At 58.2% G+C, this 50,565-nt stretch carries 35 protein-coding genes; 10 read left to right on the top strand and 25 right to left on the bottom strand.

Annotated features, from left to right (window positions below; translation table 11 throughout):
• Window positions 1-35: 35 nt before the first annotated feature.
• On the bottom strand, window positions 36-320 hold the full coding sequence (locus A15D_RS12810; protein ID WP_102792275.1) for a hypothetical protein: 285 nt from the start codon (window positions 318-320) through the stop codon (window positions 36-38).
• Between the two features lie 197 nt (window positions 321-517).
• Between A15D_RS12810 and A15D_RS12805 the strand changes: the two genes are divergently transcribed.
• Complete coding sequence (locus A15D_RS12805) at window positions 518-829, top strand: hypothetical protein (protein WP_102792274.1); 312 nt, start codon at window positions 518-520, stop codon at window positions 827-829.
• Between the two features lie 342 nt (window positions 830-1,171).
• On the opposite strand, the gene A15D_RS12800 is transcribed toward A15D_RS12805, so the two are convergent.
• The gene (locus tag A15D_RS12800) at window positions 1,172-2,356 is read right to left on the bottom strand and encodes a BamA/TamA family outer membrane protein (protein WP_233192232.1); all 1,185 of its coding nucleotides are present in this window, start codon (window positions 2,354-2,356) and stop codon (window positions 1,172-1,174) included.
• An 83-nt stretch (window positions 2,357-2,439) separates the two neighbouring features.
• On the opposite strand from A15D_RS12800, the gene A15D_RS12795 reads away from it, so the two are divergent.
• Window positions 2,440-3,996, top strand: coding sequence for a phospholipase D family protein (locus A15D_RS12795; RefSeq protein WP_102792273.1), 1,557 nt, complete (start codon window positions 2,440-2,442; stop codon window positions 3,994-3,996).
• Here the strand turns inward: A15D_RS12795 and A15D_RS12790 are convergent.
• The gene (locus tag A15D_RS12790) at window positions 3,993-4,214 is read right to left on the bottom strand and encodes a serine protease (protein WP_102792272.1); all 222 of its coding nucleotides are present in this window, start codon (window positions 4,212-4,214) and stop codon (window positions 3,993-3,995) included. The genes A15D_RS12795 and A15D_RS12790 overlap by 4 nt on opposite strands.
• A 197-nt stretch (window positions 4,215-4,411) precedes the next feature.
• On the opposite strand from A15D_RS12790, the gene A15D_RS12785 reads away from it, so the two are divergent.
• The 4 genes from A15D_RS12785 to A15D_RS12770 are packed head-to-tail and all read left to right on the top strand — an operon-like array spanning window position 4,412 to window position 8,709.
• A complete protein-coding gene (locus tag A15D_RS12785) occupies window positions 4,412-5,176 on the top strand; it encodes a DUF3348 family protein (protein ID WP_233192231.1) in 765 nt (254 codons plus the stop codon).
• Entirely contained in the window at window positions 5,173-7,386 is a 2,214-nt protein-coding gene (locus A15D_RS12780) for a DUF802 domain-containing protein (protein WP_102792270.1), read from the top strand. Before A15D_RS12785 ends, A15D_RS12780 begins: the two co-directional genes overlap by 4 nt.
• The gene (locus tag A15D_RS12775) at window positions 7,386-8,036 is read left to right on the top strand and encodes an OmpA family protein (protein ID WP_102792269.1); all 651 of its coding nucleotides are present in this window, start codon (window positions 7,386-7,388) and stop codon (window positions 8,034-8,036) included. The genes A15D_RS12780 and A15D_RS12775 overlap by 1 nt, the downstream gene beginning before the upstream one ends.
• Entirely contained in the window at window positions 8,029-8,709 is a 681-nt protein-coding gene (locus A15D_RS12770; RefSeq protein WP_102792268.1) for a DUF2894 domain-containing protein, read from the top strand. Before A15D_RS12775 ends, A15D_RS12770 begins: the two co-directional genes overlap by 8 nt.
• Window positions 8,710-9,031: 322 nt before the next feature.
• On the opposite strand, the gene A15D_RS12765 is transcribed toward A15D_RS12770, so the two are convergent.
• Both A15D_RS12765 and A15D_RS12760 read right to left on the bottom strand, forming a co-directional pair.
• Window positions 9,032-9,838, bottom strand: a complete 807-nt coding sequence (locus A15D_RS12765) for a DUF2059 domain-containing protein (protein WP_102792267.1) — start codon at window positions 9,836-9,838, stop codon at window positions 9,032-9,034.
• A 54-nt stretch (window positions 9,839-9,892) separates the two neighbouring features.
• A complete protein-coding gene (locus tag A15D_RS12760) occupies window positions 9,893-11,938 on the bottom strand; it encodes a BCCT family transporter (protein ID WP_102792266.1) in 2,046 nt (681 codons plus the stop codon).
• Window positions 11,939-12,079: 141 nt separating this feature from the next.
• Here A15D_RS12760 and A15D_RS12755 point away from each other — a divergent pair, with 141 nt between their 5' ends.
• Both A15D_RS12755 and A15D_RS12750 read left to right on the top strand, forming a co-directional pair.
• A complete protein-coding gene (locus A15D_RS12755; RefSeq protein ID WP_102792265.1) occupies window positions 12,080-12,904 on the top strand; it encodes an RNA polymerase sigma factor in 825 nt (274 codons plus the stop codon).
• Between the two features lie 61 nt (window positions 12,905-12,965).
• Window positions 12,966-13,754, top strand: a complete 789-nt coding sequence (locus tag A15D_RS12750) for a hypothetical protein (protein WP_102792264.1) — start codon at window positions 12,966-12,968, stop codon at window positions 13,752-13,754.
• Window positions 13,755-14,425: 671 nt separating this feature from the next.
• On the opposite strand, the gene A15D_RS12745 is transcribed toward A15D_RS12750, so the two are convergent.
• The 4 genes from A15D_RS12745 to A15D_RS12730 all read right to left on the bottom strand — a co-directional run bounded on the left by A15D_RS12745 (window position 14,426) and on the right by A15D_RS12730 (window position 25,135).
• Complete coding sequence (locus A15D_RS12745) at window positions 14,426-14,773, bottom strand: hypothetical protein (protein ID WP_102792263.1); 348 nt, start codon at window positions 14,771-14,773, stop codon at window positions 14,426-14,428.
• 78 nt (window positions 14,774-14,851) lie between these two features.
• Window positions 14,852-16,912, bottom strand: a complete 2,061-nt coding sequence (locus tag A15D_RS12740) for a caspase family protein (protein WP_158245811.1) — start codon at window positions 16,910-16,912, stop codon at window positions 14,852-14,854.
• A 65-nt stretch (window positions 16,913-16,977) separates the two neighbouring features.
• Window positions 16,978-24,108 carry a CHAT domain-containing protein gene (locus A15D_RS12735; RefSeq protein ID WP_102792261.1) on the bottom strand — a complete coding sequence of 2,377 codons (7,131 nt, stop codon included), beginning with the start codon at window positions 24,106-24,108 and terminating at the stop codon, window positions 16,978-16,980.
• A gap of 265 nt (window positions 24,109-24,373) precedes the next feature.
• Complete coding sequence (locus tag A15D_RS12730; RefSeq protein ID WP_233192230.1) at window positions 24,374-25,135, bottom strand: putative quinol monooxygenase; 762 nt, start codon at window positions 25,133-25,135, stop codon at window positions 24,374-24,376.
• Between the two features lie 117 nt (window positions 25,136-25,252).
• Here A15D_RS12730 and A15D_RS12725 point away from each other — a divergent pair, with 117 nt between their 5' ends.
• A complete protein-coding gene (locus A15D_RS12725; protein ID WP_102792259.1) occupies window positions 25,253-26,248 on the top strand; it encodes a GlxA family transcriptional regulator in 996 nt (331 codons plus the stop codon).
• Between the two features lie 59 nt (window positions 26,249-26,307).
• Here A15D_RS12725 and A15D_RS12720 read toward each other — a convergent pair whose 3' ends face one another.
• The 4 genes from A15D_RS12720 to A15D_RS12705 form a co-directional block, all read right to left on the bottom strand.
• Window positions 26,308-26,943 carry a hypothetical protein gene (locus tag A15D_RS12720; protein WP_102792258.1) on the bottom strand — a complete coding sequence of 212 codons (636 nt, stop codon included), beginning with the start codon at window positions 26,941-26,943 and terminating at the stop codon, window positions 26,308-26,310.
• A 70-nt stretch (window positions 26,944-27,013) separates the two neighbouring features.
• A complete protein-coding gene (locus A15D_RS12715) occupies window positions 27,014-27,328 on the bottom strand; it encodes an HNH endonuclease (RefSeq protein WP_102792257.1) in 315 nt (104 codons plus the stop codon).
• Between the two features lie 127 nt (window positions 27,329-27,455).
• Entirely contained in the window at window positions 27,456-27,944 is a 489-nt protein-coding gene (locus tag A15D_RS12710; protein WP_102792256.1) for a hypothetical protein, read from the bottom strand.
• A gap of 105 nt (window positions 27,945-28,049) precedes the next feature.
• Window positions 28,050-28,631: a hypothetical protein gene (locus A15D_RS12705; RefSeq protein ID WP_102792255.1), complete on the bottom strand. Its 582-nt coding sequence runs from the start codon at window positions 28,629-28,631 to the stop codon at window positions 28,050-28,052.
• 262 nt (window positions 28,632-28,893) lie between these two features.
• Here A15D_RS12705 and A15D_RS12700 point away from each other — a divergent pair, with 262 nt between their 5' ends.
• Window positions 28,894-29,952 carry an integron integrase gene (locus tag A15D_RS12700; protein WP_102792254.1) on the top strand — a complete coding sequence of 353 codons (1,059 nt, stop codon included), beginning with the start codon at window positions 28,894-28,896 and terminating at the stop codon, window positions 29,950-29,952.
• A gap of 197 nt (window positions 29,953-30,149) precedes the next feature.
• Here the strand turns inward: A15D_RS12700 and gcvPB are convergent, their stop codons facing one another.
• The 12 genes from gcvPB to A15D_RS12640 all read right to left on the bottom strand — a co-directional run bounded on the left by gcvPB (window position 30,150) and on the right by A15D_RS12640 (window position 50,257).
• Window positions 30,150-31,616 (bottom strand): aminomethyl-transferring glycine dehydrogenase subunit GcvPB, encoded by a 1,467-nt coding sequence (gene gcvPB, locus A15D_RS12695; RefSeq protein WP_102792253.1) that lies wholly within the window; start codon window positions 31,614-31,616, stop codon window positions 30,150-30,152.
• On the bottom strand, window positions 31,613-32,974 hold the full coding sequence (gene gcvPA, locus A15D_RS12690; protein ID WP_022985447.1) for an aminomethyl-transferring glycine dehydrogenase subunit GcvPA: 1,362 nt from the start codon (window positions 32,972-32,974) through the stop codon (window positions 31,613-31,615). Before gcvPA ends, gcvPB begins: the two co-directional genes overlap by 4 nt.
• Window positions 32,975-33,129: 155 nt before the next feature.
• Entirely contained in the window at window positions 33,130-33,516 is a 387-nt protein-coding gene (gcvH, locus tag A15D_RS12685; protein ID WP_022985448.1) for a glycine cleavage system protein GcvH, read from the bottom strand.
• Window positions 33,517-33,637: 121 nt separating this feature from the next.
• A complete protein-coding gene (gcvT, locus tag A15D_RS12680) occupies window positions 33,638-34,717 on the bottom strand; it encodes a glycine cleavage system aminomethyltransferase GcvT (RefSeq protein WP_031226482.1) in 1,080 nt (359 codons plus the stop codon).
• A gap of 141 nt (window positions 34,718-34,858) precedes the next feature.
• A complete protein-coding gene (locus A15D_RS12675) occupies window positions 34,859-38,119 on the bottom strand; it encodes an Ig-like domain-containing protein (RefSeq protein WP_102792252.1) in 3,261 nt (1,086 codons plus the stop codon).
• A gap of 12 nt (window positions 38,120-38,131) precedes the next feature.
• Entirely contained in the window at window positions 38,132-39,490 is a 1,359-nt protein-coding gene (locus A15D_RS12670; RefSeq protein WP_022985451.1) for an OmpP1/FadL family transporter, read from the bottom strand.
• Window positions 39,491-39,803: 313 nt separating this feature from the next.
• Entirely contained in the window at window positions 39,804-42,950 is a 3,147-nt protein-coding gene (locus A15D_RS12665) for an Ig-like domain-containing protein (protein WP_158245810.1), read from the bottom strand.
• 9 nt (window positions 42,951-42,959) lie between these two features.
• A complete protein-coding gene (locus tag A15D_RS12660; protein WP_146026880.1) occupies window positions 42,960-44,288 on the bottom strand; it encodes an outer membrane protein transport protein in 1,329 nt (442 codons plus the stop codon).
• A 494-nt stretch (window positions 44,289-44,782) separates the two neighbouring features.
• On the bottom strand, window positions 44,783-46,357 hold the full coding sequence (locus A15D_RS12655; protein WP_102792250.1) for an iron ABC transporter permease: 1,575 nt from the start codon (window positions 46,355-46,357) through the stop codon (window positions 44,783-44,785).
• A 25-nt stretch (window positions 46,358-46,382) separates the two neighbouring features.
• Window positions 46,383-47,393 carry a Fe(3+) ABC transporter substrate-binding protein gene (locus A15D_RS12650; protein WP_022985455.1) on the bottom strand — a complete coding sequence of 337 codons (1,011 nt, stop codon included), beginning with the start codon at window positions 47,391-47,393 and terminating at the stop codon, window positions 46,383-46,385.
• Between the two features lie 87 nt (window positions 47,394-47,480).
• Window positions 47,481-48,725, bottom strand: a complete 1,245-nt coding sequence (locus tag A15D_RS12645; protein ID WP_102792249.1) for an FAD-dependent monooxygenase — start codon at window positions 48,723-48,725, stop codon at window positions 47,481-47,483.
• 350 nt (window positions 48,726-49,075) lie between these two features.
• On the bottom strand, window positions 49,076-50,257 hold the full coding sequence (locus tag A15D_RS12640) for an FAD-dependent monooxygenase (RefSeq protein WP_102792248.1): 1,182 nt from the start codon (window positions 50,255-50,257) through the stop codon (window positions 49,076-49,078).
• Window positions 50,258-50,565 lie beyond the last annotated feature (308 nt).

Raw genomic sequence — 50,565 nt, 5'->3', positions numbered from 1 at the left:
CTCACAGCTCACAGCTCACAGCTCACAGCCGCCCGTCAGTTCGCCCCATAAAGATCATTGTTGAGATCCATCAGATCCCGATCCATCTGCTGCCAGTTTCCCTGGCTGCTATCGCCGTCCATACCGGCCAGTTCGTGATATTCATCAATCCGTTGCTGCAAATCCATCAGCACATCCTGCAAAGCAAGGCGGTGACGCTCCGCTTCGGTGTTGGTATCGCCGTTGGCGCCCACCCCGATTTTTTCGATCTGCACTAATTCCGCTTCCAGCTCATCCAACTTGCCTTTGATATCGGCAATCATGCTCTTCACAGTTTCCATAATCGCACTCCGTGTTTCGATCAGGATTCGATGATGAACCCGGTTTCAGAGTGACCCCATTTCACAAACGCGGTCAACCTGCAAGGATGTAACGGCTTATTACGTCAGACAATCGGTCAGAAAAGTCGTTCACAAGATGGCCGCCCTGTTCGCTTTTCGCTACATTGAACCCACTCTCATCACCGTGACGCATAACCATGAAAAAAACCCTGCAACGGGCAGAACTGCTCAAGGACATGATTCAGGAAGCCATCGAAGACGGCGCCACCACTGTGGAAGACGTGCACCAACACATCGCCGGCCTGCCTTTTGATGCACTGGAAAAACTCGGACTCTTTGAAGAACAGGCAGGTTCCTTCAAGGAAAAACAACGCAAGACCATCGGCATGGTCTACGACACGATTCGCAAGGTAAACCAGGAAATTGGCAGCCTGATCTCCGAACAGTTTGCGGCCCTGGAAGACGCCGAAGAAGCCAACCGCAATATGGATAAAAACCGCGAAGACTAGGGAACCTCTGAATAACGCCTTGCGTGCTCAGTCTTTCAGGCTGGTTCGCCCCCTCGGCCAAGGTAAAGAGGGGCACGGTTTTGAAGGTGTATGCCCATCCATCGGCTCTTCACCTTCGAAGGAAGCGCAACAACGAGTGCGGGCCAGCCTGGAAGACCCGAAGGGCGCGGCCTGAAGCGCACATCTGCTGCGCCTTGCCTCCAGGAAAGGGAACCACCCTTACCGTCGAGACAAGACACAACAGCTGCACGCTTCAGGACACGCTGAGCATGCAAGGCGTTATTCAGAGGTTCCCCAAGCTTCAGCAGGCGACATCCTTTCGCCCGCAAGAGAACTCCACCCTCACCAGCTTGAGCCTGCCTGGATATACCAGGCAGTGTCTTCAGGCCCACGCGCCACATCAATTCCCATGGTCATGCCGTAGCGGCGCGCCATCAGATAACGGAAGCCCGCACCGTAGTTATTGGCCACTTCCGCCTCGGACAATTCACTGACACTTTCCGCCGCCCGGCCACCGCCCGCAAAGGCATTGAACCGCCAACGCATGCTCGCCTTCCAGGTGGCCTCCACTTCCGCCACTGCGACAGCCTTGCCCTGATAGCGCACCGCCGGGATGCCACGCAAATCCACATAGGGCAGTACATACGGCGGTAGATTGGCACTGTCGCCAGCATCAACACCGTCATACTGCAGTCGCAGGGCAAAATTGAAGTGCGAATTCGCGTTCCAGTAATTCAGGCCTTCCAGCGTATAGCTGCCATAGTTCAGATCACTGCCAATGCTGTCGCCATACCAGACGTAATTGGCGGAATAATACAGCCCGTTTTGCGGCGCCATCGGGTTATCCCTGGAATCATATTCCGCCAGCACCCCCAGGCCAGAGGTGCGAATCTTGTTGCCCAGATGGTTATCCAGAAACTGGTTTACCGCCGCATTCAAGCGAGGATTGGGAAGTTGGATATCTTCCGCCAGATCCAGCTCGACCTGCCGGAAAGTTTGCCGCACCCCCACCATCCACGGGCTGCCAGCCAACCGGAATTTCAGCTCCTGCACCGCCGCCGGCCCCTTGAGATTCAATTCCACCGGACGATCAATGGAATGACCGGCAAAGGTATAAAAATCCAGATTCAGGTCCGGCACCAGAGCAAAGCCCCGATAACGAATCGTGTCATTACGCCAGAACCCGAGGTGCCCCGCAGCCGCACCACGGGTGCCATTTTCTGTGGCAGCCAGCCCCAGCATGCTGATGTTGTTGGGCAAGATAGCGGGGGCATCACCTTCCACCCGCATTTTTTTCTGTTCTTCACTTTCATGGAAGAACACCCCCACAATCCCCAACCCATTACCCACCGCCGGTTCGGTGATCACCACCGGTATCGGCATGAAGCTCATGGGGAGCTCCGACAAAAAGCGGCTGCCGTCCAACATGCCGTCTTCCGGATCAATCATGTAGTCGTGAAAAAAATCGGCCCGGGCTGCCCCTGAAGCAACGACGACACAGGCAAGCATCGCAACACGCTTGAACATTCTGGACTCCCTTCCCCACCGGAATTGAAATTTAGCGCACACTGGGCTTTGATAATCGCAGACTTGCCAGATAAAAACACATCATGCCTCTGCAAATTCGCCACTCTCTTGCCTTGATCCTGGTATTACTGTGTACGGGTTGTCACTCCCATGGGCAATTCGACATGGCCAGCCGTCTGCAGAGCGACAGCCTGCCAGCGCCGCAGACTGGCCCGCTTGCCGATGCAACGCAGGCGCTGCTGGCCGGCCATCAGAACGAAACCGGGCTGTACCTGCTGCGTGACGGGTTGTCCGCCTTTGTCGCCCGGGTCGCCATGATTGAAGCCGCCCGCTCCTCGCTGGATCTGCAGTACTATATTTTTTCCTCTGACGTCAGCGGCAGCCTGATCATCAGCAAACTGCTGGAAGCCGCAGACCGTGGCGTGCGGGTACGCTTGCTGGTGGACGACATTGGCACCCCCATCAGCAATCCGCTGGTCTCTACCCTGGCCCAGCATGACAATATTTCCATCCGGATTTTTAACCCGGTGGCCGGCCGTGCCGGCGTGTCGCGCTCCCTGCAGCTGGCCTTCGGTTTCTCACGCACCAACCATCGCATGCACAACAAGCTGATGCTGGCCGATCACACCCTTCTGCTCACCGGTGGCCGTAACGTGGCCGATGAGTACTTCGCCAACAATGAAGTGGACTTTCAGGATATCGACGTGATCGCCATCGGCGATGTGGTCAGCGACGGCTCGGCCAGTTTTGACGAGTACTGGAACAGCCCGGTATCCGTACCGGCCAGCACCCTGCTTGATGCGGACGATGCCGACATGGATCTGCCCGCCCTGCGACGTGCGCTGGCGGACTTTCTTCATGAACAGCGAGACAGCGAATTTGCTCGCGCCCTGGCGGATTCCACGCTGGGGCAAGCCCTCCTTTCCGGCGAAATCCCCCTTGCCTGGGGCGACGCCAGCTTTCACGCCGACCCGCCTTCCAAAGCCTACGCCCGCGATGAGACACCACAAGCCGATTACCTGGGCAACGTATTGCGCGACCAGCTGAACACCAGCGACGGTCGCGCCTGGCTGACCTCAGCGTATTTCATCCCCGGCGAACAAGGCGTCGACTACCTGGCCAGCCTGGCGCAAAAAGGCATGGATGTGCGCATTCTCACCAACTCCCTCAGCACCACCGATGTGGCCGTGGTACACAGCGGCTACAGCCGCTATCGCCAGCCCCTGCTGGAACAAGAGGTAAAACTGTGGGAGCTACGCTCAGAGGCCGGGCAACAACAACGCATTCACTGGTTCAAGGGCAGCTCACGGGCCAGCCTGCACGCCAAGACATTCGTCTTTGATGATGACCGCACCTTTATCGGCTCGATTAACCTGGACGGCCGCTCCCTGATCCAGAACACCGAGGTCGGCCTGCTCATTCACAGCCACGCGATCAACCAGCAGCTCAGCCAGGTATTCGAAGACTGGATCCACGGCGAATCGGCCTGGCAGCTCAGTCTGGACAACGAGGGCAACCTGCTCTGGCAAGGCGTCAACGGCGACCAGACCATTGAGCTCGATCACGACCCGGAAACCTCGTCCTGGCAACGCTTCAAGGTCTGGGCCCTCTCCCTGCTGCCGATTGAATCGCAGATTTAGGGAGCGTCCGTTTCGGTACACCAGGCCTGAAACGCCTCGGGGGTTGCCTCGAAACCGCGCTCCTCGGCCAGCTCCCAGGAACGCACGCATTCCGCCACCCGTGGGCACCACTGGTATCCCCCGGAGCCCAGACAGCCGTGTCGGTCCCGATCACCACCCGGCGGACTGAAACAGCCCGCCAGCACGCTCACCAGCAGCCACACCAGCCCCGCTTTCATTCGGTTTATCCCTTGCACCCGCCACCTCGTTCGCTCTGATCCTGTCTTTGACCTGACCTGTCCCCGCGTCCGGATGGTCAGCACACTGCCCAGCCAACCGACAGACGCATTATCATCGTACCCCTTTCCCGATTAGAATGGGCGGCTCGCCGGCGCGGCGCCCCGCCCCGGCACCCGGTTTCATCAACGGATACTGCATGCAACGGACGCACACCGCCCCACAATCCGCTCCCGCCAGCCGCCTGGTCCAGCTTCTGCAAAACCTGGACAGCAAAGCCGTGCGCGCTGGCCATGGTGACTTCGCCGAGCGGCTGGGGCGACTGTTCGACCTGTCCGATGCCATCTCGCTGGACGGCGCCACCCGGCATACCCCATCCGGGCCTTTCACCGCCAACGATGACCTGCCCGAACAACTGCAGGCCGACCTGCTGCGAACCCGTCGTGCACTGCTCGACTATATCGGCCGCAGCTTCGCGGGCGAAAAGGCAGCATCCATTGTTGCCCTGCCGCCCCTGCGCGAGGATGCCGGCGCCGAAAAGCGCCCCAGCTTCGGCGCCTACGAGCGGTTTTATCAAGCGCACCAGCGACAACTGATTGCCGGGCTCACCAATCTGCGGCTACGCTGCCGGCGCCTGCTAGCCGGACACAGTGAGCCCCTGGCGCATCTGGCTGAAATCGATGCGGTCATGGAAAGCAGCCTGACCGCCTGGGCGCGCCAGGGCTTCGCGGCCCTTTCCGGTGTGCTGGAGCAGCGCTACCGCCTGCTCTGGCAACAACGGGACCCCTTCCACACCCCCGCGGACTGGCTTGGCCCCCATGGCTGGCTGACCCAGTTCCGCCGGGAATTGAAAATGCTGTTACTGGCCGAGCTGGACGCTCGACAGGAACCGGTGCTCGGCCTGCTGGCCGCCGCCCGCGACGCCTGCCCGGCCAGTGTGAACGAGGAAAGCCCCACCCCATGAAACGCTTTTTGTTTGCCGTTCCCTTTGTGATCGGCGCCATCGCTGTCGTGTGGATTGCTGCCACCTTTATGCGTCACCCGGTCGCTCTGGCCGTGACCCTGATCATTGCCGCCGTCTATGCCATGGGCTTTGCCGAGTTGTTGCGATTCCGCCGCAATACCACCCGGCTGGACCAGCGCCTGGAAGACCTGCCCGACAGTCGCGACAGCCTGCGCCACTGGCTGCAAAGCCTGCCGGCGTCCCTGCGTCATGCCGTGCAACGCCGCATTGATGGCCACCCCGCGCCTCTGCCCGGGCCAGTACTGACCCCCTACCTCACCGGGTTGCTGGTGATGCTGGGGCTGCTCGGCACGTTCGTGGGCATGATCGTTACCCTGCAGGGTGCCGCCACAGCGCTGGACGGCAGCAGTGAGCTGAGCGCCATCCGCAGCGCCTTGTCCGCCCCGATCTCCGGCCTGAGCCTGGCCTTTGGCACCTCCATTGCCGGGGTCGCGGCCTCCGCCATGCTTGGACTGACCGCCACCCTGTGCCGTCGCGACCGGCTGCTGGTCTCGCGCAAGCTCGACAGCCTTACCGATACCACCCTGCACGCCTTCTCGCTGGATCATCAGCGCGAAGCCGCCTATCAGGCGCTGCATCAGCAGGCCGAATCCTTCCCGGCGCTGGTGAACGCCCTGCAAGGGCTGGCCGGGCGCATGGAACAACTGGGTACTGACCTGAGTAACTCCCTGACCGGTAACCAGCAACAGTTCCACGCCAACCTGGAAGAGCAGTACCGACAACTGGCCCTGTCCGTGGGCGACTCCCTCAAAAACACCCTGGCCGACAGCAGCCGCCTGGCAGTGGAAAATCTCCAGCCGCTCATGGAGCAATCCCTCGCCAGTCTTAGCCAGCAAGTGGAAGGGACACATCAGCGCCTGACAGAACTGACCCAAACCCAGCTTGGCGAACTGACCCGCCAGTTCCGCGATACCACTGAAGCCGCCGCCCAGCACTGGCAGCAAGGGCTCGATGCCCACCAGCAAACCAGCGCCCGACTGGTGACAGACATCAGCACGTCTCTGGCCGAGCACCACGACCGTTTCCGCGATAACAGTGACGCCCTGCTCGGCGCCCTGCGCGATAGTCAGCAACAGCTGGCCAACAGCAGCGCCAGCACCCTGGAAGCCGTGGCCGATCGCTTCCAGAGCGCTAGCGAGCAAAGTCTGCATCAGTGGCAACAACAGCAAGACAAGCAACAACAGGTTGCCCGCCAGCTGCTGGAACAGACCCGCGAGCAACAACAACAACTGGCCGGTGAACAGCAGCAGCAGCTGGCGCGCATCACCGACCAGTTCCAGCACAGCGTGCAGCAGGCCGCGGAGCAATGGCAGCAGCACGGCGAACAGCAACAAGCCAGCGGCAATGCCCTGATCGGCGAGCTGCGAGAGACCCTGCAGCAGCACCAGCAGCATTTCCAGCAAGGCACCACCACCCTGCTGCAAGGGCAGCGCGAAGGGCTCGATCAACTGGTGGCGGGTATTCGCGACGAATTGCAGGCCCTGCGCGATGCCGAGGCCCAACGGGCCGGCGCAGCCAGCGACCGCCTGGCCACCCTGGAAGCCACCGTCAGCGAGCACCTCGCCCGTCTTGGTACCGCCCTTGAAGCCCCTATGACGCGCCTGATCGAAACCGCATCGGAAACCCCCAAGGCCGCCGCCGAGGTCATCAGCCGCCTGCGCGAAGAAATGACCCGCAGCAGCGAGCGGGACAACGAGCTACTCGACGAGCGCCGCCGCATCATGGAAGAGCTGGACACCCTGCTCAGCAACCAACGCGACACTGCAGGCGCTCAACGCGATGCCATTGAAACCCTGATCACCCGCGCCAGCGACACCCTGGCCCAGGTGGGCGACACCTTCACCCGTCAGGTCAGCGAACAGAGCGAACGCCTCAACGAGGTGGCGGGCGATGTCACCGGCAGTGCCGCAGAAGTGGCCAGCCTCAGCGAGGCCTTTGCCACCGCGGTGCAGCTGTTCAGCGACAGCAACGACAAGTTGCTGGATAACCTGCAGCAAGTGGAAGCCGCGCTGGAGAAATCCGCCGCCCGGGCAGACGAACAGCTGGGCTACTACGTGGAGCAGGCCCGTGAAGTGATCGAACTGAGCATGGCGTCCCAGAAAGAGGTCATTGAGGCGCTCGGCGCCCTGTCCTCCGCCGAGGCCAGCTGATGGACGAGTTGCACGACAACGACGCCCAGGCCTCCCCGGTATGGGCCATCTTTTCCGACCTGATGGCGGCGCTGGTGGGCATCCTGGTGCTGGTGCTGGTGTGGGTCATCGGCATTCAGCTGGAACTCAGCCAGTCACTGGAACAGGAGAAAGCCAAGCGGCTGGCCGAAGAACAGCGCCGCCTGGCGCTGGAGCAGGCCCTGGCGGATCCGCTGGCGAGCGGGCGGGTTACCTTTGAAGATGGCCGTATCGGCATCAGTGGCAGCGTACTGTTCCAGCTCAACTCCGATCAGCTGCAAGCCGAGGGCGTCGCCCTGTTGCAGGACCTGGTCAAACCGCTGCAGGTGTACCTCAGTCAGCACAACCAGATGTTGATGGTCAGTGGCTTCACCGACGACCTGCCCATCCAGCGCGGTAACCGGCGTTACGAAGATAACTGGGGGTTATCCGCCCAGCGTGCCCTGACCGTGACCCGCACCCTGATCGACCAGGGCATGCCCGCCGATCAGGTGTTTGCCGCGGCCTTCGGCCCGCATCAACCTGTTGCCCCCAATGACAGCAACGCCCACCGGGCCAAGAATCGACGGGTGGAGCTGACCACCGTGCCGCGCCGCAACACCGAGCCGGCAAACGGGGACAACGATGGCTGATACGGCAACGCTGCAGGCCCTGCTTGACCACATTGCCCAGTGGCAGGAGAACGGTGCAGATCACTTCGACCCGGTGCGCTTTCGCTTTGTGCAGCGCCAGGGCGAACGCCTGCAGCAACAACGCCATTGCAGTGCTGCCAGCCTGGCCCGGCTGTCGGCAGCGGTGAGCGAGTATCAGCAACAACTGGACGCCGCTACCCGGGAAGCGGAAACCTGTGCAGACCACCCGCTGGCATCGCCACAGGAGCTTCGCCATTGGCTCCGCCAACAACGTCGCCCGGATACCCGCACCCCGTTGGCCGCCCTGCGCGAACACTACAGCCAACCGGAAGCAGACACTGGCCATCCCCGCGACCCGCTCACCGCGCTGTTACACGCTCAGGAAAGTGATCTGCTGGACGACAGCCCCGAGCCCGCCCAAGCCCACACGCCACAGCGAGAACTGAAAGCCCTCACCCGTGCCCGCCGGGGCCAGCAACAACAGCGCAAGCGCCAACGCATTGACCTGGCCCTGACCCAGACTCCCAGCGACGCCGGCCCACTCAATTCCCATCGCCTGGTCACCAGCGCCATCCGCACCCTGCAGACCCTCTCACCGGCCTACCTGGAGCATTTCGTCAATTACGTGGAAACCCTGATGGTGCTGGAAAAGGCCGGCAAGAAACGCAGCTAGGGAACCCTTTCACCTGCCAGCGCAGCAAACACTATCGCCAGCAGGCTGGCTCCCACATCCCCCCCTCTGCAGGAGCTATGCTTGCATAGCGATAACGAGCCTCAGCGAGGCAGGCACTCAGGCCGGGTGACTTGCTTGCTGTGGAAGAGTCTAGTGTGCAGCAACACTTGCCAGCGAGTGATTCTCGCCACCCTATAGACGCCCACAGGCGGGGCAATGAGCGTGGGAGCGGCCGTCCGACCGCGATGGCCTTACCCGGCTTTTTATTCGCGGTGGAACCACCGCTCCCACATTGGATGGCGGCAGTTGCTGAGGCGCAGACTTACTCCTCTGCCAGGCCGGCAATATAATCCTCAAACACGAGATCCAGCCCTTCTCCCAGACCGACCTTGATCGCCTCGTTGAACTGTCTGGCCGACGGCGTAGACAGAAAATCCAGATAGCTGTCCAGCTTGTCGGCTTCCAGTTCCCGGTACGTATGGGCAAAAGACAGCATCACCGTCTTGCGAGTCTGCTCGGTAAGCAGCGCCCTGCGTTGCTCGAAGAACGCCTCCACATCCGAGGTATCCACGGGCTGATCCGGGTTGTGTAACTTACGCACCTGAGTCTGAGCGGCAATCAACATGCGCTTTTGCAACGCCATGTTGTAATCCGTCAGGTGGAGCAAGGCATCAAACTGCGCCGCTTTTTCCATCATCGGCTCATTCGACAACAAGGCAGTGGCATTCTGCATCATGGCCTGGCGCGACGCCGGGGAGGCCGCCTGCACTTCCATCTCAGTAATACGCTTGCCCAATGGCGACTGGTACCACAGCAGCAGGGTTTCCAGCTGGTCGTCTTGCACCGCCGCCGACACTGCCTCGAACACCTGCTGGTAAATCACTTCAGGCAGAAACGATTCCTTCGCCACATGAAGCATCACCTCGCCGCGCTCGGCATCCACATCCTGGGCCGACTGTTGCGCCTGCTCCAGACCGGCAATCACCGAGTCGGTAAGGCCAGTAATCTGCCCCTCAGCCCCCGCCAGATTCAACAGCCTCGCGATCTTGTCATCGCGCTCATCTGCCAGCGCATGGCCAGCCAGCAGTGCCAGCATCAGCCCCCATACCCAAAACCACGGTTGTTTCATTTTTGTCCTTTATGTAAATGAGTTAAACATTGATGCGGCGTTTCGAAAGGCGATCTATGGGTCGCCCGGTTTGTCCGTGGCAGGATGCAGCAAGTCATCGTGCTCTGCCATCTCCCAGGGCAACTTGCCAGGGGTACTGTCCAGGAAGTGCAGGTAGTTACCAAACTGATCCAGCACATCCTGAATGATGTCGTTGCCATCATAGCCATACACATCATAGGAACGACCACCCCGGCGCAGGAACACCTCGGCCCGACAGTATTCCTTTTCCGATTCCGGCCCGGCCTTGCCCGCATAGGCAAACTCGGGGATCGGGTTGGTAATCAGGCGAATGTCATAAATGAAGCCCACATGGCCATCGCGATTGACGACCAGCTCGGCGCGCACCAGGGATTCATCAAACTCTACCCCGGCATCCCAACCGGCCTTGCGCAATTCGTCCACCACCTCTTTCAGGCTTTCCATGGCAGTGCCGCGAATAAAGGTTTCGACTTCGTCACGAGTCGGGTAGCGAATCATGGCGGTCAAACGATGGCGCCATTGAGAGCCCGTCATATTCCGCATGGTGGCCATATGAGCCTGCAGGCTCACTTCCCGGTGCTTCTCGATCACCAGCGCACGCCACATCCCCACTGCCGCGAGAATGATCACCACCGCAAACGGCAGCGCACTGACAATGGTCATGGTCTGCAGCGCACTCAACCCGCCCGCCAGCAACAGCACCGACGCAATCACCCCTTCCAGGGACGCCCAGAAAATCCGCTGCCAGGCAGGCGTTTGCAGCACACCACCCGACGCCAGTGAATCCACCACCAGCGAGCCAGAATCCGACGACGTGACAAAGAAGGTGATGATCAACAACACCGCCAGGAAAGAAATAAACGTAGACCAGGGAAGCAGATCAAACATCTGGAACAAGGCCACCGCCTTGTCTGCTTGTACCTCTTCCACCAGCACCGTCACACCCTGGTTCATGATCATGTTGAGGGCGGTATCGCCAAAGACCGAGAACCACAAGAACGTGAAAATGGTCGGGACCAGCATGACCCCCACCACAAACTGGCGAATGGTGCGACCACGGCTGATCTTGGCAATAAACAAGCCGACAAAAGGCGCCCAGGCGATGGTCCAGCTGAAAATAAACAGGGTCCAGTTACCAATCCAGTCGCTGTGGGTGTAGGCCTGCAGATTGAATGTCCGCTCGACAATATTGCTCAGGTAACTGCCGGTGTTCTGTACAAAACTTTCCAGGATATGAATCGTCGGCCCCACCACGAACACAAACGACATCAGGGCAATCGCCAGCACCATGTTCAGAATCGACAGGCGCTTCACGCCCTTGTCCATGCCCGCCACGACTGACGCGGTGGCAGCCAGGGTAACCAGGGCGATCGCGGTAATTTGCACCCAGGTAGCCACCGGCACATCCCATAAATAATTCAGCCCGGCATTGATCTGCGCCGCAGACAGCCCGAGGGTGGTGGCAATTCCGAACATGGTGCCAAGAATGGCGAACACATCGATGGCATGGCCTATGGGCCCATGAATCTTGTCGCCGATCAGCGGATAAAAGGCCGAACGCATGGACAGGGGCAAGCCGTGACGGAAGGCAAAATACGCCATCACCAGCCCTACCAGGCCGTAGATCGCCCAGATATGAAACCCCCAGTGGAAGAAGGCAATCTGCATGGCCTGTTTGGCGGCATCCACGGTTTCCGGGGCGCCCACCGGCGGCTCGGCGTAATGCAGCACCGGTTCAGCAACGCCAAAGAACAGCAATGCAATGCCGTAACCGGCTGAGAACAGCATGGCGAACCATTCAGGAAAGGAATACTCGGGCTCACAATGATCCGGCCCCAGCTTGATATTGCCCCAGGAGGTCAACGCAATGCCGACGATAAAGATGAAAAACAGCGCCACCACCAGCATGTAGAACCAGCCAAACGTTTCTGTGATCCAGCTTTGCGCCTGCTGGAACAGCTCGCCGGCCGCTTCCGGGTCGCTAATGGTACCGATGATCAGCAGCAGCGAAACAATCACCGCCGGCAGGAATACCGGGACCAGAATTGTGGAGTTTCGCATTATTCCCTTCTCAGCCATCTCTCTTCCCTGTGTTGTTCATGAATGAAAGACCATGCTCGTTTCTACCCTATAGAGTTTTTTTCAAGGCTACTACCGGCCTTAACAGGATTTCATGCTTCCCGTGTTTATGCTTGAATCAGCCTCTGGGGAAAAAGGAGAATGGCTGTTACTACGTCAGCAATGGACACAGACTGGCCTGGCATCGTGTTCAGCGAACAGACACAGGGCCGGATACGCGCCCTGTGCGAACGACGCTTCGGCCATACCACCGATGCGGAAATCGCCAGCGACTACGTGCTTGAACATTTGTGTGAAAGCGACTGGAAGCTGTGCCGGAAATTTACCGGCAAATCTCGCCCGGAAACCTATCTGTACACCCTTTGTAGCAACCTGGTGGAGGAATACGCCCGCAAACGCTTTGGCCGTATCCGCCCGCCCGCATGGCTGCAACAGCTGGGGGACGCCTGGCTCACGCTGTGGAAGTTCATCTGCCTGGAACGCCAACCGGTCCCGGTAGCCATCGAACGTCTGGCCGGTCAGGACGAAACGTTACGTGACCCTGACACCCTTGAGCAGATGGTTCGCACCATCAAGGGGAAACTGCCCTGGTGTGGACAACAAACGGGCGAGGTCTCACTGGAAGAGCACTATCAGGAACCGGACGCCAACGACACCGCATCCGCTGACACACTCGAACCCTTGTTGCTTCTGCTTCATCAACTGATTCTCGATGAAGAACCCGCCCGGCCAGCCAGCCAATGGCAGAGCACAGAGACGCTGCACGCAGTTCGTGCGGCACTCCGCCTCACCGATGAACAACGCCTGATACTGCGCATGGCCCATGTCGATGGCATCAAGTTCAGTGCGATTGCCCGCACGCTTAACCTGCCAGCCCATCAACCTGCACGACAGGCGAAACGGGCTGTGGCCCACATACGGGAAGTACTACAGGCGCACCACTTGCTGCCGGAGGACTGGCAATGATGTCCGGTTTCTGCGTTCATCCAGGGCAACTGTCCATCTCAGTAGTCAGGGGTAAGCGACTATGAAAGAACACACATCCAGCAAACGGCAGGGGGAGTACCTGAGCCGTATTGCTCTGGCGTTATCGGAGCGCCCCACTCTTCAGGGTACGCCACCGGATGATGAGGACCTGGCGGCCTTACTGGACAATTTGCTGGACCCGCAGCGCCGTGCCGAGGTCATCAGCCACCTTGCCCATGACCCTGCGTTGTACCGTCGCTGGCACCGATTACTCAACGATCAGGACCTGTGGGTCGAGCACAACAATGTGCTCAACCTGTCGAGCGCCACACGCAAACCTCGGCGCTGGTGGCAACCGGCCGGCGGCCTCACCGCAGCGGCAGCCGCGCTCTTTGCTGGGTGGCTGGCACTGAAACCCGGCATGGATCCGCTGACACTGGATCAGGCCTATCAGCAATTTTCTCCCGAGCTGAGCAGTTATCTGGATGAACAACCCAACATGCGCGACCTGCCCGTTGCACAGCCCGACGACATCAACGAAATCCTCGCCGGAATCCACGATGGGCAGCAATCCCAAGGCGTACTGAGCAGCTTTGCCGGCATCGGCAAGGCCCAACTGGCCCTCGCCAGCGAACACTACCGCCAGCAGTTCGGCGAACAGCTCACCGTCCGCCATGAGTGGGGCCGCTGGCTACTGCTTAGCGATGCCCTCTGCAACACGGCGCCCGACAAACTGGAACAGCTCACCCGCCCCGCAGACATCGACGGCTTCGCCCCGCTGCCGGAAAGCGTCAGTTGTGATGACGTGACCACGCAGCGCAACGAGCTTCAGCAACGGTTGACGCGATAGCACAGTCACTGCTGCCCAAGCACAAGTAGCTCCCCGTAGGAGCGTCGCTCGCGGCGCGATCACAAGCCAGGACCAAAGCCCTTTTCACCACAGAGTTCACAGATCCACAGAGAAATTTATTGTTCTAACTCAATGATCTCTGTGCCATCTGTGGTAACAGTCGCCTTCAAGGTTTGGATTATCGCGCCGCGAGCGACGCTCCTACAGCAAGATCAGGCGCATTTTTTGTGACTGATCCTGCCTTCCAAAAAACACGACAACACCTGCAGGAGTGATCGTTCGCTATGCCCTCCGGGTACGACCACGATTCGCGGTGGAACCAACGCTCCCACAAAGCTGCTCCAGCTTCTCCTCGCAAGTTGCCCACCCCGCAGAAGCGTCGGTTATTCGCTGCGCCCGCCCTTCGGGCCGCCCTGCGGGCGTTCCTTCGCTACGCTCGGTGACGGCGCGATAACGAACCAGGATCTTTTCACCACAGAGGTCTCTGTGGCCTCTGTGGTGAAACTACCTTTGTTGTTTTTGTGGGAAGTTCAGCAAGCAGAATCTCCCACCGGACATCCATTTCTCCAAAGGCAAACTAAAACGTTAGGGGCAGCACATTCTCGCAATTCCGCGATAAAAAAACCGCCTGAAAAGGCGGTTCTTTTTACTTCACCATCCATTGGACGGGGCTACTTGGCGGGCTCCATAGCACCGCCCTGCGTCTCATGGGCTTCACTGCTGAAGTCCAGTTTGTCATCCTTACCCATGTACTCTGGCTTGCCTGCATCACCACCTGCGTCCAGGGCATCACCTTCCAGAGAACGGGTATTAACACAGCGCTGGATGTAACAAGCCTGTCCCCAAGGGGTGCGAATTGCGCACTCCTGCAATGCAATACTCACCGCAGTAGAACGTGAGCTGGAGCTACCCCACCCCCAGGCAGAGGGGCTGGCTGCATCACAGCGCCAGGCCAAAGCAGGGCTGGATGCCAGCCCGAGTGTCGCCATAATCGCAAAGGTTCCGACCATTTTTTTCATAACACTTCCTTCCTTTTAAACATTATTTTTAACCTTGTTTTCTCACCTTAAGCACAGAAAAACCGCTCGCGATGCGGCCTAGTGACTGACCTGCCAAGTAAAAAGATTCAATCCTGATGACTGCGGCGGCTTGCTGCTACCGAGGCCCCGGGTGGTGACATTCAGTGGCGCCTGCTGCAGATAGCCCAGGTTGCTGTTAACACCATTGCCGGGCTGACTGCTTACCAACAGATGCTCCATACCCACGGTTTCCACATTCACATCCCACTCAAAGTTCAGCGACTCGCCACTGGCCAGACGATTGGGCTGGCCGCTGTCCGGGTACAGCTGGGTGATACCGTACTGACTATCCACGAACAGGATGCTCACATCCTGGGGCTGACGACCTTCGTTGGTTACGCTGAACAGGATGCGGTCACCCTCGGTCAGCACCGGCTGGCCATTCACCGGAAACTCGCTCTGCTCACCATCATGTTCAATGCGGAAACTCACCTTGAGCTGCTGCTGGGCACCGGGCAGGTGCTGCACGCTGGACATCAAGCGGGTGACGTTCGCGATCTTGCTCAGGCCGCCTTGCAGGACCGCCAGCTGGCGATCCTTGCTGTCCGGCAATGCCAGGTTGAGCAGGCGTTGCGGCAGACGGGTTTCGGCACAAACCTTGCGCGCCGCTTCTGCCAGCTGCTGCTCTTCGCAGGGCAGGCTCTGATCTGCCTGCAGGAACCACAGCTGCTCATCAAACTCGCTGACCAGAATGTCGGCGGCATCCAGTGCCGACACCTTGATCCCGATGCCAGACTTCTCGATTTCTGCCAACGCCTTCTGCAGGCGCTTCTCGTCCTTGTTGCTCATGGAGGCGGATGGCAACAGGGCCACGTTGACCTCGGTCGTCAGCACCGGCTTTTCCAGTCGTACGTACAACGTTGCCGGCCAGTCCTTGCTTTGTTCTTCCTCCGGCATGGCCCAGCTACGCACCGGGGTAGCACCATCCAGCCTCACTGTGCCGAGCGCGTTCTTTGCCTTGCCTACCGGCGAATCGTAGATCGTCACCGTGGCCCCCGTGCCCAGCAGCGACAGGGAGCCCGCCTGAATATCCAGCTTGCCGTTCTTGAAAGTCGCAAAGTAAGACGGCTCTGCCGGGGCATCGTCATTGAATACCGGACGGCTCATGTCGCTGGCACTGAATAACGGCTGGGTCGCCTGCCACGGCAAGCTCTGGTAACGGGACAGCACCTGCTGGGCCAGCTGCTGATAGCTCAGCTGCGGGTTGGCCCCAAGCACTTCCATCAAGGTGTAGGTAAAAAGGCCATGAAAACGGCGATCCGGCGCCCCGCGAGGCAGTTTCATTTCCGGTGTGGTCTCTGCACTCTGCGCCGCAGAGAAGGCAATCAGCTCTCCCCGCTTGCGCGGCGGCTCATCTTCCGGCGTACCGCTGAACACCTCTCCCAGGAAACCCCGCGCCCGGGTCTCGGACACCATGGGGGAGGGACGGTGAATTAATGGTGCGTCGGGAATCCCCAGGACCGCACTGTCCACACGGCGGTACTTTACCTCCGGCATGGCCGTTGCCCCCCGGGTCATGGTGCCGGAATGACAACTGTCAAACACCAGCCACACATCGGCCCCGCGATCACGAATACGGTCGACATAGTGGGCGATTTCATCATCCAGAATCGCGTTCTTTACCGAACCGATATAGCTGTCCCATTCCGCAGCATCGGTGGGCAAAAAGATTTCATCCAGCCCGTCGGGCTCGGTATTGTCCGTAGCCTTTGCCGGCTGGCGGCTACCATGACCGGCGAAATGCAGGTAATAGAAATCATCTTCGCTGGCAGATGCAGACAACCGCTCCAGCGCCGCCAGAATATTAGCCCGGGTAGGCAGGGTCTTGCCTTCTGCAGTAATCAGCTGCTCGATATTGTCCTGCTTGAATCCGCGCTGGCGCAGCATGGCTTGCACGATTTCAGCATCATGGGCAGGGCCATCCAACTGCAGCGAGGCCGGCAGATTTGGGTAATCCGCCACCCCTACCAGCAAGGCATGCCTGGCAGCCTGTACCGGTGACACCAGCATGCCACCCGCCAACATCGCGCCGCACAGCCACTTCCCGGTTCCCGATAGCGTCATTGTTCCTGCACCCATACTGTCCATTGCTGTTGAATTGGGATGGCCAGCAAGCCGCTTTTCGACAGCAATGAAGATTGTTTTTACGGCTTCCCGAACAACGTAAACGCAGCCCACGCTGCCGGTTCGGAATACCGTCCCCCTTCCTCAATCAGGGCCCGTTGTGCCTGGGCCATGGCAACCAGATACCCTTCCCCGGGATATTCCCTCAGGTTGCCATAAAATTGCTCCATCAACCGGGCCGTCGCCCCGTCATCCACTTTCCAGTAGGACGCAATCACGGTAGGCACGCTGGCCAGCGCAAACGCCCGCGCCAACGTCGCATACTCCAGACCAGGTTTGCCGATACCGGTTTCACAGGCCGACAACACGACCAGATCGGTCTGATCCAGGGTCAGACCGGCGATATCAATCACGCTGAGGCGGTAGTTATTGGCCAATAACAGGTAGCTGTCTGCCGGCACCGCCGGATCAAGATTACCATGGGTCGCCAGATGCACCACTCGGGCATCCTGCACCGCACCCGCCAGATTCGCATAGGTGGCAGAAGCCCCCTCAAGCACGGTGGGAGCCACCAGTGCTCCCTGGGCAATCCGGCTCACTTCCTGCCGGGCCCCAGGCAAGCTGCCATCCGGATCGGCCACCATGGTCAAACCGTCACTGAAGGATTCGTTCTGCTGCAGCACCAGACTGAGGTGATACATGGACGGAATGACACCGATGTTAAAACGCTCGGCGGCATACTCGCGCACATCGCCTTCTTTCTTGCGTAACAGCGCCGGGAACGGCAAATACGTCAATGCTCCTACCGGTGTGACCAGTACCTGCTGCTTGCCTTCCAGCTCACGCTCCACCGGCCGCAGTAACTTGTCATACAACCAGGCCAGGCTGGCATCCTGCGCATCGTCATCAGGCCCTGCCGCACGCTCCCCGGAAGCCGACAACCCGCGGTCATTGCCCGTCAGATGGGCTGCCCGGTACCGCATGCCTTTTACCACCAGCGCACTGGCGGCCTCCAGATCCGCACGGCTAACCTGCACTTCACGAATTTGCGCGCCCTCACGGGTTACCAGCTGGATCAGTAACTTTTCCGGCGTCGGCAGATACTGCACCAGCGCCTGATCCTCACTCAAACGCTGGTGCAACGCGGCCACTTCACGGGGGTCCAGCTTGAGCATCTGGTACAACCCCGCATGCTCCGCTTCCATGCGTGCCAGCAACGTTTCCCGCAACCGGTTCTTGCTCTTCAGTTGCTGCCGCAGACGCTCAGCACGGGGCGAATCCGACACGCCCTTTACTGCACTGCCGGACGCCGCCGCCCCACTCAAGGTTGCAGCATCCGCCTCGGGCACCGGCTGCGCCACCCGGGTTTCCAGCTCGCGTATCTGCGCTTCCATCTGCCGGTAGCGAGCCAGCATTTTCCCGGCGTCACTGTCACCCGATATGGCAGGCAGGAAAATATCACTGAGCGCCTGTTGCTGTTGGGTGTCCTCTTCACGGAAAGCAAGCTGACCGAAATGGTTGTCATTGAGTAACGACGCCACCCCTTGGGAGTCATACAGCAGCAGCCCCAGGTCGGTGCCCACATAAACCCGACCATTGCCGGCCACCGCTACCGCATGCACAGTGCGCCCACCGTATTGGCCCAGTGCGGCGTCCTCCGGCAATAACTGATTCAGACGATCCGGGTACAGCCAAGTGCCGCCGTGATACAACAGGACCCCGCCCGCCGACGGGAACAACCAGCTGTTGCTCCCCTGAAAACGCGCCCCCTCGCCCCCCAGCCACAGCAGTGGGGTTTTGTCCGCCAGTGCCTGGTAACTGGGATCGTTGAGCTCGGCAAACGATTGCCGTGTGCCCCCCGTCAGTTCACGGGCGAAGGTAGTGTTGGTGCCAATCACCGCCGTTCTGTCATCCACCGGGGTGTAGCCCGTGGCAAACCAGTGTGGCGGCTTGCCCACATACTCGAAACCGTTGCCATTCCAGCGCAGCAACCCGCCAGACAACGACACCCCCTGATGGGTCAGATGCCCCTCATCGGACGCCACCACTTCGATCTCGCCCGCCAGGGTTTCATGCACCCCCGCCAGCATCGGGCTACGTGACGGGAAACGTTCGCTGTCGAGCAGATAGTTGAACTCGGTGAGAGTCTCTTGGCGGTAACGGAACAGGGACGAACCGGACACTACCCACAAGGTGCCTTCGCGGTCCACCAGCATGTCGACCACGCCACCTTGCCAGCCCTTTTCTTCGACCGCTGGCCGCGCGGAGAACAACTCCTGGGGCTGATCGCTGCCGGCGGGAAAACGCAGAACCGTGTAGCCGTCATGGGTGAGGAGATTGCCGTGCTGATCCTCTGCCAGCACACGGGCATTGGCGGGAGAAAAATACTGGGCTGACTCCAGTGGCTGATCATTGCCCAGCAACAAAATGTGGTCCCCCATGGCCACATAAAGACTGTTAAGCGTCTGACTCACCAACAGGTCGTACACCGGCGCCTGCTGCAGCTGCTGCGCGCCCTCGCCAAGCCGGGTGTACACACCCTCGTCGCTCAGCACCACCACGCCACGCGAATCACTGAAAGAGTGCCGCGGCCCGACAGCCATGCCCCCGCGTTGCTCGGCAAACGGCAGCGCCAGCGCCTCAAAATAGTGGCCCTGCAAGACATTCATGGCCCGGTCGGTACTCACCACCAACGCTTCCTCGCCACTACCCAGGTCCCACATCGACAGCCCATGAACCTGTTTTGACAGCAGCAAGTCACTGTCCGTGGCGACCAGCTCAGCATCCTGCTGCAGCCACTCCCAACGCCCGTTTTCATCCGTCACGGCATGGGCAAAGACCTGATTGCCCTCCAGCCGGTAAACCCGCATGCGCCCCATGTCGAAGGTCATGTCCTGCCCCCGCCCCAGACTCACGGGAGCGTCACCTGACAACAACCACACCTGATGGTTGGCGCGGTAGAGCAAGGCATCGGGTCGGCCAGGCAAGCGGTAGAGCTGATCAATGGGATGAGTACCTGCCGCCGTAACGGCCTGCGGGGTCGCTTGCGCATACTCCAGCACCACCAGCCCGGCACCGGTCCCCGCCCATACACGGCTACCGCACGACGTGAGCGATATGACCCGTGGCGACGGCAAACCTTCGGCCACACTCCAGCGTTTCAGGTCACCGTCGTAGTCTCCGGGAATTGCCAGCAAGCCCTTGGCCGTTCCCAGCCAGAGAATGCCATCCTCGGTTTCTGTCACGGCCAGAATGTTGGCGCGCGCATCCTGCTCCGATAGCACTGCAGTCGCCGACAGCCGCTGCTGGCGAAAATCAAACCCGTACCAGTGCCAATAGCCTTCGCGCAGCACCGACAATCCCTGGCTAGTGGCCACCACCACATCTCCGTTGGCACGCATCACGACCTGATGTTTTTCTGTCCCTGCCAACGCCTTGCCGAACAGCTCATGATCGCCGTACCGTTTCCAGTAAGCGGTATTGCTGAAATCGGAACGCTGTAACCGGTGGGCATCCCGAAGCAACGCCAGTGGAGCTTCATTGACCGCAGCCAGGGCTTTGCGCAACGTGGACGACGACGCCTCCAGTTCCGCACTGCGTAACCAGTTCCAGGCCTCCGACCACTCACTGAAGGTCTCCTGCGGCAGCCCACGCGGACGCACCTCCCGATACAGTTGATGCAACAGCGTCACCGCCTGGGCACCCCGGTGGCGGAATGCCTTTTCACGGGAGTGGACCTGCGCGGTCGCCACAACGCCATACAACAAACGCTCAGACTCTCCGACATAGTCAGGGTCGTCCCCTACCTGGCCGATCAAATACTTCGCCAGCGCCAGCGCTGCCTTCTGCTCCTCCGCACTGTGATATTCGGTGTCTTCGTACTCCACCCGCAGGACATCCACCTGTGGGTCGTTCACGCTCAGACGCGGCAACCGTTTCACATCGTGAATCCGCTTGACCTGATTGACCATGCCCAGCAGCGACTGGAACGAACGGGTAATACGCAACGCCATCTGCTGACCCTGCTCAGAGTTCACCGACAGAATCTCGCCCTGCTCGTCGTACGCTACCTCCAACACGCCCACATCCTGCTCGACGATACGCACAGGCTTGCCCAACGCATTGTAGGTAAAGTGCAGCGTGCCCTCCGGGCTGATCAGCGTGCGGATCTGGTCATCCTTGTCGTACAGCAACGTCATGGATTGGCCGCTGGAATCTTCAATACGGGTCAGCTGCCCGGTCTCGGTATACCCCAGGCGCATAAACGTGGCGCCCCGGGCAAAGTACAAAGGCTTGCCAAACACCGGGTGATCCTGACGCACAACCTGCTCGCCACTGGGCAGCAGAATCTCCACCCCGGGGGTCTCGCTGTCGAGCTGATAAAACACCCGAGTACCATCAGCGCTAAGAGCATCACGGCGGGCCTCATCGAACCAGCGGATATAGCGCAGTGACGCCGAGGGGCGCATGCCCGCCACGGTGTAACGCTCGAAACTGGACAGGGAATCCCCCAGATTCCCCAGCGCCCGGCGCTGCCATTTCTTGTCCACACTCACACCGCGGGTTTCGGCATCATTGATGGCCTTAAGTGCCACAATCGAACTGCCCCCCCACAACAAATGCTTGTGCAGAAACGACGCCACCTTGCTGCTGTCGTAGGGCGATCGCGCCAGCATCCTGGCACCGTAGCCAAAGGTCTTGTCGGCTCCCAGTTCATTGGCATAACGCGCCACCAGATCATGAAAATGGCTGGTGCTGTCCTGCTGATAAGCACTGCGCTGCGCCAAGGACTGTGCCGCACAGGACTTGTCCCCCCGCGCCAGACAAAAGGCTTCCCGGTAACGCAGGTAATCCATGTAATGGCCATGCCCGCGGGCAAATTCATCAAACGCCGTTTGCGCCTCACGCAAAGTCTCGCTATCCACCCGCTCCTGCCGGGTCTGGTTTTCATAGACCCAGGCGTCGTACAGCAACATGGACTGGCGGGCACTCAACCGCCCCGTGGACACGAAACGCTCATGGCACTGTTGCGCCCAATCGTGGGCCTGGCGCCACGCCTTGGCAGACACGTAATAATCAATCAGCGCCTCACAACCAAACGTCTCCGTCGGCGCAGCGACAATCGCCGCTTCCCATAGAGCCGGCTCCTCGCCAGCACCGTGCTGCTTTGCCAATTGCCATGACGCCTTTTCCCAAGGCATGCGTTCCTGCCGCTGAACCACAAAACGTCGTGCCGACGCCTCCCCTCGCACGGCCAACAGGGCGTCATAGGTCTGGTTCAGATAATCAAGGGAATGGCCATGACGGGCCAAGCCGTCTTCCAGCAACGCCAGCGCCGAGGCCTGGCGACCCTCGGCCACGTCCTGCCGCGCCTGACGCAACAACAGCTCACGGTCATGGGGGTAATAGGAACGGGCCTCGCGCAGTAACGCCTGGTACCTCTGGGTATCCTGCAGCGTCGCCAGATCTTCCAACACACTGTTCAGCAGGCTGGCAGACGGCATGCCGACCCGTTCGCGGTAACGCTCAAACACGCTAACGCCACCGCGCGGATCACCACTGTCGCGGTACGCCTGCAACCAGTCCGCCAGTTGCCCGGACGAAGGACTCTCGATCAAGGGGAAACCGGTCGCGGCCGCCGCCAGCGCCTCATCCGGTCGCTGCTCTGCCAACGCCAAACGCGCCTGCTCCATCCACAGCCGGCCCTCGTCCGGGTAACGAGCCAACGCCTCCGACAAGGCGCCCCGCGCAGCACCCTTGTCACCGTCATCCAGCAGTCCTGCCGCGTAATAACGCGCCGCGCGGGCCGGCACGCCCTCGTTTCCATACCAGCGCGCCAGGCCTTCCGCCACGCGCCGGGCCCGGTCGTGCTGACCGGTTTTAATCAACAGCTCCATGGCATCACTGCGTCCCGCATAAAACGGAAAGCGTGCCAGCCCCGCCATGTGGCTCTCGACCGCCTCTCGGTAATAGCCATTTCCCTTGAGCGTCAATGAGCGGGCGACCAAGGCCCGACCATCATGGGGCCAGCGCTCAAGGTAGCGCTCCACATGGGCCAGCTGATCACTGTTCTTCCAACTGTGTTGCGGCACCACCGCCTGGAGATAGCCCCCCGTAAACCCGCCATGCACTGCCTCGGCTTGCGCAAATGCCGCCGCCCGCTCTCGCATCCTTGGCAGATCCAGGGCCGTCATGTTGTCGAACATCCAGGCCAGCTGCCAGTGATTGGGCGCCAGCGTAACCGCGGCTTCCAGGTAGTCGTAAAAGACCCCGAACTCACCCAGATCCCGGGCCGAATCGGCCAACTCCACCAGGGCATACACCTCACCGAGCCGATAGGTCGCGGCCGCCGGGAACGCCTTCCAGGCTTGACGGGGGGTGGCATCCACCGCCATCAGCACCTGTGGCGTTATCCCCAGAGCCTGCTTCAGGGCCGGCGACGCCTGTGTCAACGCCGCTTCCAGGGTGTCCTGGCGGCGGTGCACCGCACTCCAGATATAGGGCGCGAGAGGATGGGGATAGGAGGACTGCAAATCCTGGCCCAGGCTGGCCAGCAAAGCCGCCTCGTCACCCGACCAATAGAGGGCGCTCCAGTAGCGGACACGATCATCATCAAAGTCCAGCGTCACAACATCCCGGGAAGGCGGTGTCGGGGTAGCAGCAAGCAAAACGCCCAGTGCGTCGAACCGGCCCCAGCCAATCGCCAAATCCATTGGTGTCAGCCCGGTGGCATCCCGCTGCAAAGGTGACAGGCCGTCCTTCAGGAATCGCTCGCACAGCGCCACCTCACCGGCCTGGGCACACCAGTGCAATGCTGACTGCCCACCCCCGTTAAACTGATCCGGCTCCGCCCCATGACGAAGCAACCACTGGGTCACCTCACCCTGCCCTGAAAGCATGCTGACCTGCAATGGCGTCTCGCCACTGGCAGAGCTCTGGGTCACTGGCGCCCCCGCGTCCACCAGCAGCTTCACCGCAGCCAGATCCCCCGCACGCACTGCCAACAACAATGGGGAATCACCGATCCCATCCGGCATCGACGCCAGGCCAGGGTCCGCTTTGAGCTGCTCAGCCATGGCATCGTGATCCGCCATCGCAAGCGCATCCAGCAAGGGTGAGGCCGCCACGGAGAGTGACGCCGTCAATATCCCGGCAAACACCACCCCACGGACACCCGCCCTGGTCCAACCCCTAAACAGGAATGAAGTCATTGAATATGCCCCAGCAGCCTCAAGAAACAGTAACGACTGAGATGGCCATCCCCCACGAAATCGACAGCCATCACATGCTGCCTCCCTCAAGACAGCCAGGAATGAATGTAGGGGAATGCGGGAAGGGACTCAATGACAGGGAAAGGACCGACAAGCGTTCTTGCAGAATAAATTACATAACGCCGTGTTAACTGGCCCAGCGTAGCTGGGTCCAGTTGAACACTTTGTTAGGCTAATTGTGAGCAAACAAGCTAGAAGACCAAAATTATTTGCCAGCTTCTGCAATAATCTCAAAATTATGAATGTTGTTTAGAACACCGTTATCCCAGCCGCCAACGACAAGATCATCCGCTTGGGCCTTGAGGGCAGCAGCAACTTTCCCGGCAAAGTGAGCTTCTCTTCCACTCTCATCGGTAAAGGTATCAAAAATACCAAAAGTGTTGCTATCTAATTTAAGTGATGTCCATAACAACGTTTTTGGTTCAGTTTCTGCGACAACAGATGCGGCTCCGATCAATAGCTGCTGTAATTCTTGCTCTTTTCCTGGTTGAGCTTTTAACAATATATAAGTTGCGCTTGTTGCATTTTCTGAGTCTGTGTCAGGTTTTTTATAGGATAAAACGCTAAAGTTAGAAATATTAGCAACAACCCCCTTATCCCAACCATGCTCTACGAGCGTATCTGCATTGGCATTTAATGCGGCTGCTACTTTCCCTGCAAAGTGCTCTGACCGGCCCGCTTCATTTGGAAAAAAATCAAAAATTCCGAAACTGCCATCGTTTTTTTTAAGCGCATACCAATACAATGTATTGGGTTCAGTTTGCGCGACCAGTGTTGCGCCTTCCTTTAGAAAAGCAGTTAGCTCTTTGTCTTGTCCAGACTTGGCCTCAAATGGAATATAGCTTGCTTCTTTCATGACAGCCTCCTGTTTTGGTACTTCTGAGCGTGATATAGACGAATTCATTAACATGAATAGAAATACAGTCAAATAAATATTTGATTTACGCATAGGATTGAAAATTTTCATAAATTCCCCTTATGTTGAAATCGAGGTGCCATTGTAGGGATTGACGCAGCCTGACCAGCAGTGGCAAAAAAGACAACATTCATGCAATATCTGCCATTATTTGTTTGGAGTGTATGGATGACGACAATTGTGATTCTTTCAGTGAATAACGCCTTGCCATCAGGGCTTATGGGCATGGTTGATATCTTTGCATTAAGTGGTTTGCATTTTGTGCAGAAGTCTGGAGATGGAGCACTTTCGAAGGTGGAGTGGCACCCAAACGTGATTTTGGCAAATCATGATGGGCAGCCGATAACTGACGGGCATGGGCGTATTTTTGAGGTCGACTCTGATTTTGCTTCAATTGAGCATTGCGATGCAGTGTTGGTACCGGGGTTTATTCCAAATGGTCAAGGACACCCACCCAAAACCACTACAGATATGCTTACCAGCTCATGGTTGGCTACACAACATAAAAAAGGAGCGCTCATGTGTGGCTCTTGTAGCGGTGTATTTGCACTTGGAGAGGCGGGCTTACTTAATAACCGAAAATGCACTACCACGTGGTGGTTACATGATGAATTAAAGCAACGATTCCCAAAGGCGAATGCGGTATGGGCAAGTGAATTAATTGATGATAACGGTATCATAACTGCTGGTGGCCCACTTTCCTGGGTCACTATTGCATTGCATATAGTGAAAAAGCTTGCTGGTATTGAAACGGCGAAGGTTGTGGCTGATTTTTCTGTCGTTGATGCGATACCAAAATCTCAAAACCTGTATGTGCCGGAGGGGTATCAGGCTTCAAACAATCCATTCCTGGCAAAAGCGGAATATACCATTCGAAAAGCACACTACCAAACCATGAGCGCTGGTGATTTGGCAAAAATAATGGCTGTTTCTGAACGTACGCTAAATCGTAAGTTAAAAGAGTTAACCGGAGAAACCCCCAAAGCCTTTATTGACGGGGTTAGAATAAGCCATGCTTGCACATTGTTAGCAACCACCAATACGTCCGTAAAGGAAATCGCCCTTTCTCTGGGTTATACGGACGATAGCGTATTTCGTCGTCTCTTTAAGCAGAAAATAAAAATGACACCTTCCAACTATCAACAACAAAGACGCAATAATTAAAGTTAAGCTTTTAGCCTAACGCCTAGCACAGCCGCCGAAGGTCGGCCTGCTGCTTCTTGTTAACTTTTATAGCCAAGCTCAAACCTCATTTGCCTGATTATTTGGTTGCGCACATCGCCTAGCTCATTACCCAATGCCACCATCTTTAGCTGAGATGGAGATTCAAAATTGAAATCACCCGTAATGAATGCCTCAACCCCCAAAGAATCTTTAATCTCCTCAAGCATTTTGGGCTGCAAATCAAGAATTTCTTTATATAGGGACTCAAACTTGTCCAAGTACTGCTCAAGCTTTTTGGAACACACAATCCTCAGGCCTACCAGCTGATGCGTAGCTTTCTGAAAACCCTCCTGAACCCCTTTTGTGAACTCGTGCATCACTTTCTGATAGTTAACAATACTTTCTGGAGATGAGCGTTCTTCATAAAGCCTTCGAGAAGCCTCCGGTAAAGTTGTGGCCATGAAATCGGCGTATTCTTGACCTGCTAATCTGGCGGCATTTTCCATGACTTTAAAATACTGTTGATACTCTGCTTTCCTAGTATCGAAGAGCTTTTCCTCCCTTTCTCTCTTCACCTTGTACTTGTGTAGGAGAAATGGGAAAGCACCTGAAGAAACCAATGCAATAAAAGCGGGTATTATCAGTTTTGGGTCTATCCATGTCGCAATGACATTGCATGCTTCTTCCATCTGCACCCTAATCTCGTGTGAAAGTTAACGCCGCGCTCTGTCGCTTGTCGGCAGCAGTGCCTTGTTATGCGTGACGCTACTGCCAATTTTCGATTGCCTGCTTAATGACTGGAGCAACCGTATCAGCAGTAATGCCACGCTCTTTGCAATAATTGGTAAGCAGCCAATCAGAGAGCCTCTTCTGCCCTTTGCTGGCATTGCAGCCTCGACAGCAAAGACAGATATTCTCACGAGAAATTATCGAAGCATCGTTGATAATGTGCTCCCAACTCGCAGATGCCTTTACCGACTCTTTATGTGACAGAAATTCATTTCCGCAGTAGACACAGGCTTGATCTCTTTCCCTGACTTCCTGTTCCAAATCAGCAGGAATATTCCAATTATTCGCCATCGCCCCCACCTGGCTCCTTACGCATAACGCCCGCAACAGCGGAATATTTGTAGTGGATTGTTTTGCGGTAGCGTAGCGTTAAACCGCAAAACAAGGAACGGAAAATATTTTCGACTGATTGCGATTGTTAGCTGATCTTTTTCCAGATCCATTCATCGCCTTTTACTTCATGGACAGTTTTGGAATGACCTACCCACCGTCCCTTCATATTCTTTGAGTCATGGACTTGGAGTTGAAAAGCACCAAAGTATCCTTTTGGGTCTTTCTTGTCGTACCAGTCACCAACGAAGTATTCACCTATGACTCTCCCAAAAACTACATAGCTGATACCCTTCGAAATAAATTCGCCATAGCAATATGATCCCAGCTGTTTTATGTCTGGGTGACTATGACGATCAGCTTCTGACTGGAAAGATGCGCTGTTTGCTGAACTCCACACTTGATCCCACTGACCTGATATTTGTGTCGGTTTATCACGAAAATAATTTCTCAAAGGAATCCACGAACACCATTTAACGAAAAACTGAGCAAGCCTAAAATCCAGCAAGGCTTTTAATACTATAAGGATTATAAAAGTGACAGTGCCATTTAAAATTGCATTCCAATCTATGCTCATTTGCTTCCTTTTAAGCTAACGCCGCTATAAAAGGCGCGCGGTAGCGCGTCCAGTGGAGGCGCGTTTTTTGCGCCGGAACGATTTTTGATAGCATTGTTAGAGCTTTTATTCATTAAAGAACTTCTCTTCGACTTGTTTTATATAGTTTTCATAAAATTCTAATCCAGCTATTGCAATATCCAGGGCGCTATCCGAAATAAACCTATTGCCTAAATGTGAAGTTGGCGGATTGTACCACTTACCGTCATTTTTGACTTTTACGGCAGCATACCTATTAGGACGATCAATAACCTCAAGTGGGTCGCCTTGGTAGTTGACAATATTACCTCCGACCATTGTTAGATTTTTAATATAGCCGCCAGTACCATTTGCAAAATTTATGGACCTAGATGCGGCTTTAGGCTCGGCAACCTCTTGAATGGAATGATTATGTGCATGCCGAGCCTGCTTCAGGTACCTTAGAAGCATATCTTTTTTTCGAAGCTTCTTGAATTGTCCTTGCCAAGGCTCAAATTGACTTCTCTTGTGTTGGCACGACCTTTCGACTTTATTCCAAAGCTGTTCAATGCAGTTTAGAAAGTCCCGCCACTCTTCCTCAAATATTTCGAAGTCTTGCTCAGACTTCATGGCATCAATTGAGCGCTTAGCTGCTCGAAGTTCTGCTTTGGCGGCTTTTAAGTTTTCCATTGATACTCGAATCCGTGGTGTTCTAACAGCGTATTAATTAGAACGTTCCGTATAACTCGGTTCTATATAACTCTGGAACCGTCGTACATACTCCCCGATAAAAAGCCTGCCATAACAATGGGTTGAGATGCTATAGCCAATCTCCTACACGGAGTTATAAGGAAGGTTCCTTATAACTCCTGACTCCGGGTCACTTATTGGCAGCATCCTTTTCTCATGCATATCAACAAGATAGCTAACAGGTAAGCACCATGCTTCAGGAATGAGCACTGCTTCCGTTGAAAAAGGGCTTCGCCAACTGCAATACTGTCATTTTGAACAGTACGGGGTTGTCATGGATGACATCCCTCGCGCCCTGCCCGAAAAGCCGGTAAAGCTGATGGATCAGTTCCGGTTCTGGTTAAGGAAAAACCAGTACAGTTATCGAACAGAGCAAACCTATGTCCACTGGGTGATCAAGTACATTCGATACCACAAGATGCGCCATCCTTCGACGATGAGTGCCGGAGAGATTGAGGCATTTCTTTCACACCTGTCTGTACAGCGACACTGCAGCCCATCCACTCAGAAAATTGCCCTTAATGCGCTGAATTGTTTCTATCGTCGATTTTTGCAGCAAGACTATGGCGAACTGAATTTTCGCCAATCGAAGCGCAAACCCCGGATCCCTGCCGTGTTTTCCGAGCAAGAGGCCCAAGCGGTTATCGCACTGCTCCCTGAGCCTTCCCAGTTGATATGTGAACTCCTTTATGGCGCTGGGCTACGCGTGTCCGAGGCGCTTCGCATTCGTATCAAGGATCTGGATTTTGATCGGATGATTATTACGGTGCATCAAGGCAAAGGTGACAGGGACAGGAGAACACTGCTGCCAAAGTCTTGTGAAGCACGATTGCGCCAGCAAATCTCTGTGGCAACAAACCTGTATGAGATGGATCAGAAAAATGGCATTGGCCCCGCGTGGATGCCACATGCACTGAGCAGGAAATATCCTGGAGCAGGCTCACAACGTATCTGGCAATTTATTTTCCCTTCTAAAGAACCTGCGACAGACCCGCAAACCGGAATCGTCCGGCGCCATCATTATCATCAGGATACTGTCCGCAAGCATGTCAAACAGGCGGCCTCTGAAGCTGGCATCGCCAAGCTCTGTGGCCCTCATACTTTTCGCCACTCTTTTGCTACCCATTTGCTGGAGAAGGGCTACGACATTCGCACGGTACAGGAGCTGCTGGGCCACAGCGACGTGTCCACCACCGAGCGTTATCTGCATGTGATGAATCGGGGTGGGCTGGGGGTGATCAGTCCACTGGATCGGGGGTAGGCAGGGTACGGGTCGGACGTCTTAAGCCGCAACCCGCCCATGAACAACACCCGCACAGTAAAACTCGCGCCCTGTTTTGTCTTTAGCGTCCGTCCTCCGACGTCAGACGTCCGACTGATCCTATCCCATTAAAAAACCCGGCTTGCGCCGGGTTTTGATCGCCATGCGAGCATGGCTCCTACGGGGTCAGCGCCTGCTTACTCGCTCCAGGCGAGATCCAACTCGCGGGCTGCCTTCACATCATCGAGGCGGCGCACCGGCTGGGTGAACGGCGCTTCCTTGACCATGTCGGGCTGGGTGCGCGCTTCTTCCAGGATGGCGGCCATGGCATCGACGAACTCGTCCAGGGCTTCCTTGCTTTCGGTTTCGGTGGGCTCGATGAGGAAGCACTCCGGCACCAGCAGCGGGAAGTAGGTGGTCGGTGCGTGCTGGTTGTAGTCCAGCAGGCGCTTGGCGATATCCATGGCGGTAACCCCCAGCTCTTTCGCTTCTTTGGCGAAGGTGAGAATGAACTCGTGGCTGGCGCGGCGATCGGGGTAGGCGGCGGTGCAGCCGACGGCTTCCAGTCGCTTGAGCAGGTAGTTGGCTGCCAGGGTGGAGAACTCGCCTACGCGGATCATGCCTTCACGCCCCAGCGAGCGGGCGTAGTAATAGGCACGCAACAGTACACCGGCATTACCCATGAAGGCACTCAGGTGACCGATGCTGGTGTTCAGGGTGTCGGTGTCAATCCAGTGGAAGCTGCCGTCGTCGCGCTGGCCCGCCATGGGGGTGGGCAGGTAGGGCAACAAACGCTCGGACACACCCACCGGGCCAGCACCGGGGCCGCCGCCGCCGTGCGGGGTGGCAAAGGTCTTGTGCAGGTTCATGTGGATGACATCAAAGCCCATGTCACCGGGGCGTACCTTGCCGAGAATGGCGTTGAGGTTGGCGCCATCGTAGTAAAGCAGGCCACCCGCTTCGTGGACGGTTTTGGCGATGGCTTCGATCTGCCGTTCAAACACGCCACAGGTGCTGGGGTTGGTCATCATCAGGCCAGCAGTCTGGGGGCCACAGGCAGCTTTCAGGGCTTCCAGATCCACGTCACCATCTTTACCCACCGGCACTTCACGGACCTTGTAGCCACACATGACGGCGGTGGCCGGGTTGGTGCCGTGGGCCGCTTCCGGGATGAGGATCTCGGTACGGCCTTCATCACCACGGGCTTCGTGGTAGGCACGTATCATGGCGACCCCGGCGAACTCGCCCTGGGCGCCCGCCATGGGGGCCAACGATACGCCTTTCATGCCGGTGACTTCCTTGAGGAAGTTCTGCAGCTCGAACATGCAGCTGAGGAAACCCTGGCTGTGGGTCTCCGGGGCCAGGGGGTGGCGGTTCAGAAAGCCCGGCAGCATGGCGGCACGGTTGGCACCACGGGGGTTGTACTTCATGGTGCAGGAGCCCAGCGGGTAGAACTGCTTGTCGATGGCGAAGTTCTTGCTGGACAGGTTGGTGTAATGCCGCACCACCTGCATTTCCGACACTTCCGGCAGGGCAGGCTTCTGTTTGCGGCGCAGGTGCGCAGGAATGGCGCTGAGTTTGTCGTCTGCCAGCGCTTTCGGCGCCTGGGAGACGGCACTGCGGCCGGGCTGGGACAGTTGGAAAATCAGTTGGGTCTCGCTCATGCTGCCAGAACCTCTTTCAGGGCGACCGCAAACAAATCCAGATCGCTTTCGCTGTGGACTTCGGTGGCGTTAATCAGGATCGCATTGGGCATGTCATAGTCGGTAGCCAGGCTGACACCGCCCAGCACGTCTTTCCCGGCCAGGGCCGCCAGCACCTCGGCGGCGGGTTTCGGCAGGGTCAGCACCACCTCGTGGAAGGTGGGCGCGCTAAAGGCCCGCTCGACACCGGCAATGGCGGTGAGCTTGTCAGCCAGCGACTGGGTGTTGGCATGACAGTGTGCCGCCACATTGGTGAGACCATCCGGCCCCAGCAGGGAGCAGTAGATGGTGGACGCGGTCATGGCCAGGCCCTGGTTGGTACAGATGTTACTGGTGGCTTTGGAACGGCGGATGTGCTGTTCGCGGGCCTGCAGGGTCAGGGCAAAGCCCTGCTTGCCTTCCATGTCCACGGTGCGGCCGATGATGCGCCCCGGCATCTGACGCACGTATTTCTGTTTGCAGCACATGAAACCAAAGTACGGGCCACCGGAGGACAGCGGAACGCCCAGCGGCTGACCTTCGCCCACCACGATGTCGGCACCCTCTGCGCCCCACTCGCCCGGCGGTGTCAGCAGCGCCAGCGAGGTCGGGTTGACCACACCAATCACCAGCATGTTGTTGGCGTGGGCCCAGTCGGTCAGGGCATCCACTTCTTCCAGTGAGCCAAAGAAGTTGGGCTGGCTGATCACCAGTGCTGCATAGTCTTGGCCCTCGAACGGCTTGAGGGCGTCCAGCGGGGTCTGGCCGCTGGCGGGATCAAACGCCACGCTGTCCAGCGCCACATCCTGGTTTTCCACGATGGCCTGGGTCGCCGCGGTGTAACGGGGGTTCAGGGCGGTGGGCACCAGTACCTTGCGGGACTTGCTCTTGCGGTTGGCACGCAGGGCCATCAGCACCGCTTCCGACAGGCCAGAGGCACCGTCGTACACAGAGGCGTTGCTCACTTCCATGCCGGTGAGGCGCGTCATCAGGGTCTGGAATTCGTAGATCACCTGCAGGGTGCCCTGGCTGGCTTCTGCCTGATAGGGCGTGTACGCAGTGTAGAACTCACCCCGGGTGGCAATCTCCCATACCGCGGCCGGAATGTGATGCTGGTAGGCGCCGGCACCAATGAAGCTGACCGCGCCGGCATCCATAGCGGCGCGCTCGTTCATCAGCCGGGTCACTTCCATTTCGCTCAAGCCCTCGGGCAGCGCATCCAGCTTGCCGGCGGCTTTCAGGTGCGCGGGAATTTCATCGAACAGGGCTTCGATGCTGTCGGCGCCAATGGCGTCGAGCATGGCACGCACGTCGTCGGGGGTATGGGGGATGTAAGGCATGGGGGTACCTGGATAGGTTGGGTTTGGCTTTACGTTCCTCAGCAGCAAAAATGCGTTGAGGATCAGCTATGAGCCACCAGCTTCGAGCGACGAGAAAAATCTTTTACTCACAGCTAGAAGCTCATAGCTCACAGCTGCGAATAACGGTAATGCCGTTATTCGCTTTCGATCTGCGCCTGGTACTGGTCAGCGGTGAGCAGGTTATCCAGATCGGATTCTTCACTCATGGCAATCTTGAACAGCCAGCCACCTTCATAGGGGGCGTTGTTCACCAGCTCCGGCTCGTCTTCCAGTGCTTCGTTGATTGCCACGATTTCACCGGACACCGGAGCGTAGATATCAGAGGCAGCTTTCACGGATTCGACGACGCCAGCTTCGTCACCGGCGGCCACGACCTGGCCGACTTCCGGCAGCTCCACGTAGACCAGATCACCCATGGCATCCTGGGCGTGGGCAGTAATGCCCACAGTCACGGTGCCGTCGTCGTTTTTGGCCCATTCGTGGCTGCTGGCATACCGCAGCTCGGCGGGAATCTCGCTCATTGTTGTCTCCTGTTAAGAGTCGCTTGCACGCAGCACGCCTTACGCGTGCACGCTGAATAATCCTGTTTTTTACTGTAGGAGCCGCTCGCATGGCTCCTACAGTGGCCGGGACAAGCCCCGACTAGATTGCTTTATAAACCGCCTGGCCGTTACGCACGAACGGTGCCTTGACCACCTGGGCCGGCTGGCGCTTGTTGCGGATTTCCACATCGACCTTGCCGGTGGCACCGGCGGGCAACCGGGCCAGGGCGATAGACTTGCCCAGCGTCGGTGAAAAAGTGCCGCTGGTGATCTCGCCCTCTTCACCGTTGGGCATCAACACTTTCTGATGGGCGCGCAGCACACCCTTGCCTTCCAGCACCAGCCCCACCAGCTCGGCGTGGCCATTTTCCTGCTGGTTGAGCAGCGGCTGGCGACCGATGAAATCACGGTCATTCAGCACCAGGGTCCAGCCCATGTTGGCTTCCCAGGGGGTAATGCTGTCGTCCATGTCGTTGCCGTACAGGTTCATGCCGGCTTCCAGCCGCAGGGTGTCACGGGCACCGAGGCCGGTAGGGGCCACACCGGCGGCCAGCAGCTGATTCCACAGCGCCACCGCATCGGCACCGGGCAGCATGATCTCTACGCCGTCTTCCCCGGTGTAGCCGGTGCGGGCAATCATCCATTCGCCGTCTTCGGCAAAGCCAAACACCTTGAGCGCCTGTACCGCCTCGGCGCGGGCGCCGTCGAGCAGGCCGGCGGTGATGTCCCGGGCCTCGGGGCCCTGGATGGCCAGCATGGCCAGATCGGCACGCTCACGAATATCCACCGCAAACCCACCGGCATGCTGTTCCATCCAGGCCAGGTCGGTTTCGCGGGTCGCGCAATTTACCACCAGCCGGTAGTCATTGTCGCGTTTGTAAACGATCAGGTCGTCGATCACACCACCGCGCTCATTGAGCATGCCGCTGTAAAGGGCACGACCAGGGGCAACACGGTCGACATCGTTGGCCAGCAGGTGGCGCAGGTAGTCGCGGGCACCGGAGCCGGCCACTTCCACAACCGTCATGTGCGAGACATCGAAGACGCCAGCCTTCTGGCGCACGGCATGGTGTTCCTCGATCTGGGAGCCGTAATTGATCGGCATGTCCCAGCCGCCGAAATCCACCATCTTGCCGCCAGCGGCCAGGTGAGCGTCATATAAAGCTGTGCGATGACCCATAACTACACCACGATACAAATGTGGGGGGAATTATATCGGGCCTGAACCGGGGGGCATAGGCTGGCAGGACGGACAGGGGCCGCCACAAACAACAATGCCCCGGCGAACCGGGGCATTGCGGGGTCAAGCCTGCAGGGCGCGTTATTTGATCGACGCGCTCTGGTAGCTCAGGTTGATGCCACCCGGCGGAATGATCAGGTTCACCTGCCCGCCTTCCAGGCCAGCAAGACTGATCTCCAGATCCACGTTCTTGGATTCCAGGTTCTGCAGACCAATGAACAGGCGGCCATCAGGCAGGAAGTCCAGCGGACCTTCCAGGATCACATCGTCAATGGGCAGGCCTTTCACGTTGTGCTCCAGACCCAGCGGCAGGCTCAGGGCCGGGGCATCGAACAGCAGGTCGAACTGGAGCCGGAACACCGGGCCGTCCGGCGTTTCCACGATGTAGCCCACCGGCGGGACCGTGCGTGGACTGTTCGGGTCATTGGGGTCCTCGGGCTCGTAGCGAACACGCATGATGTTCGGGCCGGTGGCAGTCTCAATCGGCACCAGGCCCACATCGCCCAGCACTCCCAGCAGGCTGCCCAATACCCCTTCACCACCGAACTGACCCGCCAATGCATTGACCAGATCATCCACCGTCCCCAGTGTCACCTCCAGCAAATCGGTCAAAATCGGCCCCAACACCGGGATGACATCCAGGGTGCTCTGAGAATCCAGCACATTCAGATCCAGCCCGACTACCGCAGTGGCGTCCAGGTTGGTGAGCGCCACGGTAGTGGGATAGATCACCACAGGCACACCCTGTTGCTCAGCATCGAAGTCGAGGATTTCGGTGTTGAGCATCCCGGTGACATACATAATCCGGTTGCTGTCACAGCGGATCTGGTCTTCAGAGGTATAAGGCGGCGTACCTTCAAAGCCACAACCGGTGTTGGCCGCGGTAATCAGCCCTGTGCCACCGCCATCACGAGGCAGGATCAAGGTGGCATTGGCTGGCGTATCCACCGGGTCAATCACGTTCCCGGTGGCAACCGGTTCACCGGTATCGATCTGGAAGTTGTTATTGACATCCGCACTTTGCAGGTTATCCAGCTCCTGGAACACGGTGTTCACCGCCACGCCCCCACGGAACAGTATTTCCATGTCCGGCCCGCCGTCCGTCAAGCCACCTCCCAACAGGGGGGCGGTCTGCAGGGGCAAATCGTCAGCCGAGCAGATACCGGCACAGCCGGTACCACCACCGTTACCCGCGAGCACATAGCGGTACAGCGCGCCCTCTTCCCAGGCAGTATCCGGTGCAAAGGTGAGACTGCGGGTTTGCACGACCAGTTGCCCATCCACCGGCTCCCAGCTGCCGCCGTTATCCTTTTCCACCAGGAAGGTATCACCCAGCACAATGGTGTCGGCATTCATGTTCTGAGAAAAACGTACCCGGATGTCACGGTTGGCCGGCAAGTCCACAATCGGCAGCGGGTCCACTGCCACCTGCTGGGCTTCCGGGCTTGAAGACACACACACCCCCTGGGTGCCGGCATCAATTTCCCCTTGGGATGCCACCGTACTGGCACAGGGGAACCCTGGGTATACCACCGAAGCATAGGGACCCCGGCGAACATCCTCAGGATCATTTACCACGTATTCCGGCAGCATGAAGTCCAGGCTGTTATCCCCTTCCAGACTATCGAGCATCTGCAAGGCATTACCGGCAAGATCGGTAATCTCCGGAGTGGTTGTGACCACATATTCCACACCGTATTCCACCGGGCTGTCGGGGGTGATGATCAAGGCACTGCCATCCAGCTTCCAGCTGAACGGTTCCGCCATGCCACCCTTGGTGAGCATCAGGCTCTCACCGGCCACAATGGAGGCGGCTTCCAGCACCTCATTGAAATGGATGATGATCGGGTCGCCCGGCTCCATCCGGTCCGCCACATTACCCGGCTGCCAGGAAAGCTCCTGTCCATTCTCGCCATCCAGCACCGGCACAAAGGGATTCTCTGCATCAATCGGAGGGAGAGGAGCGGTTTCCTGATCGCGATAGGATTCCATGCGGAAACTCAGTACGCCGTAGGCATTATCGACACCCAAGACACGCGGCTCGACAATGGTGATGGCATCGGTGTTGAGCTTGCCATCGGTAATCAGCCCGGACCCCACCAGCTCAAGGTGCAGCAGGTTTTGCGTAAAGGCCCCATTGGCGCGGGCATCCTTGGTGGAGAAGGCCACATCCATGAACAAGCGCAGCTGCTTCGGTGCTTCATCACTGTCGGCATTGGGGTTGGGGAACAGATAACCGGTGGCATCGGAAATGATCTGCACGGTCACTTCACCGGAATCGAACCCGACAGGCACTTCACCACCAATAAGCACTTCCAGGGAATCCCCTTTCAGAATGCCACCCTTCTTGACTCGCAGCGGGGTGATCTCCGGGAAGTTCGGAGTAAAGGCCAGCTCGGCATAGACATCGCCCTGTTGCTTGGACACGGTTTTGTCTTGTAGCAGAGTGCTGTTCACCGGCACGCAGTTGATCGGTTGACCCGTCAGGTCAGAAACCCGCACGCCTTCATCACGACAGCCCAGCGTATCGTCCGCAGGCGGGGCATTGGTCACCAGTACCGCCCGCTCACCAGTCGTGGGAGAGGTAGTATCCTGGGGAACCGTGGTGTGGGTGTAGGGGGCGATGTCTTCACCAAATACACTCTTGATGCCATTCACCGACAGCTCATAGGTGGCACCCGGGGTCATGTCCTCGATGGGGTCCACACTGATCGCGTTTCGGCTGACCAGCATCTGCGCGTCTACCAACTCGCCATCCTTGCTCAGGCTGACCGTATCACCGTAGACCACGGTGGAGCGCTCGATGGGATGACTGGTACGCAGACGAAAGGTGGAGAAATCCATGCTTTCGAACTGTTGATCATCCGGAAACAGCGACTCCACCTCAAAGTTGGCGGCGGTTTTTTGTGTCTCCACCGGGCCTTGCAAGGCTGCGCGCGTAGTAAAGTTGAGCGTACCGTCCTTGAAGGTGGTGGTTTCGCCCAGCACGGTCACGCCGTTCATGACCACTTTGTAATCTGAAGCAGGCTCAAGGGCATCAACCGGCGTCAATACTACCCCCTTGCCATCAGCAACGGATTCCAGGGTGAATGCTACGTCCTCATCATCCGGCCCCGTAAAGGAGAAGTTGCCGGCATCCGCCGTGACTTCATGGCTGAACTGCAACGCTACGATAGTCCGGGGCGCCACCTGCTGCTGGTTATCCAACGGATAAGTGTAGTGCAGGTTACGGGGATTGAAGGTCGCCGTATTGAAGCTCACGTCATCGCTGTCACCCCCGCAGCCCACCAGGGTGGCGGTAGCAAGTGCGGTGATGGCGAGGGCAATCTTGTTCTTTTTCATGGTGCACCTCCGTTAGAACTTCAGGGTCAGGGACCCGCTGAATACATGAACGTCGCCGTCTGTGCTGACGCTTTCATAGGGGTTGGTCACACTGGGGTTGGTCGAGGTCAGCTCGAAGTCACGCTCCTGCAGCTGCTGATACTGGTACCCAAAGTCGAGACGCATGGGATAGGCCAGGATCGGCGGATTCTTGATGATCAGGGCACTGCCGACACCGACGATCAGGCGATCGTTGTCGAAATAGTTCACGTCCGGCGTCTGGATGCTTTCCAGTGGGCTCTCCTGATAAGCCACACCGCCAAACAGAATGATGTGGTCATTCACGGTCCACTCCGCACCGATCCGCGGCACGATGATGTCCTTGAACTTGGCATTGGCCTGATCCTTGACGGTATCGCGCTCCAGCTGATCTTCCAGGTCTTTCCAGTTCTGCTGCTCCACGGACACAGAAGCCCGGAAATTGTCACTGAAGTGGTACAACAGGCCCGCGCTGAAAATGTCCGGCTGGTAGGAATCGATTGTGTCGATAAGAACCGTGATGCCCGGATCAATCACGGTACCCGGGATAGTCAGGTTGGATTCCACTGCGGTACGGGCTTCTGTATGGCCACGGAAGGCAAAGGCCGTTTCCAGCCCTGTCCAGAAACCACAATCTTCCTTGCCACAGAATATCTTGTCCCACTCCATGTTCATGGAAAGCACAGGACGAATGATCGGTTTGGCTGTCACAGTCAGCTCTTCATACTGCGTTTCCCCGGCCAGATCTGCACTGGCAATCAGGGTAGCTTCGCTGCGCAGGGATACGTGGGCAGAGGCCCCGGTGGTAATCCCGTTGGCGACCTCCAGGCCGCCCCCAAGGTTCAGAAACAGCGGCTGACGCCCGTATTGCATGAATTGGCCTTCACGGGAGTTCTGGGATTCAAACGCCAGCATTTCCTCACCGTACTTTTCCACCCCGGCGATAATCGCAAAGTACAGGGGGTGCTCACCTTTCATCATGTCGGTGAGGTCGGTTTTCAGGGCAATGACTTGCTGCTGGGTGTCGGACACATTCGCTTTGTCGCCATCGCGAATAACGGCCGCCCCCCCACCGCTCGGGTTGCCGTTGCTGCTCACCCGCAGGTCATGCTCACCGTGCAATAGCCCCACGGTCATTTCACCACGAGGGTCGCGGGTCAGATAGGCAGGGTTGTAGTACAGCGCCGAAGCCTGGGTATTGAACAGGGACATCCCTTGTGCGGTACCCACATCAATAGGCAGCAGGCCATAGGTGCTGGCAGTGTTCCCCATTGCGCCCCAGGCGACCGGTGCGGCCAGTAAAGAGGTGGCAAAAGCGGCAGCCCCGAACTGGGACAGTTTACGGATGGTCATAGCGCGTCTCCGGCGTTTGTTATTCGGTTTATCGCCACGCTCAGGGTGGCTCTTGTATGGACAAGAACGGGTGAAAGCTATGCAGCCCCTGCCTGTTCCTGCCTGTGTATATGCAATAAGTAAAACAAAACGGCCGTACTACAGCCGTTGAGAAAAGGTTGGGAATGGTTGAGAAAAGTGTGTGATTTGACGGGCTTGTAAGAGTGTGTAATCAGAGTGTTATTTGAGCGGCGCCAGCGGCCGTTTGCCACAATGCCTTGCGCTTGACACCCAAAAGCCGGCACAAGGCCGGCTTTTGGGTGTTCCTGGTTAATCAGTTTTTCAATGGTGCGCCGAGATACTGCAGAACCACCCCCCCTTCCGGGATTTTCAGGAAAATCTCGGGCGTGTTGAGCAGCACACCCAGCTCCACATTGATAGGGATCGCATTGGCGTTGACCTGATTGATCACGATGCGCCCGTCCGGCAGGAAGGTTACCGGGCCCGACAGGTTCATGGTCAGCGGATAACTGTGCAGGTTGTGGGAGCCGTTAAGCACGATGTGCATGTACGGCGCATCCATGAACAGTTCCACATCGGTACGGAATTCCGGGCCGGCATCGGTTTCCACGATCCAACCCGGGATCAAACCCTGACGCTGAATCTCGTCAAACACATAACTGCCATCCGGGTTGCGCTTTTCACAGTAATTGTCGGCATCTTCCGGCCAGGCCACACAGTCATAGCGCATACGCATGAACTGCGTTTCGGTGGGAGTTTCACTGGGAATGAAACCCAGGATTTTCACCAACAAGGTAACCGACGAAGCCTGAATCATTGTGGGATACAACCCCACTCGAACGGCCTGGCCAGTCTCACCGGTGACCGGGTCGGTGTACGGGGCCATGCCAAAGACCTCCGTATTCAGGCCGCCTACCACATGGATGTCACAACCCTCCTCAGTATCGCAAACCAACTCCGGATCGTAGAGCAGCCCTTCACCGTCATAGCCATCAATGAACAGATCTGTGGTATTGACTCCCCGCCCCTCACTGCCATAACCCGGCTCTCCGCTATCGAAGTGGCCATTGGCATTGATATCCAGGGTTGGCAAGTTACGCAGGGGCTGGAAAACACTGGCCACCGAGGGCGCGCCAATGAAGTGCAAGTGCATGTTCGGGCCACCCATGTCCGCATCCGGTGCGCTCAGCACCGCTGTCTGCAATCGCTTGCCCGCGGTGGAGCAAATCGCCTCACCGCTGGAACAGTCGTTGGGCTGCTGCGCACTGGTGCCATTCACACTCATCAGGACATAACGGTAGTACGTCCCTTCTTCCCAGGGTTCCGCAGGAGTGAAGACAAGACTGCGGGTGCCGACTTCCAGCTTTCCTTTTACCCCTTCCTCACACTGGTACTTGCGAGTGCTGTCCTCGTCATAACGCATCGGCTTGCCGGTAGCAGGATCCAGCTCCACCTTTTCAACCCGGAAGCTACCAACGTCACAGGCGATACTGTTATCGAAGATCACCGAGGCAGGATCAATATCCTGGGAAAAACGGACATGAATAGAACGGTCCGCCGGCATCAGCGGAACAGGGGTGCGGTCATCGTCGGTGGTGCCACCCAGACAAAAACCGTGGTTGCCCGCTTCGATCTCCCAGTGCTCCTTATCGCTGGCACAGGGGAAGCCCGGGTAAGTCGTCAGGGCCACCGGCGCAGGAGCGTCTCCCACCCGGGCAGGCATCTGCAGGGTCGCATTCACCGAAGCCAGCGGATTGCCTGCCAAGTCAGTCACCTGGCCGCCCAACGCAACGGCATAACTTTCTCCCATGACCAGAGGCATTTGCGGATGCAGCACCAACGTGGCGCCATCCAGCGCCCACTCAACATTTTCTTCCATGCCGTTATGCGTAAAGGTAACCGCTCCCGGCTGCTCCAGGGTTGCCGGGTCAAGCGGCTCACTGAAGTTGAGAATGATCGGGTCACCGGGGCGAGCCTTGTCTGCCACACCACTATCATTGGCCGCGGGAGTCATGCTCTGCAGCACGGGGGACGTCATGTCCGGTACCGGCTGCGGGGCTCTCTCCTGATCCTCATAGGATTTCATGTGAAAACTGAGCAGCCCGAACGCGGTTTCCTGACCCAGAATCTTTGGCTCGACAATGCCCACCGCATCAATTTCCATCCGCCCATTTTGCACCAGCGCCATGCCATTGAGCTCCACATGCATCAGCGTCTGGCTAAGCGCGCCATTGGCCTCTGGATTTTCTGCGGTCATGGAAACGTCCATGTACAGACGCACCTGCTTGGGTGCCTCGTGGGCATCACTGTAGGGGTTGGGCAGCAGATAACCGGACGCATCGGACAGGAAGGTCACGGAAATATCCCCGGTACTGATCCCTGCCGGCACATCGCCCCCAACCTTCACGTCGATATTGGACCCGGTGAGCAAGCTGTTACGTGCGATACGCAACGGCGAGACATCCGGGTAATTCGGAAGATGTGCCAGCTCCGCGTACACATTGCCGGATTGCAAGGTGGCATCCTTGCTGCCTAGCAGAGTGGACTGCAGCGGCACACAGTTCATTGCCTCACCGGTAAGTTTGGCAGTGAGCGCGCCGACCTGGTTGCAGGGATCTTCCTGCACGTCGCTGGCTTTTACCACTTCCTGCACCAGCGTGGCACGGGGCTTGGAGTTACCCGCCTGCCAGCTCTTTTCGAACCCGCCGGTCAATTGGGCATCATCGACACCCCGCACCGAGGAGGTCAGCTTCAGTGTGTAGGTCTCACCTGCAGCAAGATCCTCAATCGGATCCACGGTCACCGCGTTACCCTTGACCAACAGGATAGCCGGCACGGTTTGACCCTGATGTTCCAACTCAATGCTGGCATCCGCATCGGTGTCACCGTACCTCACCGTATCGGTGTTGAGCATCTGGTTGAACTGCAAGCGCAAGGCACTGAAATCCATGAAAGGCAGGGTATCCCCATCAGGGATCAGCTGGCGGACAACCAGTGCGGCGCCTTGCTTGCGGTGACTTAACGGTCCATCCGCATCCATACGAGTGGTGAAGTCCATCCCGCCATCAGGGAACGCGGCAATGCCATTACCTGTATCCAGATCACTGAACTCGAGACGGTAGTGGGTGGCGAACTCCAGCGGCTGCTGGGGCTGGATCGAAACCCCCAAACCACCATCGAGAGCCTGCGGCTCGCCCAGTGCAACGGGGGTCGCCCCTTCGCAGGTATCCGCCTGGGTGTCACATCTGAGTAGCTGAACATTGCCAGACTCTACGCTGACCGCATGAGAGAAACGGGCGATTATTGGCGTCTTCGGCGAAACCCCTTGCTGACCCTCGTAAGGGTAGCTGTAGTACACCTCGCCAATCTGCCAGTTCCGTGTTGTGGGATCATCGGCCTCGCCACCACATGCAGCCAACAAGGTGCTCGCCACTGCCAGGCCCAATAGTTTTATTTTCATGGCCATCTCCTAGAACTTCAGCGTGATGGAGCCGGTAAAGACACTGACCTCGCCATCAACCTCTCCCGATCCGTACGGTGCCGGATAGCTCGGGGAACGACGGTCGTAGAGATCGAACTCGCGCGATTCCAGTTTTTGATACTGGTAGGCAAGATCCAGTCGTACCGGGTATGCCAGAATCGGTACCGATGTGTACTGGGCGGTCAGACCAACACCCACGATCCACTTGTCGGTATCCAGGTAATTCACTTCCAACGACCCGGTGGAATCCAGCGGTGATTCACTGAATGCGACCCCACCGGTGATCATGTAGGTATCGTCCAGGTGGAACTCACCGCCAATACGCGGCACCACGATATCCTTGAAGGCAAGCCGGGCATCGCCATCGGCTTCCACTGCCTGATCCTTGATGGTGTCGCCTTCCAATTCCTCTTCCAGGCTCGACCATTCCTGCATTTCCAACGTTACCCCTACCCGCCAGCGGTCCCTGCCATAGGCCAGACCGGCGGCATAGATATTCGGCTGGTAGGAATCGATAGTCGTGATTGCCAGATTGATGCCCGGGTCTACCACCGTGCCAGGAATGGTGATGGTGGAATCTACTGTGGTGTTGGTATTGGAGTAGCCGCGGTAACTGAATGCCGCCTCCAAACCGTTCATCCAGCAAGAGCGGTCATCACCACAGAAACTCTCACCGAAATCCATGTTCAAACCGAAAATCGGGCGAATGGAAGGCTTGGCGGAAACGTTGAGGGTTTCATAGCTGGTCTCGCCTGCCAGGGTCGAACTGGCCACCAGCTCGGCTTCGGAATGCAGGGTGATACGCGCGGAAAAGCCCGCATCCAGCCCACGCCACAATTGGGTGCCACCCCCCAGATTCAGGAACAAGGGCTGCCGGCCGTATTCAAAGAACTGCCCCTCAGTGGACGTCTGCGAATTGAACGACAACATTTCATCGCCGTACTTCTCCACTCCCAGCATGAAGCCAAGGTAGAGCGGGTGTTCGTACTGGGTCAGGTTGGTCAGGTCGGTTTTCATGCCCAGCAAAACCTGCTGGGAAGGAGAGTCCTGCAGCACCTGACCGTCACCCCGGAGCTCGTGCTCCGCATGCATCAGGCCTGTGGTGAGCTCGCCCCGGCTGTCCTTGGTCAGGTACGCCGGGTTGTAGTAAGTCGCGGACACCTGACTGTTAAAAAGGGACAGGGCCTGGGCGGAAGCAATATCCGAGGGCAGTACCCCATAGGTCGTGCCGATATTACCCATGCTGGCCATTACTGGTGTCACAGACACAACACCAGCTCCCAGCAAGATAGCGGGAAGCAGTTTCCTTGTTGTCATTTGGCTCTCCACAAAAGACGTGCCCGAACGGGCCATTTATTATTCAAAGGGCTACCCACCTACACCTAGCGGCTAGGCAGAAATTTGCCCAAATAAAGGTGGCATAACCGTACCAACATTTTGAAACATAACCGAGATACAAGTTCTCAAAACGGCCGATAATTTACATATATACACATAAACAAACGATTGGGTTGCACTACAGCTAACCCCTTTGCATTAGCTGTATACGTAGCGCTAAGAAGAAATCCAAGAAAGGAAACAATGCTGGCAAATATGTCTCCCATGCACACCTGTGCGCACCATCGGAGCTCCCCGGGAAAAGGACACCCGCGACACTCACCAGCAAGGAAAGACAGAAGAAGGCGGCCCGGAAAGGCCACCAAAGAAACACATCAACAGCACATGAATCGCAAGCGATTGCGGGTGACTTGTATTAAGCACCTGTGCGCCGCCAGTGTTCCTGTTACACGAACTACCAGTTGTCCACGCCGCTAGCGCCGGCGTGTGAGCAACACCACTGGCAGCAACCCCAGCAGCACCAGCGTCAGGGAAGGCGCTGCCGCTCTCTCCCACTCCCCTTCCGCAGTGAGCTCATAGATCCGAACGGCCAGGGTATCCCAGCCAAAGGGTCGCAACAGCAGGGTGGCAGGCATTTCTTTCATGACATCAATGCCTACCAACAACAAGGCGGTCAGCAGACCAGGCAGCATCATAGGCAAATAGACCCGCCGCCCAACATCCGATGACGATGCCCCCAGAGTCCGGGCCGCATCGACCAAACCAGGACGCACTTGCTGCAAGGCATTTTCCACCGGGCCAAAGGCCACCGCCATGAAGCGCACCACGTAGGCCAGCACCAACGCCGCCAGGCCTCCGACCAGGGCCACCGGCAGTCCCCAGGCATTGAGGCGCGACTCCACCGCACTGAAACTCACCATGATACCCACCGCCAACACCGAGCCCGGCAGCGCGTAGCCCAAGGTGGCCAGCTGAGCCGCCACCGAGACCCCCGCTGACGACTGATGCCGCTTCACCCACGCCAGCCAGCTGGCCAGCACAAGCACCAACCCGGCGGACATGGCTCCCAACAGGAAGGTACGCCAGACCAGATTCAGGAAGCGCGCATCCACCCCGTCCAGGCGGGTCTCCACCACCCAATACAGTAATCGGGAGACCGGCAACACAAACGCCATGAACAGGACTGCAAAGGCCAGCAACGTAATCAGCCAGGCCCCCCGGGGACGCACCCGCATCACCTTGCGTCCCCCCAGCTCACTGAAGCGCGCACGGCGGCGGCCGCGCCGCTCCAGCCACAGCGCCACCAATACGAACAGCAACAACAGCGAAGCCAGCTGTGCTGCCGCCTGCAGGTTGAACAGGCCGTACCAGCTTTTGTAGATCGCGGTGGTAAAGGTGTCGAAATTGAATACGGACACCGCCCCAAAGTCCGCCAGGGTTTCCATCAAGGCCAGCGCCAGGCCGGCCGCGATGCCGGGGCGCGCCATGGGCAGCGCCACCTTGAAGAATGCCCGCACCGGGCCATCACCCAGAATACGCGCCTGCTCCAGCACCGCCCGCCCCTGGGCCTGAAAGGCCAGCCGCGCCAACATGTACACATAGGGATAGAGCACCAGCGACAAGGTGACGACCACCCATAGCGGGTGGCGGGCGCTAAAACCGGGGAAATCGCTCCACCAGTGGCGGAGCTGGGTCTGGATCGGTCCGGCATAGTCGAGCAGATCGACCATCACAAACGCCAGCACATAGGCCGGCATGGCCATGGGCAAAAACAGGGCCCACTCCAGCCAGCGACGCCCGGGGAAATCCAGGGTGGCCACACACCAGGCCAGCGACACACCCAGCAGCAAGACCCCGACGGTGACTCCCACCATCAGAAACAGGGTGTTCCCCACCAGCCGCCACAGCACGGTATCCAGCAAATGCTGCCAGGTTTCCCATTGCTGTTGGTGCCAGGCACTCAGTAGTACCAGTATCGGCACCAGTACCAGCAGGGCCAGCGCTGCTGCGCTGGCCCCACTGGCACTGCGTAATCCCCGGCGGGGCATATCAGGCGTTTCTCAACAGCATGAATCAGCGATACCCGGCCCGGTCCATCAACTTGACGGCATCAACCTGCAGTTCACCGGCCACGCTCACGTTCAGGTCATCACTCTTGAAATCCCCCCAGGAGGCCACTTCGTCGGCAGGCTTCACTGCCGAGTTCACCGGGTATTCCAGGTTGCGGTCCGCCAGCAGACTCTGGGCGGCCGGCTGGGTCATCCACTCCAGCAAGGCCTTGGCCTGTTCCGGATGCGGTGCGTGTTGGGTGATCGCTGCCCCGGAAATATTGATGTGCACACCACTACTGTCCTGGTTGGCCCAGAACAGGGCCAGCGGCAGCTGCGGGTTATCCCGTTTCATACGGCCATAATAGTAGGTGTTCACGATCCCCACATCACACTGACCCGCGACGATGGCTTCCATCAGCGCGGTATCGTTGGAGAACACATCCGTAGCCAGATTGCCCACCCAACCGCGCACGATTTCCTCGGTCTTTTCTTCACCAAGACGCTTGATCATGGTGGCGACCAGAGACTGGTTGTAGACCTTCTTGGAGGTACGCAGACACAGACGGCCCTTCCACTTCGGATCAGCCAGATCTTCATAGGATGACAGTGTGGCCGGATCAACCCGGTCGCGAGAATAGACGATGGTGCGGGCACGCACGGTCAGACCGAACCAGCGCTTGTCCGGGTCGGTGAGTGCAGTGGGCACATTGGCATTAAGTACCACCGACTCCACCGGCTGAAGCAAATCCTTGTTGGCCGCATTCCAGAGATTGCCTGCGTCCACCGTAATGAAAAGGTCAGCAGGAGTGCGCTCACCTTCCGCCTGCAACCGGGCGGTCAAGGCAGCAGCGTTATCCGTAATATACCGGATCTGCACACCGGTGGATTCGGTATAGGCATCAAACACCGGCTTGATCAGATGATCATTACGGGAGGTATACACCACCAGCTCGTTTTGCTCGGCCGGTTCCGAGCAGCCCCACAGGCCGCCCGCCATGACCAGAGCTCCGGCCAGTAAACCCAGGATACGCATATCCAAAACTCCATCTCTTAAACAGGAATGATTCTTAATTGGGCGCCAGTATGGCAGGTCTGCCCCGCGACCTCTAGTCACACTGCGTTAACGCATGCGGTGACGGGGTGGTTGCGCCTGCCGCGGCAGATCCGCGCCCCGCCCCAATGCCTGACCGATAAAAAAACGTTTCACCGGGCCCGCCTGATTCACCCAACGCATACCCGTATTGCGCAGCCAGCGCAGCGGCATTGCCCGCTGCTCGAATAGCTGCTGAAACCCGCGCATGGCATTTTGCATGACCAGGTTTTCACCACGGCGACGGCGCTGGTAGCGCGACAGGGCATGCGGGTCCGCACACGGGCGCCCGGCCTTCACCGCTGCCGCCACTTCCTCAGCCAGCACAGCGGCGTCAAGCAAGCCCAGATTGACGCCCTGCCCGGCGAGCGGATGAATCACATGAGCCGCATCGCCAATCAACGCCAACCCGGTAGCCACATAGCTGCTGGCATGGCGCTCCTGGACAGGAAACACCGCACGCTCCCCCAGCAAGCTCACCTCGCCCAGTGCGTCACCGACCGCCGCCTGCAGATGGGCAGCAAACAGACCCGGTTCCGCTGCATTCAGTTCCGCAATTCGCTGCGGCCAACCCGACCAGACAATGGAGCACTGCCGCTGATCACCCGGCGAAGCCAACGAGAACAACGGCAACAGGGCCAACGGGCCTGACTCCATGAAAACCTGCCGCGCACAACCGCCATGGGGTTGTGCCGTGGTAATCGTGGCCACCAGGGCATGGTGTCCGGTGTCTCGAGCCCCCCCACTGATTCCTGCCCACTCACGGACCCGCGAACGGGCGCCATCGGCCCCGACCAGCAAATCAGCCTCGAGCACATCAGCACCACACTGAACCCGCCACCGCTGCCCCTCGCGACGCGCCCCTTCCACCGACACGCCACAGCGCCACTCCAGCGAAGGCAACGACGCCGCCCGGTCATACAGGGCCGCCGTCAGGTGGCCGTTTTCCAGCAGCCACCCCAGGCTATCGACCCCGGCATCCACGGCGTTGAAACTGACCTCACCGGTGCCATCCTGATCCCAGACCTGCATGGCATCATAGGGCTGTACCCGCGACAGATTCAGGCAATCCCAGACCCCACTGTTGCGCAGCAGCCAGTAGCTGGCTTCGGTCAAGGTGGAGACCCGCAATTGCGCCGCCCCTTCCGGCATGACCGGCGCTGGCGCACCATCCAGCACCGTCACCCGCAGCCCCTCAGCCGCCAGCAGCACCGCCAGCAACCCCCCGGTCATACCACCACCGACGATAATGATGTGTTGTTCGCTAACGCCCATCACAGGTCCTTTCCGGAGGGCGAAAATGAGCGCAAGCCCATCTCCACCATTCAATGCCATGAGTTGAAAGTTTAAAGTTCAAAGTTCAAACGCGAGCCAAGCCAGCGGGTTTTGCAGTACCGTGCCCGCGTTCACCGGTAAGGGCGCGGGTACAGAAATCCAGAACGGTAAAACCTGTCTCGCGTTTCAACTTTGAACTTTGAACTGATTTTGTCCTGCCCTGCACCGACATCTCGGAGATTGCCTGGCGGCAATTTCCGACCTACGCGTCTTCGTAGCCCGGTTTTGGCTTTTGATTTTCGCTTTTAACCTTAGCTATTCACTATTCACTGTTAACTATTAACTGCTCTTCACAGCCCCATGGCCCGTTTCGCAAACCCGCTACGCAACCCAGGCAGGAGATCCAGCGCAACTAGGCCCAGCTGGCGGCTGTGAGCAAACAGCGGGTGCTGGACGCGAAACAGTTCTGGCACCCAGCGAGAGGCCTGACCGATCAAGGCCTGATCTTTTTCGCGCTGGGAAGCGAAAGCCTGCAGGATTCGCAGACTGCCAGGATGATCACTGCCACCCACCGTGCAGGCCAGCGCCTGCAGATCCCGCACCGTCAGATTAAAGCCCTGCCCGGCCACCGGGTGCAGGGTGTGGGCGGCATTACCCACCACAACGCCATGGGGCACGACCTGTGCGCAAGATTCCGTCAGCACCAGCGGGTAACGCTGACGCTCTCCCAACCCGGTGAGGCGCGGCGCCCCGGCCGGGCTGCGTGCCTGCAATTGTGCCAACGCGTCCTGCTCACTCATGGCCATCCACCGCGCTACCTGCTCACGGGGCCCCGTCCAGACGAGGGCAAAACGCTGGTCTGGCAGGGGCAAGAATGCCAGCGGCCCTTCATTGAGAAAGCGCTCATAGGCAATACCCTCATGGGAGCTCGCCAGTGACAGGTTGGCAATCAGGGCATCGTGCCCGGTGTCATGATCCCGGGCACTGATCCCCAACCACTCGCGGGTTTTGGAGCGGGCGCCATCCGCCGCGATCAGCAAGGGCGTGTGCAGGGTATCACCACTGGAGAGGGAAACTTGATAGCCATGTTCCAGGCGACGAATACCGGACAACGCATCCGGTGCACGCACGGTAATGGCGTCATCACTGAACAGCGCCCCCAGCAACACAAAACCCAGCCAGCGGTTTTCTACCACCACCCCAAGCTGGTCGACGCCTTCTTCCTGTGCGGACATACGGGTCAACCCGAGCCGGGATTGCCGGGACACATGCACCGTGCCAATTGCAGCGGCGTGTTCACGAATAGCCAGGCCCAGACCAAGATCATCCAATACCGCCAACGTGCCCGCCGACAGCGCAGTACTGCGCGCATCAAAACTCGGGGTCAACGGCGGCGTTTCAGGCAACGTCAGCGGATGACTTTCCACCAGCACCACACTGCCTGCGCCATGGCGACGCAACAACAACGCCAGCATGGCACCCGCCATCCCGCCGCCAACGATCACCAGAGGTTGTTTATCACTCACCGCCATCAGATTTTCCGTAGGGCGGAAATGGGCGAACGCCCATCTCCGCCATCAAAGAACGAGTGTTGAAAGTTGAAAAGCACGGGAAGGTCTCGTTGATCCCCTGAAACCCTGTGCCTTCGATTCAGCGCGAAAACCCCCTCGCTGCAAACTGGCACCGGCACATCCTCGTGTTTGAACCTTCAACGGGTTTTGTCGCACCCTGCAACGCCATGTCGGAGATGGGCTCACGCCCATTTCCGACCTACGCGGCTTCGTAGCGGAGGATTTTCGCTTTTGAATTCAGCTGTCAACTGTCCACTATCAACTGTCAA

Source organism: Alcanivorax sp. MD8A (genome assembly GCF_002888555.1).
Taxonomy (GTDB): Bacteria; Pseudomonadota; Gammaproteobacteria; order Pseudomonadales; family Alcanivoracaceae; genus Alcanivorax.
This window is presented reverse-complemented; position numbering and strand designations above follow the sequence as displayed.

Bases quoted from the DNA above. Each gene is read 5' to 3' on its own strand.
- A15D_RS12810 (WP_102792275.1), bottom strand. From the start codon at position 320: ATGGAAACTGTGAAGAGCATGATTGCCGATATCAAAGGCAAGTTGGAT.
- A15D_RS12805 (WP_102792274.1), top strand. From the start codon at position 518: ATGAAAAAAACCCTGCAACGGGCAGAACTGCTCAAGGACATGATTCAG.
- A15D_RS12800 (WP_233192232.1), bottom strand. From the start codon at position 2,356: ATGTTCAAGCGTGTTGCGATGCTTGCCTGTGTCGTCGTTGCTTCAGGG.
- A15D_RS12795 (WP_102792273.1), top strand. From the start codon at position 2,440: ATGCCTCTGCAAATTCGCCACTCTCTTGCCTTGATCCTGGTATTACTG.
- A15D_RS12790 (WP_102792272.1), bottom strand. From the start codon at position 4,214: ATGAAAGCGGGGCTGGTGTGGCTGCTGGTGAGCGTGCTGGCGGGCTGT.
- A15D_RS12785 (WP_233192231.1), top strand. From the start codon at position 4,412: ATGCAACGGACGCACACCGCCCCACAATCCGCTCCCGCCAGCCGCCTG.
- A15D_RS12780 (WP_102792270.1), top strand. From the start codon at position 5,173: ATGAAACGCTTTTTGTTTGCCGTTCCCTTTGTGATCGGCGCCATCGCT.
- A15D_RS12775 (WP_102792269.1), top strand. From the start codon at position 7,386: ATGGACGAGTTGCACGACAACGACGCCCAGGCCTCCCCGGTATGGGCC.
- A15D_RS12770 (WP_102792268.1), top strand. From the start codon at position 8,029: ATGGCTGATACGGCAACGCTGCAGGCCCTGCTTGACCACATTGCCCAG.
- A15D_RS12765 (WP_102792267.1), bottom strand. From the start codon at position 9,838: ATGAAACAACCGTGGTTTTGGGTATGGGGGCTGATGCTGGCACTGCTG.
- A15D_RS12760 (WP_102792266.1), bottom strand. From the start codon at position 11,938: ATGGCTGAGAAGGGAATAATGCGAAACTCCACAATTCTGGTCCCGGTA.
- A15D_RS12755 (WP_102792265.1), top strand. From the start codon at position 12,080: ATGGCTGTTACTACGTCAGCAATGGACACAGACTGGCCTGGCATCGTG.
- A15D_RS12750 (WP_102792264.1), top strand. From the start codon at position 12,966: ATGAAAGAACACACATCCAGCAAACGGCAGGGGGAGTACCTGAGCCGT.
- A15D_RS12745 (WP_102792263.1), bottom strand. From the start codon at position 14,773: ATGAAAAAAATGGTCGGAACCTTTGCGATTATGGCGACACTCGGGCTG.
- A15D_RS12740 (WP_158245811.1), bottom strand. From the start codon at position 16,912: ATGGGTGCAGGAACAATGACGCTATCGGGAACCGGGAAGTGGCTGTGC.
- A15D_RS12735 (WP_102792261.1), bottom strand. From the start codon at position 24,108: ATGACTTCATTCCTGTTTAGGGGTTGGACCAGGGCGGGTGTCCGTGGG.
- A15D_RS12730 (WP_233192230.1), bottom strand. From the start codon at position 25,135: ATGAAAATTTTCAATCCTATGCGTAAATCAAATATTTATTTGACTGTA.
- A15D_RS12725 (WP_102792259.1), top strand. From the start codon at position 25,253: ATGACGACAATTGTGATTCTTTCAGTGAATAACGCCTTGCCATCAGGG.
- A15D_RS12715 (WP_102792257.1), bottom strand. From the start codon at position 27,328: ATGGCGAATAATTGGAATATTCCTGCTGATTTGGAACAGGAAGTCAGG.
- A15D_RS12710 (WP_102792256.1), bottom strand. From the start codon at position 27,944: ATGAGCATAGATTGGAATGCAATTTTAAATGGCACTGTCACTTTTATA.
- A15D_RS12705 (WP_102792255.1), bottom strand. From the start codon at position 28,631: ATGGAAAACTTAAAAGCCGCCAAAGCAGAACTTCGAGCAGCTAAGCGC.
- A15D_RS12700 (WP_102792254.1), top strand. From the start codon at position 28,894: ATGAGCACTGCTTCCGTTGAAAAAGGGCTTCGCCAACTGCAATACTGT.
- gcvPB (WP_102792253.1), bottom strand. From the start codon at position 31,616: ATGAGCGAGACCCAACTGATTTTCCAACTGTCCCAGCCCGGCCGCAGT.
- gcvPA (WP_022985447.1), bottom strand. From the start codon at position 32,974: ATGCCTTACATCCCCCATACCCCCGACGACGTGCGTGCCATGCTCGAC.
- gcvH (WP_022985448.1), bottom strand. From the start codon at position 33,516: ATGAGCGAGATTCCCGCCGAGCTGCGGTATGCCAGCAGCCACGAATGG.
- gcvT (WP_031226482.1), bottom strand. From the start codon at position 34,717: ATGGGTCATCGCACAGCTTTATATGACGCTCACCTGGCCGCTGGCGGC.
- A15D_RS12675 (WP_102792252.1), bottom strand. From the start codon at position 38,119: ATGAAAAAGAACAAGATTGCCCTCGCCATCACCGCACTTGCTACCGCC.
- A15D_RS12670 (WP_022985451.1), bottom strand. From the start codon at position 39,490: ATGACCATCCGTAAACTGTCCCAGTTCGGGGCTGCCGCTTTTGCCACC.
- A15D_RS12665 (WP_158245810.1), bottom strand. From the start codon at position 42,950: ATGAAAATAAAACTATTGGGCCTGGCAGTGGCGAGCACCTTGTTGGCT.
- A15D_RS12660 (WP_146026880.1), bottom strand. From the start codon at position 44,288: ATGACAACAAGGAAACTGCTTCCCGCTATCTTGCTGGGAGCTGGTGTT.
- A15D_RS12655 (WP_102792250.1), bottom strand. From the start codon at position 46,357: ATGCCCCGCCGGGGATTACGCAGTGCCAGTGGGGCCAGCGCAGCAGCG.
- A15D_RS12650 (WP_022985455.1), bottom strand. From the start codon at position 47,393: ATGCGTATCCTGGGTTTACTGGCCGGAGCTCTGGTCATGGCGGGCGGC.
- A15D_RS12645 (WP_102792249.1), bottom strand. From the start codon at position 48,725: ATGGGCGTTAGCGAACAACACATCATTATCGTCGGTGGTGGTATGACC.
- A15D_RS12640 (WP_102792248.1), bottom strand. From the start codon at position 50,257: ATGGCGGTGAGTGATAAACAACCTCTGGTGATCGTTGGCGGCGGGATG.